We start from the raw sequence: 54,447 nt of genomic DNA, 5'->3' as shown, positions 1-54,447 counted from the left end.
TACCGCTCACGGTCCCACTCGACCTCGGTACGCTCCCCGGCCAGATCCACCACGTACAGCCGCACCTCCGCGTTCGGCGTCCCCGCCGCCGGGTACGGCACCACCTGCGGCTCCCGCTCCGGGTGCGCGGGATCGGCGATCCACCAGCGCCGTACGGACCGGTCATGGGCCCGCGCCACAAGCAGCCGGTCCGAGTCGGGCGACCACCAGAAGCCGCGCGAGCGGCCCATCTCCTCCGCCGCGACGAACTCCGCGAGCCCGTACGTGGTGTGCGCGTCCTCCGGCTCCGCGAGCGCCCGGTCGCCCTCCCCGTCCGCGCCCGTCACCCGCAGCGCGCCGCCCACCACATAGGCCACGTGGCGCCCGTCCGGCGACGGCCTGGGGTCGATCACGGGCCCTGGCGCCCGGAGTTCCCGCGCGGTCCCCGCCCGCAGCTCCGCCGCGAACAGCCGCCCCGAGAGTGCGAAAGCGGCCAACTCCACGGCCGCGTCCACCGCGTACGCCACGATCCCGCCCGAACCCTCACGGCTCCGCTCCCGGCGCGCCCGCTCCTCCGCCGACAACTCCTCGGCCGCGCCCGCGAGCAGGGCCTCCGGGTCCGCCGCGAGCCGCTCCCGCGGCTCGTCCGTCAGGTCGAGGACCCAGAGCGCGTGGGATCGGTCCGTCCCCGACGACGACCGTACGAACACCACGCGTTCACCGTCGGGGGAGACCGTGAACGTGCGCGGAACGCCCAGCGTGAAGCGCTGCGTCCGGGCGTACTGGCGGGGGAACGAGAGCGGATGCGACGGCAGTTGCGTGGAGGTCATGCGACCGAAACTAGCGCTGTGCGCCCCCTCTGTGCCTCCGTACACCATCAATGCGGTGCCACACATAGTTATGATCCGTAGCGCTAGGTGGGTAGGGGTCACCTGACATCTGGCACATGCTCGCCGACCTGACCGTCCGAATATCCGACCGATGAAGTGTGGAGGTGAACCGCCGTGGCACTCTCGATTTCGGCGGTGGTGCTGCTGGCGATCGTCGTCTTCCTGCTGATCCGGAAATCCGGGCTGAAGGCTGGACATGCGGCGGTCTGCGCGCTCCTGGGGTTCTACCTGGCGAGCTCGTCCATCGCCCCGTCCATCAGCACGCTCACCACGAACGTGGCGGGCATGATCGGCGGCCTCAAGTTCTGAGCCGCTTCTGAGCCTCGCGCTCGGGGGTGCCCGGCGGTCCCAGGCCCCGCCTCGTAGGGTGGGGCCATGACGGTTCTCCCAGCCCGTCGTCTGCTCCTGGTGCACGCGCACCCCGACGACGAGTCGATCAACAACGGCGCCACCATGGCCAGGTACGCGGCCGAGGGCGCCCAGGTCACGCTCGTGACCTGCACACTCGGCGAGGAGGGCGAGGTCATCCCGCCCGGGCTCGCCCATCTCGCGCCCGACCGGGAGGACCGGCTCGGGCCCTATCGCGTCGGCGAGCTCGCCGACGCGATGAAGGAGCTGGGCGTCACCGACCACCGCTTCCTCGGCGGCCCCGGCCGGTTCCGCGACTCCGGGATGATGGGCGTCGAGCAGAACCACCGCGCGAACGCCTTCTGGAACACGGACGTCGACACCGCCGCCGCGTATCTGGTCGAGATCGTCCGCGAGACCCGTCCGCAGGTCCTGGTCACCTACGACCCCGACGGCGGCTACGGCCACCCCGACCACATCCAGGCCCACCGCGTCGCCATGCGCGCCGCCGAGCTGGCCGAGGACCCCGCGTACCGCCCGGACCTGGGCCCGGCCCACACGATCGCGAAGATCTACTGGAACCGCGTCCCGCGCCCGCTGGCCGAGGCCGCCTTCGCCCGGCTGCGCGCCGAGGGCGCAGGCTTCCCCGGCGTCGCCGACATCGACGACGTGCCGGGAGTCGTCGACGAGGCTCTGATCAGCGCCGAGATCGAGGGCGAGGGTGCCGGTGAGCCGGTCTGGGCGGCCCGCAAGACCGCCGCGATGCGCGCCCACGCCACCCAAATCGCCGTCGAAGGCCCGTTCTTCGCGCTCTCGAACAATCTGGGGCAGCCCATCCTCACCACGGAGCACTACCAGTTGGTCAGGGGTACGCCGGGCGCGCCGGAGGGCGTGCGCGAGACCGACCTCTTCGCAGGCGTCGACACGGACTCCGAGCGGGACGGGGGCGCGTGAGCATGCGGATCGTCTGGTACGTCGTTCTGGTCGTCCTCGGCGCCCTCGTGGCCGTCGCGGGCTCCTTCGTCCAAAACGCCTGGTTCCCCGGCGGGTTGATCCTCGCCCTCCTCGCCACCACCGCCGTCTTCTACGGCGGGCTGCGGGCCACCGACACCCAGCTCGGCGTCGTGGCCCCCGGGGCGGGCTGGCTCGTCACCATCGTGCTGCTCAGCCTCGGACGCCCGGAAGGCGACGGGGTCTTCGGCGGCGGGGTCGCCGAAATGATCTTCCTGCTCGGCGGCATGGCGATCGCTGTGATCTGCGCCACGATGTCGCGGCTCGTCCGACCGGCCCCGTGAACAGCGTGACTTGAGCGAAGCTTCGGTGAAGGGGTGCCCGGACTTCGGCCGGATTGCCCCGACCTGGGTCCCCGGTCGTAGGGTGCCTGTCCGCCCCGCCCAGTATGGTGGTGCGCGCCGCCGAGCCGCCCGGGTACACGAGCACCAGCAAGAGAGCGGGCGGTGGAGCCAACCGGGAGATCCTGCTTTGAGTCGTGAAACTGGTCGAGACACCGATAGTTCGTCCTCCGGCGCCCAGGGGCGCGGTGGAGCCGCGTACCCGTCGGGTACACCGCCGTACGGATCCCGCCAGTATCCGTCGCTCCATCCCACGCAGGACGGACCCGACGAGACGGCCGGCGCCGCAGCCGCGCCGCCCGCTCCTCCGCAGCCGGAAGAGCCCAAGACCGAGACCACGCTGACGACGCGCATCCGGATCAACATTCCGGGTTCGCGGCCGATCCCGCCCGTGGTCGTCCGTAAGCCGGTCGGCGACAGCGGCTCGGACTCCGCGCCCGCCCCGGCCGCCGAAGCACCGGCCCCCGCGCCGGAGGCCCCTGCCGCCCCGGCGCCGGCTCCCGTGGAGCCGCCCAAGGCCGAGGACAAGCCGACCAGCGACTGGTTCGCCCCGCGCAAGTCGGCCGCCCCCGAGGCGCCTTCCGCCCCGGCCCCCTCGGCCCCGGCCGCTCCGGGCGCGAAGTCGGGCCTTGCGGGCCTGTCCCAGCCCTCCGCGCCCGGCTCCGGCCCCGGCGCGCCGCGTCCGGGCGCTTCCGGTCCGCGCCCCTCGGGCCCGGCCGGTGCGCCTCCCGCGGGCGTACGGCCCCCGGCCACGGGCGGTCCGACGCGCGGCGCCGGTTTCGCCGGTCCCGCGACGGGCGGCATCCCGAAGGTCGGCGGCGCGTCGATCTCGGCCACGCCCGCGTCCGGTACGCCGATGTTCCTCTCGACCCCGCCGCAGGACGAGGCCGCGTACGGCCCCGGCGGCGCCCCCTACGCGCAGGGCGGCCCGCAGGGCCCGGCCGGCCCGCAGGCCCCCACCGGCCCGACCACGGGCCCGGCGACGGGCAACACCACGCTCGGCACCGGCCCTATGGCCGGCGGCCCCATGGGCGGCGGACCTATGGGCAACGGCCCCATGGGTGGCGCGCCCATGTCCGGCCCCCCCGTCGCGGGCAACCCGCTGGCAGGCGTCGGCCCCATGGCCGGCAACCCGCTGGCGGTCGGTGACCCCTTCGGGGGAGCGCCGCGGATGTCCGACGACACGGCCGTCCTGACGCCCCAGAACGCCGGACCGGGGGCCCCCGGCCAGACGCAGCCGCCCGGCGGCTATGTCTCCGGGGACACGCTCAGCAGCGGCATCCCGGTCGTCCCCTCCGGCCCCGACCTGACGCCCCGCGCCCCGGAGCGCGGCTTCTCGACCCCCGAGTACGTCGGCGGCGCCCCGGCCGAGCCGCGCCCCGCGCCCTCGTCCCCGGCCCCCGCCGCCTCCCCGGCCCGCTCCTCCGCCCCGCCGAAGAAGGGCCGTTCCAAGCTGGTCCTCGTCGGCGTCGGCGTCTTCGGCCTGGCCGGTGTCGCCTACGGCGCCGGGCTGCTCCTCAACCACTCCGACGTCCCCAAGGGCACGACCGTCCTCGGTGTCGACATCGGCGGCGGTACGAAGGAGGAGGGGGTCAACAAGCTGGAGGCCGCCCTCGGCAAGCGGGCCCACGCCCCGCTCCAGCTCAGCGTCGGCGGCAAGACCGTCGCGCTCTCCCCGGACAAGGCCGGTCTCTCCCTGGACAGCCAGGAGACCGTCCGCGCGGCGGCGGGCAGCGACTACAACCCGGTCTCCGTGATCGGCTCCCTCTTCGGCGGCGAGCGCGTCGCCCAGCCGAAGCTCCCGGTCGACGAGGAGAAGCTGGCCGTCGCCCTGCGCGACGTGGCCGGCGTCTCCGGCTCGGCCGCCGAGGGGACGATCACGTTCGCCCCCAACAAGGTCACCGCCGTCGAGGGCAAGCCGGGCAAGGGCCTGGACGTCGCCCGTTCGATGCTCTTCGTCAAGGACGCGTTCCGCGCCCAGGTCGAGACGGGCAAGGCCAAGACCGTCGAGCTGCCGGTCGTCACCCGCCAGCCGTCGGTCACCAAGGCGGAGCTGGACCGGGCGATGAAGGAGTTCGCCGAGCCGGCGATGTCCGACTTCGTCCTGATCAAGGCGGGGGCGAAGGAGATCAAGTTCGGTCCCGGGCGCTCGCTCCCGCAGATCCTCTCCATGAAGGCCGTCGACGGCCGTCTGGTGGAGGTCTACGACAAGAAGGCGATCGACCGGCTCCTGGACGGTGTCTTCGACGGCATCATGATCACCAAGGGTGACGGCAAGAAGCACCAGGTCTCCGCCGACGACGTCGCGTTCGTCCTGCGCGACGCGCTGATGGGCAAGACGACGGCCGAGCGGACGAAGACGATCGACCTCAGCGGCCAGGGCTGAGCACCGCACCACAGCGCCCGTCCCACCGGTCCATGACCGGCGGGACGGGCGTTCTGCATGCTTCCCGATACGTCAGTCGCGCCGGTACTGCGCCGGCGAGTTCTTCGTCGCCGGGTCCTCGTACGAGCCCGCCTTCCCGCGGTCCACGTGGAAGGTGGTCAGCGTGGAGACGGGGGACTTCGCGTCGCGGCGGTCGTCGATGACCCGCATGTGGGCGCTGAAGCGCTCCGGGGTGACCTCGTAGACGTCGTAGCCGTAGCGGTTGCCCTCGAAGTACTTCAGGTGCGGGTTGCCCGCGCCCATGACCGGCCCGTTCGTGGCGTTCCAACTCGCCGAGTACGCGCCCGAGGTCACCGAGTGGGCCGTGAACTCCGTACCGATGACGGGCGACGAGACGTCGTCGTAGTCGGGCCGGATGTCGTCGACGAAAGCCGAGTGCCAGTCGCCGGTGATGACGACCAGGTCCTCCATGCCGGTGTTGTGCACATGGCCGAGGACCTCCTTGCGCTCGGTGCGGAAGCCGTCCCACTGGTCGGTGAACATGTACGAGCCGCCCGGCCGGCTCCGCAGCTGGCTGAGCATGATCGAGTTGGCCCAGACGTGCCAGGTGTCGGGAGCGCTGTCGATGTTCTTCTTCAGCCACCCCTTCTGCCCGGCGCCGAGGATGGTCCCGTCGGCGAGGTTCTGCGCGGAGCGGTACGAGCGCAGGTCGAGGACGGTCAGTTCGAGCAGGTTGCCCCAGCGGCGCACGCGGTGGATCTCGGGGTCCGGCAGCGCCGCGTGGGTCCCGGCGCCGCCGTCGCGGTGCGGCATGTTCTCGTACCAGGCCTGGTAGGCAGCCGCCCGGCGCTGCATGAACGGTGCGCCGCCGCCCGTACCGGAGTAGTCGTTGACGAGCTCGTGGTCGTCCCAGGTCAGGAACCACGGGTGGGCCGCGTGCGCCTCGCGCAGGGAGGCGTCGCCCTTGTAGAGCGCGTGCCGGCGGCGGTAGTCGGCGACCGTGAAGATCCCGGGGCCCTCGTGGTCGCGGACGTGGTCGGCGGGGACACCGCCGACCTGGCCGTGCTCGTAGATGTAGTCGCCGAGGTGGACGACGAAGTCGACCTTCTCGCGGGCGATGCCCCGGTGGGCCGCGTAGAAGCCGTCGTGGAACGCCTGGCAGTTGGCGGCGGCGAAGCGGACCGAGCGGACGTCGCCGACGGGCGCGGTCTTCGTACGGCCGATCCGGCTCCGCTTGCCGAGCGCCTTGAAGGCGTACCAGTAGTGGACGCCCGGACGGAGCCCGGAGACCGGTACGTGGACGCTGTGGCCGAGCGTCGCGGAGGCGGGCACGCAGCCGCGCGCGACTACGCGCCGCAGCTGGGGGTCGGCGGCGACGACCCACTCGACCTCGACGATCTCGCTCAGCTTCTGCTCGGCGGCCAGCGGCTCGGGGGCGAGCCGGGTCCACAGCACGACGCTGTGCGGCTGCGGGTCGCCCGAGGCGACGCCGAGCGTGAACGGCGCCGGGTCGTACTCGGCGCCGAGCGCCTCGGCGGCCTCCAGGGCCTGGGCGGGGGAGAGTCCGGCGGAGAGCGGCCAGGCGAGGTTCAGGGCCCCGGCGGCTCCGGCGGCCTTGAGCAGATCGCGGCGGTTGAGCCTGGTCACTTGCGTCCCCCCGTGGCGTGCAGCGTGAGCGATATGGCGTCGGCGTAACCGTCGTTGGACGTCCCGCCGCCGCTGCGGGTGAAGACGAGCAGCACGCGCGCGGTGCGCGCCGTGCGCGGCACGCGCGCGGTCGCGGTGCGCTCCAGGAGCGCGGTACGGGAGAGCCGCTCGCCGGCCGTCACGGGCCCGAGCACGGACAGGGCGACCGGAGTGCCCTGCGCGTTCCGGAACTCGACGGAGAGCCGCGCCCCGTCCTCCTGCGTCGCGTACCCGCCCAGCCACCCGGCGAGCGTGTAGCTCACCCGCCCGGCGTCGATGTGCCGCCACCCCGTGGCACCGTTCCGGGGCAGGGCGATGTCCTGGACGAGCGCGGTACGGGGGCTGTTGCCACCGGAGAAGAACCGCGTCCCCCGCTCGGCGGGACCGGGGTCGCCGGCCCCCGGGTAACCGTTCCCCAGGGTGTACGAGATGAGAGCGGGCGCCCCTTCGGGCACCACCCACCCGGTCACCTTGGTGACGGGATCCGCGGACCCGCCGGGGCCGCTCTCCGCGTCGCCGTTGACTACGAGATTCACTCGAGCCTCCTCGATCAAGCGCTGTTCGTTGTGCAAAGGGCGCGTGTATCGCAGCAGTCGGGAGTGAACTCTTGAAGGCCGATCGGGGAACGGCGACCGGGAGTTGTACAGACAACTCCCGAGTAGCGGGCTCTAGTCGGAGCTATCGGAGCTAGTCGGGGCGGACGGCCACCGCCACGGACGTCACGTACGGCTCGTCCAGCTCACCGGTGGGGAAGTGCCGGGCGAGGTGCTTCCGCTCCGCCGCGAGGAAAGCGGAGGCCTTGGGCTCACCGACCACGATGAAGGCCGAATGAGTGGCCAGCTTCGCGAGGTGGAAGTCGACGGAGACCCGGCGCGACCAGCGCAGCGTACGGGTCCTCCAGCGAAGCCCGGCCGGTGTCTCCACGTTGGAGATGTAGAAGCCGGGCCCCAGCCACTCCTCGATCCTGGCCGCCTGCTCCGCCACCCATGGCACGGACGGGTCCGGGTCGTTCCACCACAACGCGAGAGCGCCCCCGGGGCGCAACGCCCGCAGGGCGGACGGGACGGCCCGCTCGGGGTCGGTCCAGTGCCAGGACTGGGCGTACGAGACGAGGTCGACCGAGCCGTCGGCCAGCGGCAGCCGGTTGCCGTCCCCGCGCACGAGCGGGACCCCCGGCAGCTCGCGCCGGAACTGCGCCGCCATCCCGGCGCCCGGCTCCACGCCCACCACCCGGGCCCCGCGCTCACGCAGCTCCCGGGCGGCGATCCCGGTCCCGGTGCCCACATCGGCCACCCGGGCCCCGGCGAGCCGCTGCCCGCTGAACTCCTCCACGGTCTCGAAGACGGCCGCGGGGTACTGCGGCCGGTGCACGGCGTACGCGACTGCGGCCCGGTCGAAGGCCAGAGCCCGTTCGTGAGCGGGGATGTCGAACGTCATGCCCCGACTCTTCCGCAGGCCGCCACTCCGGAACAGGGCGCGTCCTCGGCCAAGATCGGACCGGCACTCACCACAGGTCCGAGGGATGCCCCCGGAGCGCGGCACGGACGAGGTCGGGTCCGACGGTGGTGGGCTGAGCAGACGCGGGGGAGGGCTGTCGGCAGCCCCCGCAGTGCTCCTCGTCGGCCAAGGGCCGGAACAGGTACGGCTGTACGTGGAGCCCGCTCTCGCACTCGCGGAGCCCGGCGACCCGGGGCGGCGCGGGCGGCGGCGGTACGGGTGGCACCTCCCGGAGGATGTACCGCAGCAGCCCACCGGGCCGGTGGATCGGACTGCCCCGGCCTGGCAGGCAGCGGGCGATGGAGTCCCGTACGGCCTCGGCCAGGTGCCCGGCCTCCAGCCAGCGGGCCGCGAGGCCCGCCAACTCGGGCAGCATGGCGCGCGGTACGCGCAGCCGGGGGTCGAGGGCGGGCAGCGAGTCGACGATCCGCCGAGCCTCGGGGACGGCGGGGTCCTCAGGGTCCTCGGGGACCCCGGGGACTTCAGGCGGCGGAGGGTTGGAGGTGTTCCCTACGGGTGTCAGATCTGGATGACGGCCGACGGCCCGACGGGTCGGCTCACCGGCGGCCGGACGGGTGTCCGTCGGTGGGGCCGGTGAGGTGTTGACCGGTGTGCCGGACCGCAGGGCGGCCGCCTCGCCGGGACTGAGCGGCACGTTGGAGACGAGCTGCCGGGTGGCCCACCGCCCGCCCGTGCCCTGCTCGCGCCACTCGTGGAGGTAGCCGGCGAGCTTCAACTGCCCCTTGGCGCGGTGGAAGCCGACCTTACGGATGCCCGCCCGTTCGGCGGTCTTCGAGAGCGGCTCGTTGACGCCGTCGGGAAGGGAGAGCTGCCAGCAGAGCAGCCGTACCGCATCGGAATTGAGCTCCGGATGGCGCAGGATCTCGTGGGAGATCTGACTGAAGCGACAAGACGGAGAGATAGCATGACGAAGCATTTCGGGTGCGCTCCTCGGCACTCGAAGTGAAGGCCCTCGGCGCTGGCTGCAACCAGCTCGGGGGCCGCTTTTGTGCTCACGGTACAGCAGGATGAGTGACCGTCTGGTCGCTTGCTGTGACGAAGCAGCGTGGGCAACGGCAGGGCGGGTAGCGCAGAATCGGTTCGACCGGTACTTCTCCCCGCCGGGGCGTGTAGGTCCTGACCTCGGACCAGGTCTGCCCACCGTCCCGCGAGACGCGCAGCCGCATCACCACTCGCCGCCGTACCGCTGCTGCTTGGCGCGCAGCCACGCCTGGATCTCCCGCGTCTCGCGGGGCGAGGCGGCACGGAGGTCGTCGGCGCGGATCGTGGCCACGAAGTGCACGAACCGCACACGCCGATGGACTCCGTCCACGCTGATGACCTTGCCCGGGCCGTACACGTCGGTTCCGGTGTGGGCGACGAAGGCGCCGGGACCGTGGGGGGTTTGCATTGCTCGCGAGCCCTTTCGCTCTGTGTGCTGTTCCGGTCACACAGTGGCGTGGATCACGTTACGCTCGACAGGGGTTTGCACGTGACAACGCGACCAGCACGTCGGGGGGTTGGCGATGGCGATCGAGGACAATCCGGAGACCCGTCGAAAATACGGTGAAGAGCTGAAACGCCGAAGGGAAGCGGCGAGCCTCACCCAGGAGCAGCTGAGCGAGGTCGCGATCATCTCGCGCACGCACCTGGCCCACATGGAGGCAGGCCGCCGCCGCCCGAACGCCGAGGACGCCCGCCGCCTGGACCGCGCGCTGAACCCGGGCGACGACTTCTTCGAACGCTTCCTGCCGGCGCTTGACGGCAAGAAGGTGGCGGAGCACTTCGCGGAGGCGCTGGAGTTCGAGGGCCAGGCGACGACGATCCGGGTCTTCGGACCGAAGATCGTGCCGGGCGTCCTGCAGACGCCCGCCTACGCCAGGGAGGTCCTGAACTCGGGCTCGTCACCGAAGAGCGACGAGGAACGTGACCGGCTTTTCGTCACACGGCTGGAGCGGGCCCGGATACTGGAGAACTTCGACTCGCCGGTGGTGTGGGTGATCCTGGACGAGGCCGTGTTGCGTCAGCACATCGGTGGTCCTGCGGTGATGTGCGAGCAGCTCCGGCACATCGTCGAGCTGGGTGAGAGCCGCCGAGTCCGGGTGCACGTACTGCCGTTCACGGTCGGCTACCACGCCTTGATGGAAGGCGTCGTCTCGCTCATGTGGTTCAAGGATCAGCCCCCGATCGCCTACGTCGAAGGGCTCAAGTCCGGTCGGGTTTGGGAGACTCCGTCCGTAGTACGGGAATGCCAGGTGGCCTACGATCAGGCCTTGGGCGACGCGCTGTCCCACCGCGAGTCGCTGGCTCTGATCAGGTCCGTCGCGGAGGAATACGAGCATGCAACACGCACTGACCAGCATCCCTGACGCGTCGGTCCTCCCCGCCTGGCGCAAGTCCTCCTACAGCGGTGGGAGCAGCGGCGAATGCCTGGAAGTCAGCGACGCGTGGCGCAAGTCTTCCTACAGCGGCGGCGAGAGCGGCGACTGCCTCGAAGTCAACGACGCCGCATGCCCCGCCCACGTCCCCGTCCGGGACAGTAAGAACCCCACCGGCCCCGCCCTCCTCTTCCCCGCCGCCGCCTGGTCGGCGTTCGTCGACGGGGTCAAGGGGGCACTGGGGCATCGCTGACACGGCCGGGTTCTGGGACCGGACGTGGGGTGGGGTGTCCCACGGCCGGTACCGGTATCGGTGTCAGAGGCCGCCGGTGTACAGGAGATTGTCCGGGGCCAGCTCGTTAGTGCCCAGGCCCTGGATGACGCCCTTCGTGGTGTTGTCATCGAGCCAGGCGACAAGGTCTTCCGGGGTGGCGGCGGGGGTCGTCTCCAGGTAGAGCGCGGCAACGCCGGCGGTGAAGGCGGCGGAGAACGCGCTGCTGGTCGCCGTGAGAGTGCCGCCGTTGAGCTTGGCGGTCACGATGTCCTTCCCGGGAGCGAAGAAGGTTAGGCATTCTCCGAGCTTGCTGACTTCGGACACGTCGTCGTTGCTGGCGCTGGCACCGACGACGACCACCCGTGCCGCGCTGGCCGGCGAGAAGTCGCAGGCGTCGGCGCTGCCAAGCGCTTTGTGCCCCGCGTCGACGACGGGCAGCAGCCCTGCGGCGCTGACCGCTTCTGCGGCGGCGTTCAGGGCGGCCGACTTCGGCGAGCTGATGGAGATGTCGACGACTGCCGGCTTGACGGCGTTCTTGGCGACCCAGTCGAGGCCGGCGATCACACCGGCGTCCGTCCCCACGTTGTCGCAGCCCGTGACCCTGACGCTGACGAGCTTGGCCTGAGTGGCCACACCGTAGTTCGCGCCGCCCACTGAAGCCGCGATCGCGGTACCGGTGCCCTGGCAGTCCTGGCCGTCGCCGCCGTCCTCCATCGCGTCGAAGCCGCGAACGGCCCGGCCGCCGAACTCACTGTGCGCGAAGTCGATGCCGGAGGAGACGATGTACACGCTGACACCCGTCCCGGTGTGGGTGGTGTTGAACTGACCGTCCAGCGGCAGCGCAGTCTGGTCGATCCGGTCCAGGCCCCAGGTCCCGGCAGCGGCCCGCCGGGCCGATCCACCCGCGGACGGCACTGCGGAGCGCGGTGCGCCGGCAGCCGCGTCCGTCTCCACCGCCTCCACCGCGGCCTGCGCGCGGACCCTGCGCAGCTGCTGCTCGTCGAGTCGGGCGGCGAAGCCGTTCAGAGCGGTGCGGTAGACGAACTGCGGGGTCACGCCCACGGTGCGAAGAACGGTGTCCGGGTCGGTGCCCTTCTTCACGGTCACGATGTAGCGGTCCGCCAGCGCGCCGGCGATGCGGTGCAGGGGCGCCTGGCCCACGGCGCCACGGACGGCGGCTGCCTCCAGCCCGGCCTGCGCCGAAGCGGTAGGCCCCAACACCAGGGGAACGAGTAGAAGGGCGGCGAGGGAAACGTAGCGTACGGGCAAGCGCATGCGGCACTCCGATCAGAGGCGGGGGAAGGGCCGCGCGGGGGACATGACAGCCCGGGAACCACGCGCCCACCAGCTACTTCGGACCCGACACGTCCAGCCTTGAGTAATCCCGGCCGGTTGACCTGGTCGGACTTCGGTTGCACCCACGGACGATGGTGGGCCACCGTCACCGCGCTCCCGACGATCATGGGCAGCCGCGGGCTGGCACCTGCGGTGGGGTGGGGTGGCGATGTGCGTTCGGCGCTGTCACCTTCGCCCAGTGGCGCGTGCAGACCGTCCTTCACCCAGCCCGTCCGCGCCAGTGCCGTCGACCCCACCGGCTCGGTCAACGCGTGGCGCGGAGGACGTCGACCATGCCCCGCTTCTCGTACAACAGCCCCACGTACGTGGTGGCCAGCAGGGGTGCGTAGCCGGGATCGGTGGCCTTGTCGGCCCCGGTCGCCCCGTCAAGGACGATCGGCGCGTTCGTACCGTCGTTGAAGGTCGCGTAGACCACCCCGTGGAACGCGGACTGCAGTTCCATCGGCCTTCGTGTCGAGTCGTCCGACGGCCCGCCCACGCGCCAGAGGCGCTTTCCGGCCCGGTCGTACGCGGAGATCTCCGCGCTCCTGCTCGTGTGGGCGGCGCAGAACGTTGTCTTGAGCTGGTCGTCCACACACTTCACGATCTGGTGCTCCGGCTCGCCGAAGCCCTCGTACTCCAAGTCCTTGCCGGTCGCGCTGTCGACCACCGCCCGGCCCTCCAGGGCCGCCCTCCAGGCCCGGCCCTCCGGGGCCGCCACCCAGACCCGGTCCGGCGCGAAGGCCTTGACCGTCCAGTCCTCGCCGACCTTCATCCCCCTCCAGAGGTCCCGCCCGGTCGCGCCGTCGACGGCTCCCAACGTGAGGGCATCGTCGGCTGCCCCGTGATGCCGGCCGTGGACACGCGCGCCCTGGACCAGCTGCGCCTTGAAGGAGTCCTTGCGCCAGGTCTCCTTGTGGGTGACGAGGTCGATCCCGTACGTCACGGGGTGCCGGTCCTTGCCGTGGGACACGACGACCGCCGTACGGCCGACGACCCCGGCGACGTAGGTGACCAGGTACAGGTTCGGGTCGTCGGCCTTGGGCAGGTCCCACTTCGTGCGCCACGCCTCCTGGCCGCTGTCGGCGTCCATCGCGACCACTTCGACGCCGATGCTCTTGGTGCTGAGACCGAATCCCTTCGTGCTGGTGGGGAAGGCGGCGACCGCGTACCGCTTGCCGTCGACCGTGCCGAGGCCGGGGGCGTGCGGGACCGTCTTGTAGGTGCCGTCGTATTCGGGCAGATGGGTCCAGGAGTGCCCCGCCCTGAGGGTTCCGATCTCCTTGTCGCCCGCGAGGTCCCAGGCGGCGAGCCTCCCGGGGGCGACGTAGTACGCCTTCAGCCCGTCGAGGGCGACGGTCTCCAGTCCGGGTGCGGCGAAGAGGCCGTGACGCTCGAACCGGGTGGGCGGGTCGTACGCGGTGAGCGAGCCGGGCGGGGCCCCGTCCGCAGTGGGAGTGGGGTGCGCGGACGGCTTGTCGCCACCGGCCCCGTCCCCGTCACCACCGCCGCCGCAGGCGGCGAGCAGGGCGAGCAGCACGGCGGCGCTGACGGCACGTAAGGACAAGGACAAGGACAAGGATGTGGTGTGGCGCATCGGACTCCCCCAACTCCGGCCCCAGTAGGTGTAACTGATGCTACTTCCGGGGTTCTACGCGACGCCTGGGCCGGGCTCCTCCAGGAAGCGCAGCAGCACGGCGGCCTCCGCGCGGAGACGCTCGGCGCGGTCGGCGTGGGCGGGGGCGGTCAGTTGGTCGGCGGCTTCCAGGCGCTCGGCGGCCTCGGCGCGGACCATCTCCGCCACGGTGCCCTCGCTCAGCTCCTGCCGTACCGCCTCCGTCGCCCCGGCACCGACCGGCGCGTTCTCCAGGGCCACGCCCTTGAGCGCGGCCTCGTCCAGGGGCACCGCCTCGGCGTTGTCCAGGGCGGAGAGGGTCGTGCGCAGGGCGCTCACCGCGGCCTTGTCGCGGGCGCGCATCGCGTCGGGCAGGGCTTGTTGCATACGGAGACGTAGAGACATGTCGCGACCCTATGGGGGCATCTCGGGCCCCACAACGCGATATGGGGCAGGCTGAGCTGGAACCGTCAGCTCACGCTCCGCTCCTGCGTCTCGATCAGCTCGTCCCAGTGGTCCCGCGTCCATTCGCAGGCCGCGTCCAGCGGGCCCAGCAGGCCGCGGCCCAGGGGAGTCAGGGCGTACTCGACGTGGCGCTGAGGGCCGCCCTCGTACTCCTCCCGTACGACGAAACCGTCCTGCTCCAGCCTGCGCAGCGACGCGGTCAGCGACTTGGCCGTGATGCCGCGCAGCGGGACCTTGAGCTCGGAGAACCGGCGCGGGCCCTCCTCCAGGCAACGCAGGATCAGCGTGGCCCACTTGTCGCCCACGCGGAACGGCACCAGCGGGGACGGGCAGACGGGGTCGAACATCTCGGGGTCCAGCGGGGTGCGCACGGCTGCCGGTGTGGTCGTCATGATCCACACCGTAGGGAGGTATCCGATCGGAAACCAGCCCTCCTCCTACGCTCCGGACCATGGAGACGAAGAACAGCGGCAAGCGCAGGATCATCGTGTTCGGGGCGAGCGGCCGGGTCGGCGCGGCGGCCGTGGCGGAGGCCCGGCTGAGGGGCCACGAGGTGACCGGGGCGGGGCGGGCCGACGGGGACGTCACGGACCCGGCGGTCGTGGCGCGGCTCGCGGACGGGCACGACGCGGCGATCGTCGCCGTGTACGACTCCGGTGCGCACCCCGGGGCGTTCTTCCCCGCCGTCGCCCGCGCCCTCGTGGAGGGGCTGTCGAAGGCCGGGGTGAAGCGGCTCGTGTCGGTCGGGCTCGCGTCCGTCCTGCCCACCGCGTCCGGGGAGTTGCTGATGGACACCCCCGGGTACCCGCAGGAGTGGCGGGAGTTCTACGTCGGCCACGGCGCCGGTACGGACGCCCTGCGGGCGGCATCTGAGCCCGAGGCGCTGGACTGGGTGGTGCTGAGCCCGGCGGGGGACTTCGACCGCGAGGGCGAGCCCACCGGCGGGTACGCGGTCGCCCCGGCGGCCGCCGACAGCCGGATCACCCCGGCTGACTTCGCGCGGGCGCTGCTGGACGAGACCGAGGAGCCGGCCCTCAGCCGGGTGCACGTGGGGGTGGCCTCCGCATGACGGAATCGAGCGCGGTGACCGAGTCGAGCGCAGTGACCGAGACGACCGAGACGACCCACGACAACCCCACCCCCTGGATCGCCGACCACATCCGCCGCTTCGAGGAGACCGGCGGCAACCCCCGCCCCGGCGTGAACGACCTCCTCCTCACCACCCGGGGCCGCAAGTCCGGCCTCCTGCGGCGCACGGCGCTCGCCTACGTCCGCGCCGAGAACGGGGCGTACGTCCTGACCGCCTCCAACGCCGGCTCGGACCGTCACCCCGCCTGGTACCTGAATCTGCTGGCCACCCCGGAGGTCACCCTCCAGGTCGGCACCGCCACCCTCGCCGCGACGGCCCGCCCGGCCACCGCCGCCGATGCGGCCCGGCTGTGGCCGGTGGTCGTGGCGGCGATGCCCTCCTACGCGGAGTACCGCACCCTCACGACCCGGGAGATCCCCCTGGTCCTGGTCACCCCTGCATGATCCACGTCTGCCACGGCGCCGTCACGGTCGCGGCGACACGGTGGGGTGAATGATCACCAACACCCTCGACGACCGCGAAGGGTGACTGCTTGAGTACGGCACGTAACCGACCGCTTGGCCGGTTTCTTGACCTTTCCGTATTTCCAGGAGGGCTACGTGTTCCACCTCAAGACGTCCTTCGCGCGCAGGGTCGCGCTGGGCGCGCTCGCCGCGCTGACACTCGCGGCCGCCGTGCCGGGGGGTGCGGCCGCGGCCGCACCGGAGCCGGTGGAGTGGGTCGCGCTCGGCGACTCGTACACGGCCGGCGTGTTCGTCGGCGAACCCCGCCCGGCGCTCGGCAGCGCCGACCGGGACGGCTGCGACCGCACGGCGGGCGCGTACCCGAACCTCGTCGAGCGCAGGCTCACGACCGAGCCGCCCGGGGGCCGGCTGGTGACGCTGACCGACTTCAGCTGCGGCGGCGCCACCATCGACGAGGTCGGCACGGCCCGGCAGGCGCCCATCAGCCCGGTGCAGCCCCCCGAAGGCGGCTGGCCCTCCGTGGCCGCGCAGATCGAGCGCGCCGGGCTGAGCGAGAGCACCGACGTGGTGACGATCGGCGTCGGCGGCAACAGCCTGCCCTTCGGCAAGATCCTCACGTCGTGCCTGCTCGCCGGCATCGGTCAGCCGGACGAGGCCACCCCCTGCCGAGACTCCTACGAGGCGGGCGGCCCGTTCCTCGACCCCGAGTCGATCTACGACAAGTACGACCGGGTCACCCGGGAGTACGCCGGCATGCTGCGCACCGTGCACGAGAAGGCACCCAACGCCAAGGTCATCACGGTCGGCTACCCCACGATCGTCCCGGAGGACCCGACCACCTGTGACCGCCAGGACACCACCGAGCTGGCGGCCGACGTCACGGGCATCGGCCGGATCTCGGCCACTCACGGGGACATCGGCTGGCTGGGCGAGGTGAACACCCACCTCAACGCGATCATCGAGGCCCTCACGGAGCTGAGCGGCGACACCTACGTCGACACCGCCAGGACCAGCGTCGGCCACGATGCCTGTCAGCCCCGGGCCACGAAGTGGGTGGAGGGCGTCTGCGGCGAGGCCGGCTCGTACTGGCCGGACGAAGTCGCCGTCGGCCCGCTCAATCTGACCTGCTCCGACGGCAACCGGGCCACGCTCGTCCACCCCAACGCCGCCGGCCACGCCAACACCGCCACCCTGGTCGAAGCCGCCGTCCGCGGGGCTCTGACCTGACCTGATCGCGCCGCCCCGCCGCCCCCTGCCCCCAGCGGGCCGGGAGTGGCGGGGCGGTGCCATGCCTAGGTCAGCGCCGCCTCGATCCGGGCGGCGAGGGTGAGGACCGCCTCCGCGCCGAGGGACCAGCCGCCGGTGGTCTGCCGGTGCAGCGTGCGGGCCAGGAGCAGCCCGCCCTCCGGCTGTGGCTCGACGGTCAGGAGCCGGTCCACGGTCCACTGGTGGTTGAAGTCCGGGCCCGCGACGGTGGTGGACACCTGGTCGGCCAGGGTGAGGAGTTCGGGGTCGGAGTTGAGCCGGCGTGCCGTCGCCGGGTCGCCTTCGAAGCCGGTCGGGTTGCCACGCCGGCGTTCGCCCAGGGCGACGGGGCCCGGGAGCGGGGTGGTGAGCGGCACCGCGTACTGGAGCAGGCCCAGGCCGAAGCTGCGCCGGATCGCCCGGCCGGTCAGGACGGAGGCGCGCAGCTCGAAGGGTCTGGGTGCCTGGGCGTCCACGTACACGAAGCAGTGGGTCAGGGCCGGCATCCCGCTGAACCGCTCACGGGGCGGCAGCAGGCTCCCGGCCGGGACGCCTTCGCTGTCGCCCGCGAGGACGTGGGTGGGCGGCGGGCCCGGGAGACCGAGTTCGGTGGTGAGGACGCGGGAGATGTCGGCGGACACGACGGCGGAGTCCCGGCTCCGGCCGGTCCAGGTGGCGATGGCCATGGCGAGTCTCTCCGTACTCAGACCGAGCCTGCGCGGCTGCGGAGTTCCTCCTGGCGGCGCAGTGCCGACTGCCGTTCGCCCTGGAACCGGCCGACGCGGGCCTGGGTGAGCGCGGTCCAGTGGTCGACGGCCTCGCCGGCGTGGAAGAGCGCGTCGGTGAGGCGGCCCTGGGCGGCCAGTTCGTCCCGCTCGCGGTCGGCCTCCTCGGCGTGCCGCAGCAGCGCCTGCGTGGGGTCCTCGGTCGAGGTCTGGTTCGCCTCGGCGCGGGCGACCTGCCGTCGTCGGCGCGCGACGCTCGCGTAGCCGACGAGGGCTACGAGGCCACCCGTGATGGCGCCGGAGACGAGCTTCATCATCAGATCATCATCCATGGCCGCAGTATGGATCGGCGGGGCCTGGTTTTGGAGATTGTTTCTAGAAAAAAGTTCGAGTTTTTCACGCCTGCCTATACTCCCACCATGGCAAAGCAGTCCCGTGGCGAGGCCACTGTCGAAAGACTCCTGGCCGCGGCACTGGAGGTGTTCGCCACGTCAGGGCAGGCCGGGTTCACCGTCAACGCGGTGACGCGGACGAGCGGGGTCAGCCTCGGCAGCCTGTACCACCACTTCGGCAGCTTCGACGGCCTGGCGGCGGCCCTCTACGGCTACTGCCTGCAGCAGACGTACACGGCGGCCCTCGGCGCCGTCGATCGCGCCAGGACCGCCCACACCGGCATCCGGGCCTTCGTGACGACGTACCTGCGCTTCATCCGGGAGAACCCGGCCGTGGCCCGCTACCTGCACGGCTCGGCGTACTCCAGCTACCTCGCCGTCGACGCCGACCGGGCCCGAGGCGTCGAACCGGACCACTTCCCCCGGCTCGCCGACCACCTGAAGCGCTGGGTCGACTCGGGCGAGATCGCCCCGCTGCCCGGCCCGCTCCTGGAGGTCCTGATCATCGGCCCGGTCGCGGTGGCCGCCCACCGCTGGCTCGCCACCCCGGAGGACATCGACCTCAACCAGGCGACCCGGGTCCTGTCGGACCGCATCTGGGCGTCCGTACGGGCCGACTAGGGCACGGACCGACTAGGGGGCTCTCGTCAGTTCAGCAGCGCCCGCGCCGCCTGGGCGCGGTTGCGGATCGAGGCCGCGGCGCTGGGTTCGACCGCGTCCACGACCGAGGCGTACGCCTCCATCTCCGCCGCCCCCGCCTGGAACTCGCCGCGCTGCACCAGCAGCTCCGCGTGCTCGTAGCGCAGCCGGGCCGGGTGGGAGGGGAGGAGCAGGGACAGTTCCACCGCCCACAGCGCCACGCTCGACCGCTCCGGGCGGGGCGCCGCCCAGGCGCGGATGTTGTTGAGGATGCGCAGGACGATGTCCAGCGAGTCCGCCGGGCGGAGCATCGAGGGTTCGAGGGGCTCGCCCGTCGCGCCCGCGACCAGCAACTCCGCGTCGACACCGGTCATCGGCCGGCCGCCCGCGAAGGGGTCCGCGAAGACCTGGGCCGCCGGGTCGCCGAAGCCGATCACGAAGTGGCCCGGCAGGCCGAGGCCGTACACCGGGGCGCCGGCGCGGCGCGCCACCTCCATCCAGACGACGGACAGCAGGATCGGCAGCCCGCGCCGGCGCCGCAGCACCTCGTGCAGCAGCGAGGACTCAAGACGCTGGTAGTCGGCCGGGACGCCCTGGAACTCGTACCGTCCGCCGAGCACTCGCTCCAGCGCGGCCACCCAGTCGGCGGGGTCGTGCATGCCGTACGGCAGCTCACCGGCCAGCCGGTCGAGCTCGATCTCCGCCGCGTCCAGGTCGGCCTCGCGCAGGCCGTCGTCCGCCACCGCCCCGATCAGCAGACAGAGCCGTGCGAGGTCCGGGCGCCGCGCACGGGCCTCCTCCGCGAACTCACGCCGCCAGTCGGTCACGCCGTTCACCTCGCTCATGCCGTCGTGCCTTCATGACCTCACGCCTCTGTGGGGCGGTAGTGGTGGTAGTGGTGATGGACCGCGAAGCCCATCCCCTCGTACAGCGCCCGGGCCCCGTCGTTCTCCTTCTCCACCTGGAGCCAGGCCGCCGACGCGCCCTCGTCGAGGGCCTGCCGGGCGAGCGCCGCCATCACGGCCGTGGCCAGGCCCTGACGCCGCTGCTCGGGGTCGACCTCCACCGCCATGAACCCGGCCCAGCGGCCGTCGACCACACACCGTCCGATCGCCGCCGGTATGTCTCCCGTGCCCGGTACGGACGCGAACCACACACTCGGGCCGCCGGCCAGGACGCTCAGCACATGGGGCCCGACCACACCGGACCGGTTGTAGCGGCGCAGCCACGCCTCGTCCACGCTCCGCGCGAGCCGGACCCGCGAGACGTCCGCGTCCAGGTCACCGACCGGGGCGAGGCCCCCGATCCGTACCTCCGCAGTGACCTCCGACCGCCAGCCGTGCCGCTCGAGATCGGCGCAGAGGAGTTCCTGCGTACCCTCGGCGCCCGTCGCCGTCTGGATGTACGGAGGGAGGTCCCGCTTCTCGTACCAGTCGCGCACGCGCGCGAGGGCGGCGTCCATCGGAAGGCCGGGGTCACCGAGCGGCAGCACCGAGTTCGCCCGCCGCGTGAAGCCGCCCGAGGCCCGCAGCGTCCACTCGCCGAGCGCCTCGCTCTCCACCGGCGGCCAGCCGCGCGCCATCGCCCGCGCCAGCTCCTCGAAGGAGGTGGCGGGACCGCGCCTGCGGGCGGGGGCGGAGGGGACGACCTTGCCCGCGACCAGGGCGGAATCCAGGATTCGGACGGCTTCACCGGTCTTGCGTGTGATCAAGACCACACCATGATCCCAGGATGTGAGAACTCCGACCGCGTCGGTGAATTTCCCCCCGGGGTCACCCGCCTCCGTCACGTACCGAACTGAGACACGTTTTCCCACGTCAGCGTGGGTAATACGCACCTCAAGGCGCCCTCCAGCGGTGAATTCCACAGGTTCTCCGCCCCTCCTGTTCGGATCGTCCCCAAGAACGGAGATACTAGGGGCGGGCATCGACGACGCCGCGCTCCCGCGCAGACCAGCCCTACCGAGGAGGAACGACAGCGTGACCTACGTCATCGCGCAGCCTTGTGTCGACGTCAAGGACAAGGCATGCATCGAGGAGTGCCCCGTCGACTGCATCTACGAGGGCTCCCGGTCCTTGTACATCCACCCGGACGAATGCGTCGACTGTGGTGCTTGTGAGCCGGTGTGCCCGGTCGAGGCCATCTTCTACGAGGACGACACCCCCGAGGAGTGGAAGGACTACTACAAGGCGAACGTCGAGTTCTTCGACGAGCTCGGTTCGCCCGGTGGTGCCTCCAAGCTCGGCCTGATCGAGCGCGACCACCCCTTCATCGCCGCCCTGCCGCCGCAGAACGGCTGATCGAACCGTCCTCGGTCCCGTACAGCCACGCCCGCCGGCGCGCTGTACGGGACCGACGCGTTTGACGACGCGATTTCCGTACGATTTCCGTACGTACGAGTACGAGGAAGTGAGCCAACTCGTGAGCGCAGTCCCGGGCGCCGTCTCTTCGCGCCTCCCCGCCTTCCCCTGGGACAAGCTGGAGCCGTACAAGAAGACGGCGGTCGCCCACCCGGACGGCATCGTGGACCTGTCCGTGGGCACCCCGGTCGACCCCGTCCCCGCGCTGATCCAGCGGGCCCTCGTGGCGGCGGCGGACTCGCCCGGCTATCCCACGGTGTGGGGCACCACCGAGCTGCGGGACGCGCTCACCGGCTGGTGCGAGCGGCGCCTCGGCGCGGTCGGGTTCACCCACCACAACGTGCTGCCGGTCGTCGGCTCCAAGGAGCTGGTCGCCTGGCTGCCGACGCAGCTCGGCCTCGGCGCGGGTGACCAGGTCGCGTACCCGCGCCTCGCCTACCCGACGTACGAGGTCGGCGCCCGGCTCTGCGGCGCGGAGCCCGTCGTCTACGACGACCCAACCACCGACCTGGACCCGGCGCGGATCAAGCTCCTGTGGCTCAACTCGCCCTCCAACCCCACCGGCAAGGTCCTCGGCAAGGACGAGCTGACCCGGATCGTGGCCTGGGCGCGCGAGCACGGCATCCTCGTCTTCGCCGACGAGTGCTACCTGGAGCTGGGCTGGGAGGCCGACCCGGTCTCGGTCCTGCACCCGGACGTCTGCGGCGGTACGTACGAGGGCATCGTCGCCGTCCACTCGCTCTCCAAGCGCTCGAACCTGGCGGGCTACCGCGCCGCGTTCATCGCGGGCGACGCGGCCGTCCTCGGCGAGCTGCTCCAGATCCGCAAGCACGGCGGCATGATGACGGCCGCGCCCGTGCAGGCGGCGACGGTCGCCGCGCTCGGCGACGACGCGCACGTCGCGGAGCAGCGCGAGCGGTACGCGGCGCGGCGCGCGGCGCTGCGGACGGCGCTCGAGGCGCACGGCTTCCGCATCGAGCACAGCGAGGCGAGCCTCTACCTGTGGGCGACCCGCGACGAGCCGTGCTGGGAGACGGTGGCGTACCTGGCCGACAAGGGCATCCTGGTCGCGCCCGGCGACTTCTACGGGACGGCGGGGGAGCGGTTCGTCCGGGTGGCCTTCACGGCGACAGACGAGCGGGTCGAGGCGGCGGTCAAGCGGCTGGCGTCCTGAGGCACGACGGGTCGAAGTACGACGTTCTGAAGCACGACGTCCTGAAGCACGACGGGAAGGGCCCGGGGAGCACAAGCTCCCCGGGCCCTTCCCGTACGTCTGGGGTTCAGCCGCCGATCGGCAGGCCGCCCAGGGAGGGGACGCCGCCGCCGAGGCCGCCGGCGGACGGGGCGGTCTCGCCGACGACCTGGCCCGCGTTGCCCGCGGTCTCGCCCGCGATCTGCTGCGCGGCCGGGGTGGCGGTCTTGGTGGCCGCGCCCACGGTATTGCCGGCGGCCGGGACGGCCTTGCCGACGGCCTTGCTGCCGGTCTCGCCGACGACACCGGTGGCGGTCTGCGAGGCACCGTCGAGCGTGCTGCCGGCCCCGGCGGCGTCGAGCGAGCTGATGCCGGAGAGGGCGCCCGTGGGGGCGATGTTGTGGTCCAGGGCGCTCGCGGAGCCGGCCGCACCGACCACGGGGGCTGCTCCGGCCGCGACGATGAGGGCGGCGCGGGCGATCCGACGGGTCAGGGGGAGGGACATGGTGCTCCTTCGACGGGAGAGGACGTTCTGACGCCGTGCTCAACCGAGGCGGGGGAGGGGGAGGTTGCGGCGTTCGAAGGTAAAGCCCGTGTGATGGATCGCATTATCGGGTGGGGAGGAAAGCGGACGAACGCCCAGAAGATCCAAGCCCTGCGGAACCGTCACTCCCCTTACGGGACAAGGGGTGTGATGCCTCGGGCGGCCGGGGCCCCAAGTGCGAGCGGCGAATACCTGATCGGGTGACACCCCGCACGCGTGCCCGACGGCGATGGGACCCGTTCTGGGCCGCCCGAGCCGCGCTGCGCCGCGCCGGCTTCGCGTGGGCTACGGCTCCAGGCGGATGCGGACCTCTTCCGCGGCCGTTCCGTCCGGGGTCCTCGACTTGGTCCACTTGCCCGAGGCGTCGCTCGCGCGCCAGACCATGCCGCCGTACGAGACCTCCGCGATCCGGAGGTCGTCCGCGCGGGCCACCGCCCAGTGGGCCAGCTCCCAGCCGCGCTGGGCGCCCGTGCCCGCGGTCGCGAGGACCGGGACGGAGAGCACGGCGGTGCCGGGCTTCGCGTCCGTGCCGCCTCCGCCGCCACCGGCGTTCCGGCCGGCGCCGCCCGCGCCCGTGCTGCCGGCCGCCGTCGTCTTCGGGGCGGCCTTCTTGCCGAAGGCGCGTACCAGTTCCGTCCGTACCTGCGCCGGATCGCCCGGCCGCCTGGCCTCCGGCGGGCTCGTCGTACAGGTCAGGGCGGCCGCCGAGCGGCCGGTCAGCGCGGCCGCGAGCAGCGCAGCGTCCGGCTCGTGCTTCGCGTACGCCTGCGGGAAACCGCTCTTCTGGACCTTCTGCGCCGCCACCGTCAGGGGCAGCCGCGAGTACCCCGGGACCTTCGCGAGCCCGTCGTAGAACTTCCCCGAGGAGTACACCGGGTCCATGATCTGGTCCGGCGTCCCCCAGCCCATCGACGGCCGCTGCTGGAACAGGCCGAGGGAGTCCCGGTCGCCGTGCTCGATGTTCCGCAGCGCGGACTCCTGGATGGCCGTCGCCAGGGCGATCGTGACCGCCCGCTCCGGCATCCGCCGCGTCGTGCCCACCGCCGAGATGGTCGCCGCGTTCGCCGCCTGGTCCGGAGTGAACTCGTATGTGTTCTCGCCACTGCCCACCGTGCACATGGGCGCACCCTTGGAGCCGGTCACATGGTGCGCGCCCACATAGCCGATCAGGCCGCACAGCACGACGAAGCCCGCCGTGTACCTGCCGAGACGGCCGGTGCGGGCGGGTCGGGCGGTGCGGGGTGTACGGCTGCGCTTGGACACGGAGCCCACCGTACTGGAGGCCGGGTTAGGGTCGGCACATGGCTGACAACGCTCCCCTCGACCTCACGCTGGACGGCCCCGCGCTCACCGCCGCGCTCGTCGACTTCCCCTCGGTCAGCGGAACCGAGAAGCCGCTCGCCGACGCGATCGAGCTGGCCCTGAGGACGCTCCCGCACCTCACCGTCGACCGCTTCGGCAACAACGTCGTCGCCCGCACGAACCTCGGGCACGAGCAGCGGGTGATCCTCGCCGGTCACATCGACACCGTGCCGATCGCCGACAACGTGCCCTCGCGGCTCGACGAGAACGGCATCCTGTGGGGCTGCGGCACCTCCGACATGAAGTCGGGCGTCGCCGTCCAGCTCAAGATCGCCGCCACCGTCCCCGCGCCCAACCGCGACCTCACCTTCGTCTTCTACGACCAGGAGGAGGTCGCCGCCCACCTCAACGGCCTGGGGAAGGTCGCCGAGGCCCACCCGGACTGGCTGGAGGGCGACTTCGCGGTCCTCCTCGAAGGCTCCAACGCCGAGGTCGAGGGCGGCTGCCAGGGCACCCTGCGCGTCCTCCTGCGCACGGAGGGCGAGCGCGCCCACTCCGCGCGCTCCTGGATGGGCTCCAACGCCATCCACACCGCGGCCCCGATCCTCGCCCGCCTCGCCGCCTACGAGCCGCGCAAGCCGGTCATCGACGGCCTGGAGTACCACGAGGGCCTCAACGCCGTACGGATCGAGGGCGGCGTCGCCAACAACGTCATCCCCGACGCCTGCACGGTCACCGTCAACTACCGCTACGCCCCCGACCTCACCCCCGCCGAGGCCGAGGCGCACGTGCGCGAGGTCTTCGCCGACTGCGGAGTCACCGAGTTCGTCGTCGACGACCACAGCGGAGGCGCCCTGCCCGGCCTCTCCCACCCGGCGGCCGAGGCGTTCATGAAGGCGGTCGGCGGCACGGCCCACCCCAAGTTCGGCTGGACCGACGTGGCCCGCTTCAGCGCCCTCGGCGTCCCCGCGGTCAACTACGGCCCCGGCGACCCGATCTACGCGCACAAGGTGGACGAGCACGTCGTGGTGGAACGGATCGTTCACTGCGAGGCACGGCTCCGCGACTGGCTCACTGCCTGACAGCCGTAATTCGGCTTTTTGCCACCTCTGTGGACCTACCCTGACCGAATCAGAAGATCAGTGGATCGGTGGAGGGAGCAGGCCATGGGAATCCCCGAGGGAGCGTCGAAGCCGGAGGAGCAGCGGCTGGGACCGGTGTTGAGGCGCCGGGACCAGGTCCAGCCGGGCACCACGGATCAGCGTCTGCTGGACACCGAGGGCGACTCGGAGTGGGTGCACACCGACCCGTGGCGGGTCATGCGCATCCAGTCCGAGTTCGTCGAGGGCTTCGGCGCCCTCGCCGAACTGCCGAGCGCGATCAGCGTCTTCGGCTCGGCCCGTACGAAGCCGGACTCGCCGGAGTACGAAGCGGGCGTGCGGCTCGGCCGCGCGCTGGTCGACGCCGGCTTCGCGGTCATCACGGGCGGCGGCCCGGGCGCCATGGAGGCGGCGAACAAGGGGGCGCGGGAGGCCAAGGGCATCTCGGTCGGCCTCGGCATCGAGCTCCCCTTCGAGCAGGGGCTCAACCCGCACGTCGACATCGGCGTGAACTTCCGCTACTTCTTCGTCCGCAAGACGATGTTCGTGAAGTACGCCCAGGGCTTCGTCGTCCTCCCTGGCGGCCTCGGCACCCTGGACGAGCTCTTCGAGGCGCTCACCCTGGTCCAGACCCGCAAGGTGACCAAGTTCCCGATCGTCCTCTTCGGTACGGAGTACTGGAAGGGCCTCGTCGACTGGCTCCGCGACTCGGTCGTCGCGGGCGGCAAGGCCTCGGAGCGGGACCTCCTCCTCTTCCACGTGACGGACGACGTGGACGAGGCGGTCGCCCTGGTGACGAAGGAGACGGGGAGGTAGCAACCTCCAGCCCCGCCGGCGCTTGAGGCGCGGTTCGGGAAGGGGCGGGGAAAGCACCCGCCCCTTCCTCGTTACGCCAGCCCGCGCCGCGCCACAGCGGGCTCACGATGCCCAGCGATCGTGGCCACCATGTCGAGAACCTGCCTGGTCTCCGCCACCTCATGCACCCGATACACCTGCGCCCCCAGCCACGCCGAAACCGCCGTCGTAGCCAACGTCCCCAACACCCGCTCCTTGACCGGCCGGTCCAGCGTCTCGCCCACGAAGTCCTTGTTGGACAGGGACACGAGCACGGGCCAGCCCGTCTCCGTCATCTCCCCGAGCCGCCGGGTCGCCTCCAGGCTGTGGCGGGTGTTCTTCCCGAAGTCGTGGCCCGGGTCGATCATGATCCCGTCGCGCCGCACGCCCAGCTCGACGGCCCGCTCGGCCAGGCCCACGGTGACCCGCAGGATGTCGGCCATGACGTCCTCGTACGCGATCCGGTGCGGCCGGGTCCTCGGCTCGGCGCCGCCCGCGTGGGTGCAGACGAGACCGGCGCCGTAGCGGGCGGCGACCTCGGCGAGCCGGGGGTCGACCCCGCCCCACGCGTCGTTGAGGACGTCCGCGCCGGCCTCGCAGACCGCCTCGCCGACGTCCGCGCGCCAGGTGTCGACGCTGATGACGACGTCCGGGTGCCGGCGCCGTACCTCCGCGACGAAACCGACCGTGCGGCGCGCCTCCTCCTCCGCCGTGACCTCCTCGCCGGGGCCCGCCTTGACCCCGCCGATGTCGATGATGGCGGCGCCCTCGGCGACCGCCTGCTCGACTCGGGCGAGCGCGGGCTCGTCGCGGAAGGTGGCGCCCTGGTCGTAGAAGGAATCCGGGGTCCGGTTCACGATCGCCATGATCACCGGCTCGTGCGGCCCGAATTCACGCCGTCCCAAGCGCAGCATCCCTTTTGTCCTCCCTCGCGTCCGTTCGCCTGCGACCCTAACTGTCAGTGGCGCATGGCACGATCGGCACGGGACGATTTCCACTCCGGGGAGAGGCGCGCTGGTGTTCTGGTTTTTGCTGATCGCGATGGTCGTGGTCGTCGCCGCTGTCACCCTCGCGGTGATCGGCGGGGGCGACAGCGAGGTGCTGCCCGAGGTGGCGCCCGAGCAGTTGGTGGACCCGCTGCCGCGGACCCGCCCGGTGGACCGCGAGGACATCGAGGCGCTCCGGCTGCCGGTGACGGCGCGGGGCTACCGCATGGCGGACGTGGACGACGTCCTCGGGCGCCTGGGAGCCGAGCTCGCGGAGAGGGACGCCCGGATCGCGGACCTGGAAGCGGCGCTCGCGGGCGGGCACGGGGGCCCGGGCCCGTCGTCCGGCCCGTCGCTCCGCAAGGACGAGGGGCCGCAGCGATGACCGGCGAGGCCGTCCCGGGTCCGGACGGGCGGCTGCGCTGCCCCTGGGGCCTGTCGACCGAGGACTACGTGGCGTACCACGACGAGGAGTGGGGCCGCCCGGTCCACGGGGACGACGCGCTGTTCGAGCGGCTCTGCCTGGAGGCCTTCCAGTCCGGCCTGTCGTGGATCACGATCCTGCGCCGCCGCGAGGGCTTCCGCCGGGCCTTCGCCGACTTCGAGATCGCCTCGGTCGCCCGCTTCGGCGAGAAGGACCGGGAGCGGCTCCTCGCGGACGAGGGCATCATCCGCAACCGCGCGAAGATCGACGCGACCATGGCCAACGCCAAGGTGCTCACGGACTGGGCCCCGGGCGAGTTGGACGCCCTGATCTGGTCCCACGCCCCGGACCCGAAGACCCGCCCGGCCCCCCTGACGACCGCCGAGGTCCCGGCCGTGACGGACGAGTCGACGGCCCTCTCCAAGGCCCTCAAGAAGCGCGGCCTCCGCTTCATCGGCCCGACGACCGCCTACGCCCTGATGCAGGCCTGCGGCCTGGTCGACGACCACCTCAAGGACTGCGTGGCCCGGGGCGCCCGCTAGGGACGCCCCGGACCGGCCGACGGTCAGAAGACTCTGCCGGCGGTCAGAAGACTCAGAAGACGCGGACGCCTTCCGCGGAGTCGTAGGAGGTCAGGTGCGTCGGGGCGCCGATGCTGCCCCGGCCGTTGCCTGCGTCGACGTACAGCTCGCGGAAGTTGATCGTCCGCATGATGTCGGACAGACCGTCCCCGGTCACGTCCCCGACGCTCATGACCTCCTCGGTGGAGGCCCAGGCGTACGGCAGCTTCGTACGGGCGCCGAAGGTGCCCTTCCCGTTGCCCGGGTAGAGCCACAGCGCGCGCGAGCCGTCACGGGCGACGAGGTCGGCCTTGCCGTCCCCGTTCATGTCGCCCGGGCCCACCAGCCGGTTCATGACGTTCCAGCCGGCCCCGACCTTCTTGCGGGCACCGAACCAGCCCTTGCCGTTGCCCGGGTACGTCCAGAGCACACCGGCCGTGTCCCGGGCGACCAGGTCGCGCCGACCGTCGCCGGTGATGTCGCCGACCGCGGCGATCTCCCGCATGGTGTTCCAGCCCGCGCCGATCTTGCCGCGGGCCTTGAACGCGCCCGCGCCGTTCCCGGGGTAGATCCAGAGCACGCCGGCCTTGTCGCGGGCGAAGAGGTCCTCGTTCCCGTCACCGTTGTAGTCGCCGTGCCGGACGAGCTGGGTCATCGTGTTCCAGCCGGCGCCGATCAGCCGCCCCTTCGGCATGCCGGTGCTGCCCTTGGGGACGTAGCCGGGCAGGAACCACAACCGGCCGTCCTCCGCGCGGTGGAGCAGGTCGGGGACCCAGTTGTTGTCCAGGTCGCCGAAGGCCGTCACGGGCGTGGGCTCCGGGCGGGCGCTGGGCGCCAGCCAGTCCATCCACCCGACGCCGTAGGAGAGCTCCCAGTCGGTCCTGGCCACCCGGATCGAGCTGATCGTGTTGTCGAAGGCTCCGCCGAACGAGCCGCCGCCGAAGCTGATCGCGCCGTTGTGCGGACTGATGTGCAGCGAGTCGTTGCCGGTGTAGTTCGGGCCCGTGTGGGCGCTCGCGTACAGCGAGGAGTTGTTGACCAGCGACGAGGTCTTGTCGTTCCAGGTGCCCAGGGTGGCCTGGCTGGACGAGATGATCTTCATCTCGCCCTTGAAGTCCGGGTACTGGAAGAGGCAGAGCTTGCCCGCAGGGCAGCGGGACGAGTCGGCCGAGGCGTTCGGCGCCGCGACGACGAGGGTGGCCAGCGAGGCCACGGTGGCCAGGGCCGCGACGAGGGCGCGCCGGGGCCGAGAGGTTCCGACCATGGATCGGACTCCCTTCGATGGAGGAGTGAGGGTCAGAAGACGAAGTGGGAGGAGCGGAGCTGGGCGTACGTCTTCGGGGCCGCGAGGCTGCCGTCCGCCTTGCTGGGGTAGACCCGGAGGAACATCGAGTTGTTCCGGTCCCAGGCGTCGGTGCCCGGGCCGTGCGCGACCAGATCGGGGCGGCCGTCGCCCGTGAGGTCGCCCAAGCCGGCGAGTTCGCGCACCCCGTTCCAGCCGCCGGTGCCGATGAGCTTGCGGGCGCCGAAGGCGCCACGGCCGTTGCCCGGGTAGAGCCAGAGCTTGCCGGCCGTGTCCCGGGCCACGAGGTCGGCTCGCCCGTCGGAGTTCATGTCACCGGCGCCGACGAGCTCGTTCATGACCTTCCAGCCGGCCCCGACCTTCTGCCGAGCGCCGAACCAGCCCTTGCCGTTGCCGGGGTACGTCCACAGGACACCGGCGGTGTCGGCCGCGAGCAGGTCGGCCTTGCCGTCCCCGGTCAGGTCGCCCGCGGCGGCGATGTCCGCCATGCTGTTCCAGCCCGCGCCGATCTTGAGGCGGGACTTGAACAGGCCCTTGCCGGTGCCCGGGTAGAACCACAGGACGCCGGCCGTGTCGCGCGCGAGGACGTCCTCGGTGCCGTCGCCGTTGTGGTCACCGTGCCGGGTCAGCTTGGTCATGGTGTTCCAGCCGCCGCCGATGCGCTGCGTGAGGCCCGTGCCCTCCCACGTGTGGGTGGTCCACAGAGCGCCGAGCGCGTCACGGGTGAGCAGGTCGCCGTAGCCGTCGTTGTTGACGTCGCCGAACGCGCCGAGCGCCGACGACGAGGTGGGCCGGAGCTTCGGAGGACCGTCGTTGTACCAGCCGGGGTGCCGGCTCTCCGACCCGCAGAAGTCGTCCGCCTCCGGCCCGACGTCGATCGAGCTGGCGGCGCGGTCGAGCTGGGGATACGCGCTCTCGTCGAAGGACTCCGACATGTAGAAGTGCACGGACCCTTCGGGGGCGAAACCGGCCTCCGGATAGAAGCAGACCGCGTCCGAGCTGTAGTTCACGAAGGAGCGGACGCGGTTGTCCCAGGCGCCGAGGGAGTACATCGGCTTGGTCACGACGAGCATGTCGCCCTGGTAGAGCGGCTTGCTGAAGACGCAGACCTTGCCGTTCGGACACCGCTCCCAGCCTTCGGCCGCCTGCGCCGGGACCGTGAGGGCCGTCGCCGACAGGCCGAGCGCCAGGGCAGCGGTGAGAGCGCCGCGAACGGATCGCGACGCGGTAAGAGGACGCACGGAACCCCCCAGGTGTGTGCGTGAAGAAGATGTGCAGCACTCGAGATGAACGAGTGGTGTGCGGATCATATAGACGCGCACACCGCTCGCTCGACCGGGTTCCCGTGGGGGCTCTGGTGGGGGTTCCGGCCGGAGCTTCCGATGGGGTTCCGGTGGGGGGTTCCGGTCAGGGTCAGCGGCCGACGTACTTCGGCTTCTCCTTCGCCAGGAAGGCCTGGACCGCGATCGTGTGGTCCTCCGAGGCGCCCGCCGCCGACTGGAGTTCGTCCTCCTTCTCCAGGGCCTCCGTGAGGGAGTGGTCCGCGCCGTACGCCAGGGACGCCTTCAGAGCCGCGTACGCCACCGTCGGGCCCTCGGCCAGGGTGCGGGCGAGCTTCAGGGCCTCCTCGGCGAGGTCGGCGGCCGGGACCAGCTTGTTCGCGATGCCCAGCTCGTACGCCTCCTGCGCGGTGATCGAGCGCGGGAAGAGCAGCAGGTCGGAGGCGCGGCTCGCGCCGATGAGGCGGGGGAGCGTCCAGGACATGCCGGAGTCGGCGGTGAGCGCCACGCCCGCGAAGGAGGTGTTGAAGGAGGCGGTATCGGCCACCACCCGGTAGTCCGCCGCGAGGGCGAAGCCGAAGCCGGCCCCGGCCGCGACACCGTTCACGCCCGCCACCACCGGCTTCTTCATGCCGGTCAGCGCCCTGACGATGGGGTTGTAGTGGTCCCTGACCGTGTTCATCGTCGCCTGCGAACCGGTCTCCTTGTCCTGGAGCAGCAGGCCCACGTGCTCCTTCAGGTCCTGGCCCACACAGAACGCCCGGTCGCCCGCCGCCGTCAGCAGGACCGCCCGTACGGCCGTGTCCGCGCCCGCCGCCTCGACGGCGTCCCGCAGGGCGAGTTTCGCCTCGACGTTCATCGCGTTCATGGCCTCGGGCCGGTTGAGCGTGATCGTGGCGAGTCCGTCGGTCACTTCGTACAGCACGGTGTCGGCCATCGCGGCTTCCCTTCGCGTCTTCGCGGTCCCTGACTGGCCCAGCATGGCGGAGATCACCCCCCTCGCACATGTGACCTGCGTCAAAGTCCTGCGGGGTGGTGGCGGGGCGACGGCGGCGAAGTATCGCAGGCCGATCGCCGAAATGGACGGTTTTGAGGAAGCGCGTTGCGCAAGCGATGCAGTCCGATGTTGGTCATCGGGTCCTCCGATGCGGGATAATGACCTGGAAGCAATGTGTTCGATGCCGGTGACGTGTGCTCCCGATCAGGGGCCGTCGGCTGACGAAGAGCTGGTTTCAGGAAGGGGAACGAGCATGGCGGCCATGAAGCCGCGGACGGGCGACGGCCCGCTCGAGGTGACCAAGGAGGGGCGGGGCATCGTCATGCGCGTTCCGCTCGAAGGCGGCGGTCGGCTTGTCGTCGAGCTGACGCCGGACGAGGCCGAAGCCCTCGGCGACGCCCTGAAGCAGGTAGTCGGCTGACGCGACAAGCCAGGATTGTCCGCCCCTGCCCCGGCACGGTACCCACCGCGCCGGGGCAGGGGTGTTTCCGGGGTCGGTACGGTGCTCACACGTACGGGGGTCCTGCGGGGGCGTCAGCTGTACGGACCGTACGGTCCTGAGGGGCGTACGTACGTTGTGAGGGGCGTCAGCCCCGGCGTACCGCGCACAGCAGGCCGTCGCCGACCGGCAGCAGTGAGGGCAGCAGCTCCTGGCTCTCCCGGACCGCCCGCAGCAGCTCCCGTATCCGCAGCACCTCGGGCGGCTGGGCCGCCGAGTCGACCGTACGGCCGTCCGCGAAGACGCCCTCGAAGCAGACCAGACCCCCCGGTCGCAGCAGGCGCAACGATTCAGCGAGATAGTCCAGGCACTCCAACCGGTCGCCGTCGCAGAACACGAGGTCGTATCCGCCGTCCGCGAGCCGGGGCAGGACGTCCAGGGCGCGGCCCGGGATGAACCGCGCCCGGTTCCCCGTGAAGCCCGCCGCCCGGAACGCCGTCTTGGCGAACTGCTGGCGCTCCGGCTCCGTGTCCACGGTCGTCAGGACCCCGTCCGGCCGCATCCCCTGCAGCAGATAGATCCCGGACACGCCCGTGCCCGTACCGATTTCGGCCACCGCTTTCGCGTCCGTCGACGCGGCCAGCAGACGCAGAGCGGCGCCGGTGCCCGGCGACACCGAGGGCAGCGCTGCCTCCCGGGCCCGGTCACGGGCCCAGCGCAGCGCTTCGTCCTCGGCGACAAAGGCGTCGGCGAACGCCCAGCTCGTCGGCCGGTTGGCGGTAATGGCCCTCTCCTGTCCCCGTAGTTGGCGCAACGGTGACTGTATCCGCTGGACCCGGGAACCCGCAGATGGGACCGCGCGTTCACAGGGGGAAGAACGCGCACGAGGGGCAGTCGGGAGAAGCGGATGACCCGGTCCCCAAATTCGCGTAAAGATTCTTATCCGGAGCTAACGGGCGAGGTGGCTATGGTAGGGGCTCCACTGGACACCACCAGAGCCGATAGGGGAGGTGCGGCTGCGCCTGTGGACCGGGGAGGAGTGCTTCGGCGTCTTCTCAGGTCGGCGGGTGAGCCGAAATCCGTGACAAACACCGCTGACCGAATCCACACCGCCGACTCCGCTCCCACCACCGCGACCTTCGCATCGGATGCGGAATCGCAGGCGTGGACTCCGCCCACCTGGGAGGAGATCGTCAGCACGCACAGTGGCCGGGTCTACCGCCTGGCCTACCGGCTGACCGGCAACCAGCACGACGCCGAGGACCTCACGCAGGAGGTCTTCGTCCGCGTCTTCCGCTCGCTGTCGACGTACACGCCGGGCACCTTCGAGGGCTGGCTGCACCGCATCACCACCAACCTCTTCCTCGACATGGTCCGCCGCAAGCAGCGGATCCGTTTCGACGCGCTCGGCGACGACGCGGCCGAGCGGCTGCCCAGCCGCGAGCCCTCCCCGCAGCAGGCGTTCAACGACACGCACTTCGACGCGGACGTGCAGCAGGCCCTGGACACCCTGGCGCCCGAGTTCCGGGCCGCGGTCGTCCTCTGTGACATCGAGGGACTGTCGTACGAGGAGATCGCCGCCACGCTCGGCGTCAAGCTCGGCACGGTCCGCAGCCGCATCCACCGCGGCCGTTCGCACCTGCGCAAGGCGCTCAAGCACCGTTCCCCCGAAGCCCGGGCGGAGCGCGCGCTTGCCACCGTCGGCTGGGAGGGCGGAACGGCGTGAGCATCAGTCCTGCCGGCCCGACCCCCGCGGAGCAGCACCTCGGGGACCGACTCGCCGCGCTGGTCGACGGGGAACTCGGCCACGACGCCCGCGAGCGGGTCCTCGCGCACCTCGCGACCTGTGCCAAATGCAAGGCGGAGGCCGACGCCCAGCGTCGGCTGAAGAGCGTCTTCGCGTCCACCGCGCCACCACCGCCCTCGGAAGGGCTCCTCGCACGCCTTCAGGGGTTGCCCGGGGGCCCTGGCGAACCGGGGGGTGACAACCGAAGAGGACCCTTCGACGAGCTCCTCACCCTCGGTGGTGGCGGCGGCGCCCTTGGTGGCGGCGGAGGCGGCGTCGGAGGAGGCCTCGGAGCAGTGAGGTCGGACGGCTTCGCGACGGCCGCCCCGGTCTCCCCGCACCACTCCGGTTTCCGTATCCACGCGGTCGGCGGCCGTCCCGAGAACGACCGCTCGTCCTGGCGGAGCCGACGCTTCGGCATCGCGGCCGCCAGCGCGGTCTCCTTCGCCGCGATCGCGCTCGGCGGCGCCCTGCCGCTGGAGGCGACGGTGAACGTCGGCGCGCGCGGCGAGGGCACGGGCACGAACGTGACCCCGCTCCGGTCCGCCGGCGCGGGCACCGGCACGGGCTCGGTCACCGGCACGGGCACCGGTTCCGGTACGGGCACGGCGGCGAGCGCGGGCGCGGCCTTCGGACGAGGCGGGCGCACGGAGGAGCGGACGTCCATCGGCTCCACGGCGAGCCCGATCGGCGTCGGCTCGACCACGGGCACGGTGGCCGCGGGACCCCTGGTCCCGGGCGAGCCGGCCCACGCCGTCTCCCTGCGGCTCCAGGGCACGTCGGCCCAGTCGGTCTTCGAGCTGTCCCCGTTCATACGCCCCACGGGCCCGGCCCTGCGCCTGGCGTTCACGAGCGGGTACAACCCGCTGAGCGCCCCGGCGGCCACCCCGTCCCCGAGCCTGCTCGCGGACGCCAACCCGACGACGACCCCGCTCACCGCCCACCGCTGAGCCGGGACCTGGTTGAATCCTCGGCACGGGCGCCCGCCGTGAGGCGGGCGCGGACAGGTCAGCTGTTGCGGGGAGAGCATGAACGACGGGAAGCCGACCGGCCAGAAGCCGAAGTGGTGGAGTCGGCCGACGAGTACGCCGCCGGCGGCCGAGATACCGGCGCCGCCGGCAGCGGAGGCGCCGGTCGCGGATGAGGGTGACTTCACCCTCGCCGCCCCCGCGACCCCGGACGCGCCACCCGCGCCGGTACCGCAGCAGGCGCCGGCGGAGGTTCCGGAGGACCAGGTGCTTTCGGAGCCGGAGCCGGAGCCACAGCCGCAGGCGCCGGTGCAGGCCCAACCGCTGCACGAGCCCGACGAGTACCGGACCCCGCCCTACGGGGAGCCCGGGCCCTGGGCGCCCGCGCCGCCCGTCCAGCGACCGGTGGCGACCCCGGCCCACGGCGTACCCGTACCGCAGCAGGCCGCCCCACCACAGTCCGTACCGCCGCAGGCGGCCCCACCACAGGCCGTGCCGCAGCAGACCGTGCCCGTCCCCGTCCCGCAGCCGGTCGTGCCGCAGCCCACGCCGTGGGTGCAGTACGACCCCTGGGGAGCGCCCGGTGCCCCCGGCGTGCCCGCCGTGCCGCTGAGCGTCGGGACGGAGCCGCTCGGCAGGCCCCGCCGCTCCCGCCGCGGGCTCGCGCTCGTCGGGGCGCTGATCTTCGCCCTGATCACCGGCGTCGTCGGCGGCGCCATCGGCGCGTATGTCGAGCGACACGGCGGCATCACCACCGTCGAGCTGCCCCAGGCGGACGTCGAGGGCGGCGACCGCGCCCCCGAGTCCGTCGCCGGGATCGCCGCCAGCGCCCTGCCGAGCGTGGTCACCCTGCACGTCAGCGGCGCAGGTTCCTCGGGCACCGGCACGGGCTTCGTCCTGGACACCCAGGGCCACATCCTGACCAACAACCACGTGGTCGACGCGGCCGCCTCCTCCGGCGAGATCAGCGTCACCTTCAGCAGCGGCGAGACCGCGAGCGCCAAGCTCGTCGGCAAGGACAGCGGCTACGACCTCGCCGTCGTCAAGGTCACCGGCGTCTCGGGCCTCAAGCCCCTCCCGCTCGGCAACTCGGACAACGTCCGCGTCGGCGACCCGGTCGTCGCCATCGGCGCCCCCTTCGACCTCCAGAACACGGTCACCTCCGGCATCATCAGCGCCAAGGAGCGTCCGATCACGGCCGGCGGCGAGAAGGGCGACGGCAGCGACGTCAGCTATGTCGACGCCCTCCAGACCGACGCCCCGATAAACCCCGGCAATTCGGGCGGCCCGCTGGTCGACTCCAAGGCCCGGGTCATCGGCATCAACAGCGCGATCCGCGCGGCCGGTGACGGTTCGAGCGGGGAGGGCGGCGGTCAGTCCGGCTCCATCGGCCTGGGTTTCGCCATCCCGATCAACCAGGGCAAGCGGGTCGCCGAGGAGCTGATCAACACCGGCAAGGCCACCCACCCCGTCATCGGTGTGAGCCTCGACATGCAGTACAACGGCGACGGCGCCCGGGTCGGCGACAAGGGCAAGGACGGCACCGCCTCGGTCACCGCGGACGGCCCGGCGGCCAAGGCCGGCATCCGGCCCGGTGACGTGATCACCAAGGTCGACGGCCAGCGCGTGCACAGCGGCGAGGAGTTGATCGTGAAGATTCGCGCCCACCGCCCCGGCGATCAGTTGGAGCTGACGCTCAAGCGCGGCGGCAAGGAACAGACCAAGACGTTGACGCTCGGTTCCTCGCAGGGCGACTGAGCGCCATGTGAGGGACACCGGAAGGTACCCGCCCGGCTGTTTCGGCGGGTACCGTGGACCGGGCCCCTGACCCGTGTAAGGAGCAGCCAAGGTGTTCAACGACATCGGCATACTCGAGCTCGTGACGCTCGTGGTCCTCGCCGTGCTCATCTTCGGCCCGGACAAGCTGCCGAAGGTCATCCAGGACGCCTCGCGTTTCATCCGAAAGATCCGCGAGTTCTCCGAGAGCGCCAAGCAGGACATCCGTACCGAGCTGGGTCCGGAGTTCAAGGACTTCGAGTTCGAGGACCTCAACCCCAAGACCTTCCTGCGCAAGCAGCTGGACGGGAACGAGGACCTCAAGGAGCTGAAGGAGCTGCGCAGCAGCTTCGACCTCAAGAAGGAGATGAACGAGGTCGCGGACGCGGTCAACGGCCGCGAGCCGGAGCCGGCCCCCGAGCCCGCCTCCGTCCCGGCCACGGTCAACGGCTCCCCGGACCTGCTGAAGAAGCAGGACAAGCCGGATGCCGGCGAGCGACCGCCGTACGACTCCGACGCGACCTGACGACACCTGGCCACACTGGGCCACCTGGGCTGACGCACCGTGGCGTCAGCCGGTGGCTATCCTCCATCTGTTGTCCGCCGCCGCGGACACGACGGATCTAGGAGGCGGCCGAGATGGAGACGACGAGTCGGGTGGAGGGAGTGCCCGCAGCCCGGCGCACGGCCGATGGCTATCTGCGCGCACCCTTCACCTGGTACGGACTTGACGACGCGTTCACCGGAGCGCGCTGGCTGATGCAGGTCGGCACGGCGGCCGACGGGACCGTGCAGCACGGATCGATGGGGCACGGGGACGAGCCGTCGATAAAGTCCGACGCGAGCGCGGTCGAGAAGGAGCGCTTCGCCGTCGTCGTGACGGTCGCGGCGACCCCGGAGCGCAGGTCGGGTGACGGTACGGGCGTCCTGGACGCCACCACGGTCTCCTCAGCGGCCTGGCTGGCCGGCTCCGGGCTCCTGGCGTACACCTGGCCCGCGCAGCTGGACCACGCGCTGCGGGACGACTGGCTGGACCAGCAGACGGAGACGGCGTTCGAGCTGGCGGACGACCTGACGGGCCCGGAGTGGTCGACGCTGTCGCTCCCCGTGGACGGGGTGCCGATGCCGTTCCACTACCGCGAGTCCGAGTTCGGCTGGGTACTGGCCGGGTCCGCGGGGGCGGTGCACATCGGGGCGTACGGCAGGGGCATGAGCGCGTACGGGCTGGGGTTCGCGGGGGTCCAGGACCTCGGGCTCTACGCCTGACGGCACGGCACGCAGAAGGGGCACCCCGCTCGGGGTGCCCCTTCGTCGTAGCCGTCTCAGAACTTGTTACGCGGCGTGATGCCCAGGCTCATGCCCGACAGGCCCCTCGATCGGCCGCCCAGCTTGGCGGCGATCGCGCGGAGGGCCGAGCCCGCCGGGGAGTCCGGGTCGGTGATGACGATCGGCTTGCCCTCGTCGCCGCCCTCGCGCAGGCGCACGTCGATCGGGATGGAGCCGAGGACCGGGACCGTCGCGCCCGTGGTCTTCGTCAGGCCCTCCGCGACCCGCTGGCCGCCGCCCGTGCCGAACACGTCGACCATCTCGTCGCAGTGCGGGCACGGCAGACCGGCCATGTTCTCGACGACGCCGACGATCTTCTGGTGCGTCTGGACGGCGATCGAGCCGGCCCGCTCGGCGACCTCGGCCGCCGCCTGCTGCGGGGTCGTGACGACGAGGATCTCGGCGTTCGGCACGAGCTGCGCCACCGAGATCGCGATGTCGCCCGTGCCCGGGGGCAGGTCGAGCAGGAGGACGTCCAGGTCGCCCCAGTACACGTCCGCGAGGAACTGCTGCAGCGCGCGGTGGAGCATCGGGCCGCGCCACACCACCGGGGCGTTGCCCGGGGTGAACATGCCGATGGAGATGACCTTCACGCCGTTCGCCGACGGCGGCATGATCATGTTCTCGACCTGGGTCGGACGGCCGTCCGCGCCCAGCATGCGGGGCACCGAGTGCCCGTAGATGTCGGCGTCGACGACACCGACCTTCAGGCCGTCGGCGGCCATCGCCGCCGCCAGGTTGACGGTCACGGAGGACTTGCCGACGCCACCCTTGCCGGAGGCGACCGCGTACACCCGGGTCAGCGAGCCGGGCTTGGCGAACGGGACCTCGCGCTCGGCCGTCGTGCCCCGCAGGGCCGAGGCCAGTTCCTTGCGCTGCTCGTCGCTCATCACGTCCAGCGTGACGTCGACGCCGGTGACGCCCTCCACCCCTGCCACCGCGTCGGTGACGCGCTGCGTGATCGTCTCGCGCATCGGGCAGCCGGAGACGGTGAGGTAGACCGTCACGGCCACCCTGCCGTCGGACCCGATCTCCACCGACTTCACCATGCCCAGCTCGGTGATCGGTTTGTTGATCTCGGGGTCGTTCACCGTCGCCAGTGCTTCACGCACCGCGTCTTCCGTAGCCATAAGGAGATGGTACGGCGCCGACCACTGGCACCGGAAAGACTTGTCAGCGGTCGGGTACGTCACGTCCGTGACCGCCACCCCTGGGGAATAGATCGCGGCGCTCGTCCATCTCCTTGATCAGGTCCTGGAGCTCCGAGCGGATCCAGTCGCGGGTGGCCACCTCGCCCAGGCCCATCCGAAGCGCCGCGATCTCCCGGGTCAGGTATTCGGTGTCGGCGATGGACCGCTCGTTCTGCTTGCGGTCCTGTTCGAGATTGACCCGGTCGCGGTCGTCCTGCCGGTTCTGCGCGAGGAGGATCAGCGGGGCCGCGTACGAGGCCTGGAGGGACAGCGCGAGCGTCAGGAAGATGAAGGGGTACTCGTCGAACTTCAGCGACGACGGCGCGAAGATGTTCCACAGCACCCAGATGATGATGGTGATCGTCATCCAGACGATGAACCGCCCGGTGCCCAGGAAGCGCGCGATCCGCTCCGAGAACCGGCCGAAGGCCTCCGGGTCGTACTCCGGCAGCAGCCTCGCCCGGCGCTCGCGCGGCAGGTCGAGCCGGATCCGGGTCATGGACCGCTCCCGCTCGCGATCCCGCTCCCGTTCGCGCTCCCTCTCGTGCTCCCGCTCCCGCGCGCGCTCAGGCGTCATGCGTCACCTCCTCCCCGTGGAACTCGGTCTCGCGCCAGTCGTCCGGCAGCAGATGGTCGAGTACGTCGTCCACGGTGACCGCGCCGAGCAGGGACCCGCTCTCGTCCACGACCGGCGCCGCGACCATGTTGTACGCGGCGAGATAGCTGGTGACCGCGGGCAGCGGGGTGTCCGGGGCGAGCGGCGGAAGGTCGCTGTCGGCCAGCGAACTGACCAGCGTGTACGGCGGATCCCGCAGCAGCCGCTGGAAGTGCACCGTGCCCAGGTACTTGCCCGTCGGCGTCTCGTCCGGCGGGCGGCACACGTACACCTGCGCGGCGAGCGCGGGGGAGAGGTCCTGCTGCCGTACGCGGGCCAGCGCGTCCGCGACCGTGGCGTCCGGCCGCAACACGATCGGCTCCGTCGTCATCAGACCGCCGGCGGTCCGCTCCTCGTACGCGAGCAGCCGGCGGACGTCGGCGGCGTCGTCGGGCCGCATCAGGGTGAGCAGCCGCTCCTTGTCCTCCTCCGGCAGCTCCGAGAGCAGGTCGGCCGCGTCGTCCGGGTCCATCGCCTCCAGGACGTCCGCGGCGCGCTCCTCCTTCAGCTTGCCGAGGATCTCGATCTGGTCGTCGTCCGGCAGCTCCTCCAGGACGTCGGCGAGCCGGTCGTCGTCGAGGGCGGCGGCGACCTCGGCGCGCCGCTTGGGGGAGAGGTGGTGCAGCACGTTGGCCAGGTCGGCGGGGCGCAGCCGCTCGAAGGTGGCGACCAGGCTCTCCGCTCCCTGGCCCTCCTCCTCCAGGGAGAATCCGGTGACGGCCGACCACTCGACGGTCAGCGTCTGGCCCTTGCGGCGCAGCGCCCCGGGCTTGCCGCGCCGGACGAAGACCCGGTCGATCTCCCACTCGCGGCGGGCGGGGAGCTGTGTGATCGCGATGTCGAGGACGGTGACCTCCTCGTCGGTCCCGACCAGCTGGACGCGGCGGTCGAGGAGTTCGCCGAGGACGAGCCGCTCGGTGGGGCGCGACTCGAAGCGCCGCATGTTGACCACGCCTGTCGTGATGACCTGGCCGGACTCGACGCCGGTGATCCGGGTCATCGGCACGAAGACCCGGCGGCGGCTGAGCACCTCCACGACCATGCCGAGCAGCCGGGGCGGGCGCCGGCCCACCCGCAGCATGGCGACGAGGTCGCTGACCCGTCCGACCTGGTCGCCGTTGGGGTCGAAGACGGGGACACCGGCGAGGTGCGAGACGAAGATCCGGGGGGCGCCTGCCACCATGCCACGCGCCTCCTCGGTGCCGCACGATTCGGGTCGATGCTGGTCAATGCTGAGGTATGCCGGATTCAGGCTAGCCCGTGCCCATCCGTGGCGCCCTGGCGAAAGCACCCGTACGGCTGCCTGCGGCGACGGCACCCGGCCCGGGTACGCTGCGTGCTGCCGTCCCCCCACCATCGACGCCACCATCGACGACGTCGACGACAGACGAGAGGCCGCGCCGGTGACCGCACTCCTCACTGCATCGCGCATCCGCAGGGTCGTCCTGCCGCTGGCGCTGTGCGCCGGTCTCGCGGCGGGACTCAGCGCCTGCGCGGACGACCCGGACGAGGGGACCAACGGGGTCGGGAAGCTGGCCCCGGACGCCATCGAGGAGAAGGCGCAGGAGGCGGCGGACAGCGCGAAGGCGGTCCGGCTCGCCGGGACGCTCGTCAGCAAGGGCGGCACGTTCAAGCTGAACATGCGGCTCAAGGACGACGGCGCGGCCGGCTCGGTCACGACGAAGAACAGCACCTTCGAGCTGCTGCGGATCGGTGACGCGCTCTACATGAAGGCCGACGCGGCGTTCTGGACGCACGGCGAGGGCGGCAGCCAGAGCTCCGCCGCGCCCTCCTCGGCTTCCGGCTCGTCCGGCTCGTCCGACTCCTCCGACGCCTCGGAGGCCGACAGCGAGGCCGCCGACAAGCTCGACGACAAGTACGTGAAGGTGCCGCAGGACGACCCCTCGTACAAGCAGCTGCGCGGCTTCACCGACATGGACCTGCTCCTGGACGGGCTCATCGGTCTGCACGGCGACGTCGTGAAGGGCGACCGGGACAAGATCGGCGGCATCCGCACGGTCAAGGTCAAGGGCGGCGAGGACGGCGAGGGCGGCACGCTGGACGTCGCCCTCGAAGGCACCCCGTTCCCGCTCCAGTTCGCGCGCGGCGGCGGGGCGGGCGTGGTCGTGCTCTCCGAGTGGGACAGGGACTTCTCGCTTGAGGCCCCGGAGCCGGGGGAGACGCTCGACTACGGCAAGCAGCTCCCGCGCACCTGACCTTCGCCGCGCCCGGTGGGCTACTTCGTGGCGCGGGTCAGCCCCTGTGCCCCCGCGCCCCGGGACATCACGGCCTCGGTGACGCGGGCGTCGACCGCCGGGTGGCGCGTGTCGCACGAGGCGCACACCACCCGGAACGGCGGGCCCATGTCGGAGTACTGCGTGAGGTACTCGGCCTTCGTCACCGTCCACCGCCCCGGGTGCTCCGCGGAGGGCCCGAAGGTGAAGCGCGGGATCGAGGACATGTTGCCGCGCGCCTTGTCGGCGGTGTAGAAGCTGGCGACCTGGTCGCCCATCCCGTAGACCACCCAGGTGCCGTTGATCTTCTCGTACGGCTGCGGCACGTGGTTGTGCGTCCCGAGGACGAGGTCGATGTCGGGCAGGCCGTCCGTGGTGGAGGCCGTCAGCGCCCGCGCGAGCTCCTGCTGCGCCTCGTCGGGGGCCTCCTGCCACTCGGTGCCCCAGTGGATGCTCAGGAGGACGACCTGGGCGCCCGCCCGGCGTGCTGCCCGCGCGTCGTCGACGATCCGCTGCCGGTCGGTCAGGTTGACCGCCCAGGGCTTGTCTTCGGGGAGCGGTATGCCGTTCGTCCCGTACGTGTACGAGAGCTGCGCCACCTTCGCTCCGCCGGCCGTGTACCAGGCGGGCGCCTTGGCCTCCTCGGCGTCGCGCGCCGAGCCGACGTGCTTCAGGCCGACCCGGTCGAGCCCGTCGAGGGTCCGCTCCAGGCCCTCGAAGCCGGCGTCGAGGGTGTGGTTCGAGGCGGTCGAGCAGCCTTCGTAACCGGTCTCCTTCAGGGCGTCCGCGAGCTGGTGGGGCGCCTTGAAGGTGGGGTAGCCGGTGTAGGGGCCGCCGGGCTGCCCGTAGGGGATCTCGTGGTGGCATATCGCGAGGTCGGCGCCGGAGACTATGGGCTCGACGCCCGCGAGTATCTTCCGGAAGTCGTGCCCGCCGCCCTCCGCGTCGGCGGCGGCCCGCTGGATGATCGAGGGGTACGGGATGATGTCGCCGGTCGCGACCAGGGTGAACGGGCGGGCGTCCTGACCGGGGGCGGGCTTCGCCGGCTTACCGGAGGCGTCGGGCGCGAGCGGGGCGACGGGCGCGGTGGGGGCACGGTCGCCGGTGTCGCGCGAGGAGCCCCGCGGGTCGTCGCCGCTCGCCGACCAGACGGTGGCCGCGCCGACGACGGCCAGGCAGACGGCCGCCGCGACGAAGGCGGCGGAATTCCATCGCCTGCGAGGTTCCTCGTGGTCGCTCGTCATGTGTTGCCCCGACTCCTGGAGTTCGCCGCTGCCACTGGAACAGATGCGGCTCTTCCCCGCCAGGTTCCACGAGGATCAGGGATCGCGCACGACGAGATCGCGCCGGGGTGGCGGTCCGCTCAGCGCTTGCGGCGCTTGAGCAGCAGGCGCGGGAGGGCCGCCGGGGCCGGGCGGCGGGTGATCGCGTCGGAGGCCTGCGGGGGAGCCGCGAGGGAGCCTGTGGGCAGGTCGGTCGTCGAGTCGAGCGGGGTCAGCCGGAGCACCCGGCACTCGCGCGCCCACCGGTCCGGCATGGCCTCGCCGTCCGTCGCGTTGAGGCGCTTGCCCTTCAGCTCGGCGACCGCCGCGTCCCACTCCTCCGTACCCGGAGCCAGCTCGGCGACCGCGGCCGTCCAGGCGACGATCCGGCCGCCCTTGTCCTTGCTGCGGACCGTGACCTCGGCCGTCGCGCCCGCGACGAGCCCCGGGAGGGGCTGTTCGCCCGGACCGCCGCCGACGACGTGCGCCGCGCCCTCGTGCCAGACGTGCCACAGTGCCCGCGCCGCCGGGGCGTCGCCCCGGACCCAGATGAGGCCGGACTTCTTCGTGGCCTCCTCGACGAGGGCGGGCCCGAGCAGCGTGTCTGTCATGCCCGCAGCCTATCGAGAGCCGGCCGCGCTTCCAGTGCCCCTGGTCCAGTGCCTCTAGAGCCAGCCGTTGCGCTTCAGGGTGCGGTGGATGGCGAAACAGATGACCGCGATGCCGCCGAGCACCATCGGGTAGCCGTACTGCCACCGCAGCTCGGGCATGTAGTCGAAGTTCATGCCGTACACACCGCAGACCGCCGTCGGGACGGCGATGATGGCCGCCCAGGACGTGATCTTGCGCATGTCCTCGTTCTGCGTGACCGTCGCCTGCGCCAGGTTGGCCTGGAGGATCGAGTTGAGCAGCTCGTCGAAGCCGACGACCTGCTCCTGCACGCGCGCGAGGTGATCGGCGACATCACGGAAGTACTTCTGGATGTCCGGGTCCACGAGCCGCATCGGGCGCTCGCTCAGCAGCTGCATGGGGCGGAGCAGCGGGCTGACCGCCCGCTTGAACTCCAGTACCTCGCGCTTGAGCTGGTAGATCCGCCCGGTGTCCGTGCCGCGCGTCGAGCCCTTCGCCGGCGGCGAGAAGACGTCGATCTCGATCTGGTCGATGTCCAGCTCGACGGCGTCGGCGACCGCGATGTAGCCGTCGACGACGTGATCCGCGATGGCGTGCAGGACGGCCGAGGGTCCCTTGCTCAGGAGCTCGGGCTCGCCCTGGAGGCGGTGGCGCAGGTTGCGCAGGGAGCCCTGCCCGCCGTGCCGGACGGTGATGACGAAGTCGGGGCCGGTGAAGCACATCACCTCGCCGGTCTCGACGACCTCGCTGGTCGCGGTGAGCTCGGCGTGCTCGACGTAGTGGATCGTCTTGAAGACGGTGAAGAGGCTGTCGTCGTACCGCTCCAGCTTCGGCCGCTGGTGGGCGTGGACGGCGTCCTCGACGGCGAGCGGGTGGAGCCCGAACTCGGCCGCGATACCGGCGAATTCGGCCTCGGTCGGCTCGTGCAGGCCGATCCAGACGAAGCCGCCGCTCTCCCGTACCTGGCGCATCGCGCCGCGCGACGTCAGGCACGCGCGGTCGTCCACGCGGCGGCCGTCCCGGTAGACGGCGCAGTCGACGACGGCGCTGGAGGCGGAGGGGTCACGGGTCGCGTCGTAGTTGGCGTACTGCGAGGCGCCGGCGACGGTGGGCTTGCGCAGGGAGGTGCGCAGCGAGGGACGGACCGCGGCACGCAGGTCACGGATCATCGACATTGGCATGCTCCTTCACGGAGAAGCCGTCGGCGGTGCGTGGCACAGCCCGGAATGAGGACGTGGAGCTACGTCGTCCACAAAGCGGGCGGCACCGCGGCGTCGCGGTGACGGCGTTCGCTACAGACAGGCAAAGGCGAAGTGCTCTTCCGTCGTGCGAGATGCCGGGTGAAGGCGGGCGGACCGGGTGCGGAAGGCCTCAGATCACCGGGAGAAACGCACCGGGCTCAGGTGCGGGGCGGAAGAGCGGTTGGTACTGCCCGATCGACTTCGATTCACAGCAGCCCCACCTCCTCCGGCCGGTCCCCCGTGGGGGATGACGAGTGGTCGGGAGTACCGACCACCGGCCAAGACTATCAGCCGACAGAGGGCCAATCCCTTTGCTTGCCCGTTTCATACGCGATCTATGCTCCCCGCATGGGAGAAGTTCTTGCTCTGGTCGAGGCCCGGTTGCGTACGGCGCTCGGTGAACCGGACGCGCGCGCCGCGGTGACGTTTCTCGGCACGGACCGGATCGAGGTGCTCCGCTTCCTCGACGGCGACATCGTCCGGTACGCGACCCTCGGCATGTCCGCGCACCCGATGACCGACCCGACCGCCGCGCTCGCCGACCCGGTGAAGGGACCGCGCGCGGAGCTGGTCCTCTCGGTACGGGCCGGGCTCGCCGACACCGACAAGGTGCTGCGCCCGCTGGCGGTCCTCGCCTCGACCCCGCAGGTCGAGGGCGTGGTCGTGGCCGCCGGCGCCTCGCTCGACGTCGGCGAACCCCTCTGGCCCGGGGCCCCGTTCAGCTCGGTGCTCGTCGCGGAGCCGGGCGGCCTGGTGGAGGACCTGGAGCTGGACGACCCGATGGAGGCGGTCCGCTTCCTGCCGCTGCTGCCGATGACGTCCAACGAGGCGGCCTGGAAGCGGGTCCACGGGGCGCAGGCACTGGAGGAGCGCTGGCTCGCCAACGGCACCGACCTGCGCGATCCGCTGCGCCGTTCGGTCACCCTGGATTGACGCCGCTCCGGCGTGTCGGGCCTCTGGTTGATCGTTGTACCTGCCACTCGGGGTGAACTGGTCGGTCCGGACGGGTGATCGTCCTTGACGCGGGCGCGGAGGGGTAGGACCGTTGGGCTCTATGAGGGGCGAACCCAGTTGCCCGAGGTGCGGTGGCCGGGTCCGGGCGCCCGGTCTTTTTGCCGACTCCTGGCAGTGTGCGGTGCATGGCACGGTGCACCCGCTGCAGCCCGTGATCCCGCCCAGTGTCGAGGCCCTCGGTGTCGTCGTGCACCGGGCCCAGGTGCCGGTCTGGATGCCGTGGCCCCTACCCGTCGGCTGGCTCTTCACCGGGGTCGCGTACGCCGGTGACGACCGCAGCGGCGGACGCGCCACCGCCGTCGCCTGCTCGGGACCGGGGCCGCTCGGCGGGATCGGCGAGCTGCTGCTGGTGGCCGAGGAGCTGGGCGTCGGCCTCGGCGCGCGGTACGCCGGGCTCGACGGCCCGGACCCCGGGACGGGCCTCTCCATCGACAAGCCCGCGCAGACCAAGGTCCTCGCCGCCGGACGCCCGACACCCATGTGGCACGTGAGCGGGACCCCGCAGGACCGGGCGGTCTTCGCGGGGGAGGCGCGCGGGCTCTGGCTGTGGGCGATCGTGTGGCCCGAGCAGTCGGGCCTGCTGATGTACGACGAACTGGTCCTGACCGACCTGCGCGACGCGGGCGCGGAGGTCGAACTCCTGCCGTGCGGGGCGCTCACGCCACGTCTGCTGACGTAGGGGGCGCGGTGCCGATGGCTCGGCCGATCGTGCGCCGAACCTGGGATATGGGGGTCATGGTGGCGTGACGGCTGGGGTATGCCGGGCATCTGGCGCCTGAAGCCTTTGTTGTACGGGGCGGGTCGGCCTTATTCGCCCGTTATGCTGGAGCGTCCCCTGTTCGCCCGCCCCGAGCCCTGGAGTACGACGTCGTGCGCATCGACCTGCACACCCACTCCACCGCTTCGGACGGTACGGACACCCCGGCCGAGCTGGTCCGCAACGCGGCCGCCGCCGGCCTGGACGTCGTCGCGCTCACGGACCACGACACCACGCGGGGCCACGCCGGCGCGATCGCCGCGCTGCCCGAGGGGCTGACCCTCGTGACCGGTGCCGAGCTGTCCTGCCGCCTCGACGGCGTCGGTCTGCACATGCTCGCGTACCTCTTCGACGCCGACGAGCCCGAGCTGTCCGCCGAGCGCGAGCTCGTCAGGGACGACCGGGTGCCGCGCGCGCGGGCGATGGTCGGCAAGCTCCAGGAGCTCGGTGTCCCGGTCACCTGGGACCAGGTCGCCCGGATCGCCGGGGACGGCTCGGTCGGCCGCCCGCACGTGGCGGAGGCGCTCGTCGAGCTCGGAGTCGTACCGGACGTGTCCGGCGCGTTCACGCCCGAGTGGCTTGCGGACGGCGGACGGGCGTACGTCGAGAAGCACGAGCTCGACCCGTTCGAGGCGATCCGGCTCGTCAAGGCGGCCGGCGGCGTCACGGTCTTCGCGCACCCGCTCGCGGTCAAGCGGGGCGAGGTCGTCCCGGAGCCCGCGATCGCGCGCCTCGCGGAGGCGGGCCTCGACGGCATCGAGGTCGACCACATGGACCACGACGAGCCGACGCGGGCGCGACTGCACGGGCTCGCGAAGGAACTCGGGCTGCTCGCCACGGGGTCCAGCGACTACCACGGCAGCCGCAAGACGTGCGTGCTCGGCGAGTACACGACCGACCCCGAGATCTACGGCGAGATCACGCGCCGCGCCACGGGCGCCTTCCCGGTCCCCGGCACGGGCGGACCGGCCTAGCCACGACCGTCCCCCACGGGGACGCGCCCGCACGGACCGTCGGTCCCCGCGGGGAATCACCCCGGAGCCCCTACGGGTCCCGGGCCTCCCACCTGTCACCCGCCATCGCGCTTTCGCCCGGCGGAGCCGTGGCGCGGGCGCATGCCCACCCACACCCTCGTACACCCCTGATCGCAAGGCACACCGTGTTCGACGTCGCCGTATTCGGCTCGCTGTTTCTGACCCTGTTCGTGATCATGGATCCCCCCGGGATCACCCCGATCTTCCTCGCCCTCACCTCCGGCCGGGCCGCCAAGGTGCAGCGGCGGATGGCCTGGCAGGCCGTCGCCGTCGCCTTCGGGGTCATCACCGTCTTCGGGATCCTGGGGCAGCAGATCCTCGCGTATCTGCACGTCTCCGTGCCCGCCCTGATGATCGCCGGCGGTCTGCTGCTCCTGCTCATCGCGCTCGACCTGCTCACCGGCAAGACCGACGAGCCCAAGCAGACCAAGGACGTCAACGTCGCCCTCGTGCCGCTCGGCATGCCGCTGCTGGCCGGGCCCGGTGCGATCGTCTCCGTCATCCTCGCCGTGCAGCACGCCGACGGCGCCGCCGCGCAGGTCTCCGTCTGGGCCGCGATCGTGGCCATGCACGTCGTGCTCTGGGTGACCATGCGCTATTCGCTGGTGATCATCCGCGTCATCAAGGACGGCGGTGTCGTGCTCGTGACCCGGCTCGCGGGCATGATGCTGTCGGCCATCGCCGTGCAGCAGATCATCAACGGCGTCACCCAGGTCGTCCAGGGGGCGTAGGTCCCCGCACAGCACTGCGCCCCCGTACGGATTCCGGTCGTCGGAGTCCATGCGGGGGCGCGGTGCGCTGGAGCGGGTGCCTCGTTACGAGGCCGTGCTGTCTGCCGGGCGGATCCAGATGCGCTGGCCGATCGAAGCGGCCTGCTGCACGATCCGGTTGACGGAGGCGGCGTCCACGACGGTCCGGTCGACGGGCGTGCCGTCGATGTCGTCGAGTCGCAGGATTTCGAAGCGCATGGGCTTCTCCCTTCGTCTGGAGTTGATCCTCCTGCTGGAGAACTGTGGTGCGGTGTTACGTAGGGTCCAACGAGATGCATCCTGCAAACATTCCCTACGCTAAGGAAATTTTTCGGATGGCTAACTACTAGGTGGGATGGTGGTGGCGCGAGCCGCGAGCCGGGCGGAGAATGAGGCCCGTATGAACGACGCAGAGAAACCCCTCACGCCGCCCCAGGACCCCTTCGCCGACCTGGGCGACCGCCTGGAGCGCACCAATGAGCTCCTCCGGCGGATGCTCGCCGAAGTGGCGAAGACCCCGTCGACCCATGCCATCTTCGTCGACGCGGGTTACGTCTATGCTGCGGCCGGGTTGCTGGTCGCGGGCACCGAGGACCGCCGCTCCTTCGACCTCGACGCCGAAGGGCTCATCGAGGCCTTCATCGACAAGGCCCGCACGATCTTCGCCGACAGCCGGCTGCTGCGCGTCTACTGGTACGACGGCGCGCGCCGCCGCATCCACACGCCCGAGCAGCAGTCCATCGCCGAACTCCCCGACGTCAAGGTCAGGCTCGGCAACCTCAACGCCAACAACCAGCAGAAGGGCGTCGACTCCCTCATCCGCTCCGACCTGGAGTCCCTCGCCCGGCACCGCGCCATCAGCGACGCCGCGCTCGTCGGCGGCGACGAGGACCTCGTGTCGGCCGTCGAGGCCGCCCAGGGCTACGGGGCGCGCGTCCACCTCTGGGGCATCGAGGCCGCCGACGGGCGCAACCAGGCCGAGCCGCTGCTCTGGGAGGTCGACAGCCGCCGCACCTTCGACCTCGACTTCTGGCGCCCCTACGTGACCCGACGGCCCGTCACGACGTACGAGAACGAGGGCGAGCCCCCGCCGTCGCGCGACGAGGTCCGCTTCGTCGGCGCGCAGATCGCCGCGATGTGGATCGCCGAACGCGGCAGCGACGCGCTGGCCGAGCTGATGCCCGGACACCCGTACCTGCCGGGACCTGTCGACCAGGACCTCCTCATCGACGCCGAGCGGCTCCTCAGCCGCTCCCTGCGCGGCCACGCGGCGCTGCGCAGGGCGCTCCGTGACGGGTTCTGGCAGCACCTCCAGGCGCAGTTCTAGACGCAGTTCCAGGCGCTACGGGCGGGGGCCCGGGCCGTCCCAGAACGCCGCGAGCCGGGCCGCCAGCTCCTCCGGGTGCGAGACGTTGGGGGAGTGGCCCGCGCCCGCGACCACCGTGTGGTGCGCGCCCGTACGGGCCGCGGCCTCGGCCAGGCCGTGCGTCGGCCACACCATCTCGTCCGCGCCGTACGCGATGTGCACCGGCATCGGCAGCGCGGCGAGCCGTGCCGTACCGTCCGGATCGCTCAGCAACAGCCGCCCGGCGCCCGCCAGTTGGGCGATCCGGGTACGCATCCAGCGGCGCCGCAGGAACCGTACGATCTCCGGCGGGTCCCCGGCACCCGGCTCCTCGCCCCGGCTGTCCAGCCAGCGCGTCGCCAGCCAGACCCGCTCCTTGGGCAGCAGCGCCAGCGCGCCCCGCAGGGCCAGGACCCTGACCCGCTGCGGGCGGGCGACCCGGCCGGGCCCCGAGGAGAGCAGGGTCAGCGAGCGGAAGGCGCCCGGCGCGAGCTCGGCGGCGGCGCGTGCCACCAGGCCGCCGAAGGAGTGGCCGAGCAGGTGCACCGGACCGTCGCCGAGCACGGCCGCCTGCGCCACCACGTCCAGGGCGAGCGCCCGGCGGCGGTAGGCGTGACGCCCGCGCGGCCCCGGGGTCTCGTGCTGGCCGCGCCCGTCGACGGCCAGGGCGCGGTAGCCGTGCTCCGCGAGCGGACCGAGCAGGGCGAGGAAGTCCTCCTTGCTGCCGGTGTAGCCGGGCAGCAGCAGCACCGTGCCGCGACGTTCGCCCACTGGCGCGGTGTCCAGGACGGCGAAGTCGCCGCGTGTGGTGCTCAGCCGGTAGGCACGGGTGCGCGGGGGCAGCGCCAGGGACCGGGGCTTGCTCATAGAGCGACTGTATCCGCTGTTCAGCGGCGGCCGGAGGCCGGACAGCACCGTGGCCCGGCCCCTGGGGAGGGGCCGGGCCACGGGGAAGGACGGACGGGCGCGTCAGCTCTCGGGCTGCGCGGCCGCGGCCTTCTTCGTCGTGCGGCGGCGCGGAGCCTTCGGGGCCTCCTCGACGGCGCCGACCTCGGCCTCCGCCGGAGCGGCGGCCGCCTTCTTCGTCGTACGGCGACGGGGCGCGGCCTTCGGCTCAGAGGCGTCCGGGGCCTCGGCGGCGACGGCCTTCTTCGTCGTCCGGCGGCGCGGAGCCTTCGGGGCCTCCTCGGCGACGGGCTCGACGACGATCGGCTCGACGGCCGGCGTCTCCACCGGCTCGGCGGCCACGGCCTTCTTGACCGTACGACGACGGGGAGCCTTCTTCGGCTCCTCGACGACCTCGACGACCTCGACGACCTCGGTGGCGGCCGGGGCCGCCTCGACGGTCTCGGTGGCCTCGGCGGCGACGGCCTTCTTGGTCGTACGGCGGCGGGGGGCCTTCTTCGGCTCCTCGACGACCGTCGCGGCGACCGGCGCGACCGGCTCCGCGACCGGGGTGACCGGCGCGGCGGCGAGCGCGGCGGCCGCGGTCTCCACGGTCTGGAAGCCCACGGTGTCGGCCGCGGGCACGATGCGCGCACGGCGGCGGCGCGGGGCCTTCGGCGCCTCGGGGGCGGCCTTCGGGGCCCGGTCCACCGGCTTGGCCTGCTTGACCACGGGCGCGGCGGCGACGGCGACCGGAGCGGCCTCCGCGACCGGGGCGGCGGCGGGGGCGAGGACGGACGTCTCGGCGACGCGCGCGACCGGGGCGTCGGACGCCCCGCCCGTGCGGGTACGGCGACGGCGGCGCGGGGTGCGCGGCTCCGCCGGCGCGTCCTCCGTCACCGCAGCGGCGACCGCTGCCGGCGCGGCGGCCACGGCCGTCTCGTCCGACCCGGAGCCACCGCGCGTACGGCGACGCTGGCGCGGGGTGCGCGTACGCTCCGGACGCTCCTCGACCGCCGGGGCGGCCGGCTTGCGGCCACGGCCACCACGGCCGCCGGGCTCGCCCAGGTCCTCGAGCTCCTCCGCGCCCAGACCGGCGCGGGTCCGCTCGGCGCGCGGCAGGACGCCCTTGGTGCCCGCCGGGATGTCCAGCTCCTCGTACAGGTGCGGGGAGCTGGAGTAGGTCTCGACCGGCTCGTGGAAGTCCAGGCCGAGCGCCTTGTTGATGAGCTGCCAGCGCGGGATGTCGTCCCAGTCGACCAGGGTGACGGCCGTGCCCTTGTTGCCCGCGCGGCCGGTGCGGCCCACGCGGTGGAGGAACGTCTTCTCGTCCTCGGGCGACTGGTAGTTGATGACGTGCGTGACGCCCTCGACGTCGATACCGCGCGCGGCGACGTCGGTGCAGACGAGCACGTCGACCTTGCCGTTGCGGAACGCGCGCAGAGCCTGCTCGCGGGCGCCCTGGCCCAGGTCGCCGTGGACCGCGCCGGACGCGAAGCCGCGCCGCTGCAGCTGCTCGGCGATGTCGGCCGCCGTGCGCTTCGTACGGCAGAAGATCATCGCGAGCCCGCGGCCGTTGGCCTGCAGGATGCGGGAGACCATCTCCGGCTTGTCCATCGAGTGCGCGCGGAAGACGTGCTGCTTGATGTTGGCGACGGTCACGCCCTCGCCGTCGGGCGAGGTGGCGCGGATGTGCGTCGGCTGCGACATGTAGCGGCGGGCGAGACCGATGACCGCGCCCGGCATGGTGGCCGAGAACAGCATGGTCTGACGCTTCGCCGGAAGCATGTTCATGATCTTCTCGACGTCGGGCAGGAAGCCCAGGTCGAGCATCTCGTCGGCCTCGTCGAGGACGAGGGCCTTGACGTGCGACAGGTCCAGCTTGCGCTGGCCGGCCAGGTCGAGCAGGCGGCCCGGGGTGCCGACGATGACGTCGACGCCCTTCTTGAGCGCCTCGACCTGGGGCTCGTACGCCCGGCCGCCGTAGATGGCGAGCACGCGGACGTTACGGACCTTGCCGGCGGTCAGCAGGTCGTTGGTGACCTGGGTGCACAGCTCGCGCGTGGGGACGACGACCAGGGCCTGCGGGGCGTCGGTCAGCTGCTCGGGCTTGGCCCGGCCCGCCTCGACGTCCGCGGGGACGGTGACGCGCTCCAGGAGCGGCAGACCGAAACCGAGGGTCTTGCCCGTGCCGGTCTTGGCCTGGCCGATGACGTCGGTGCCGGAAAGGGCGACCGGAAGGGTCATCTCCTGGATGGGAAAGGGGGAGACGATGCCGACGGCTTCAAGCGCCTCGGCCGTCTCGGGAAGGATTCCGAGGTCTCGGAAAGTCGTAGTCAGGGTGCTGCCTCTTCTGTGAGACGCGGCGTGAGGCGAACGCTGGGGGTCGTACCGTGCCGATTCGCTTCCGACCGGATCAAGGAAAGGATCACAGTCAGGTGGCGCGGGACCACTGCCGTCGCTCGAGCGTCGTGCCGCTTGAGGGACCCTCCCGCGGGTGCGCGGGGAGGGCTGTCGGGTCGGAGCCAGTCGGGCCACCGACCGGGCATCCTCATTCATGAGTCGGCCCACCGAGTACGTCCGAACGTGCGAAAACTTGTCCGCATACTCAGCAGGCGCTTTACCACTGTACCCCGGATTCGCGCATGTGTGTTGGGAGAATTGGTGATGAGGGCGCGGTCACAGCGACTGACCAGGGCCTTGAGCGCCCCGGGGAGCGGGCTATTGTGCGCTTCATGGAGACGCCTGACAACGCCACGCCCGCCGAAGAGCCCCTCACCGGGATCGCCGCCCAGGACTGGGCCACCGCTTCCGCCGAGCCGCAGTACCGCGCCGCGGTCGTCGATCTGCTCGGCGCGCTCGCCTACGGAGAGCTGGCGGCGTTCGAGCGGCTCGCCGAGGACGCCAAGCTGGCGCCGACCCTCGCGGACAAGGCGGAGCTGGCGAAGATGGCCTCCGCCGAGTTCCACCACTTCGAGCGGCTGCGGGACCGGCTCGCCGCCGTGGACGCGGAGCCGACCGCCGCGATGGAGCCCTTCGCCAAGGCGCTGGACGACTTCCACCGCCAGACCGCGCCGTCGGACTGGCTGGAGGGCCTGGTCAAGGCCTACGTCGGCGACTCGATCGCCAGCGACTTCTACCGGGAGGTCGCGGCCCGGCTCGACTCGGACACGCGCGCGCTCGTGCTGTCCGTCCTCGACGACACCGGTCACGGGAACTTCGCCGTGGAGAAGGTCCGCGCCGCGATCGATGCCGACCCGCGGGTCGGCGGCCGGCTCGCGCTGTGGGCGCGCCGCCTGATGGGCGAGGCGCTCTCGCAGGCCCAGCGGGTCGTGGCCGAGCGCGACGCCCTCTCCACGATGCTCGTCGGCGGGGTCGACACCATGGCCGCGGGCTTCGACCTGGCGGAGGTCGGCCGCATGTTCTCCCGCATCACCGAGGCCCACACGAAGCGCATGGCCGCGCTGGGCCTGGCGGCGTAACACTTACGGCGCGGGCGACCGCGTACGAAGGG

General features: G+C 71.9%; 59 protein-coding genes (1 of these 59 only partly in view). 29 read left to right on the top strand and 30 right to left on the bottom strand.

The window, feature by feature from the left end:
- Positions 1-809, bottom strand: partial view of a prolyl oligopeptidase family serine peptidase gene (locus tag ACFWRO_RS19915; protein WP_384511944.1) — the beginning only. It extends 1,339 nt beyond the left edge of the window; only the first 809 of its 2,148 coding nucleotides appear in the window; its start codon is at positions 807-809; its stop codon lies beyond the left edge, outside the window.
- Positions 810-983: 174 nt separating this feature from the next.
- On the opposite strand from ACFWRO_RS19915, the gene ACFWRO_RS19910 reads away from it, so the two are divergent.
- From ACFWRO_RS19910 to ACFWRO_RS19895, 4 genes are all read left to right on the top strand, one after another.
- Positions 984-1,178, top strand: coding sequence for a hypothetical protein (locus ACFWRO_RS19910; RefSeq protein ID WP_137993529.1), 195 nt, complete (start codon positions 984-986; stop codon positions 1,176-1,178).
- Between the two features lie 66 nt (positions 1,179-1,244).
- Positions 1,245-2,171, top strand: a complete 927-nt coding sequence (gene mshB, locus ACFWRO_RS19905; RefSeq protein WP_384511942.1) for an N-acetyl-1-D-myo-inositol-2-amino-2-deoxy-alpha-D-glucopyranoside deacetylase — start codon at positions 1,245-1,247, stop codon at positions 2,169-2,171.
- A gap of 2 nt (positions 2,172-2,173) precedes the next feature.
- Complete coding sequence (locus ACFWRO_RS19900; protein ID WP_384512075.1) at positions 2,174-2,512, top strand: DUF6113 family protein; 339 nt, start codon at positions 2,174-2,176, stop codon at positions 2,510-2,512.
- A gap of 913 nt (positions 2,513-3,425) precedes the next feature.
- Positions 3,426-4,955 carry a hypothetical protein gene (locus ACFWRO_RS19895; protein ID WP_384512073.1) on the top strand — a complete coding sequence of 510 codons (1,530 nt, stop codon included), beginning with the start codon at positions 3,426-3,428 and terminating at the stop codon, positions 4,953-4,955.
- A gap of 72 nt (positions 4,956-5,027) precedes the next feature.
- Here the strand turns inward: ACFWRO_RS19895 and ACFWRO_RS19890 are convergent, their stop codons facing one another.
- The 5 genes from ACFWRO_RS19890 to ACFWRO_RS19870 form a co-directional block, all read right to left on the bottom strand.
- A complete protein-coding gene (locus tag ACFWRO_RS19890) occupies positions 5,028-6,602 on the bottom strand; it encodes an alkaline phosphatase D family protein (protein WP_384511940.1) in 1,575 nt (524 codons plus the stop codon).
- Positions 6,599-7,177 carry a phosphoesterase gene (locus tag ACFWRO_RS19885; protein ID WP_384511938.1) on the bottom strand — a complete coding sequence of 193 codons (579 nt, stop codon included), beginning with the start codon at positions 7,175-7,177 and terminating at the stop codon, positions 6,599-6,601. Before ACFWRO_RS19885 ends, ACFWRO_RS19890 begins: the two co-directional genes overlap by 4 nt.
- A 151-nt stretch (positions 7,178-7,328) precedes the next feature.
- Positions 7,329-8,078, bottom strand: a complete 750-nt coding sequence (locus ACFWRO_RS19880; protein WP_384511936.1) for a class I SAM-dependent methyltransferase — start codon at positions 8,076-8,078, stop codon at positions 7,329-7,331.
- A 67-nt stretch (positions 8,079-8,145) separates the two neighbouring features.
- Entirely contained in the window at positions 8,146-9,075 is a 930-nt protein-coding gene (locus ACFWRO_RS19875; protein WP_384511934.1) for a hypothetical protein, read from the bottom strand.
- Positions 9,076-9,324: 249 nt separating this feature from the next.
- Entirely contained in the window at positions 9,325-9,549 is a 225-nt protein-coding gene (locus ACFWRO_RS19870; RefSeq protein WP_384511932.1) for a hypothetical protein, read from the bottom strand.
- Positions 9,550-9,664: 115 nt separating this feature from the next.
- Between ACFWRO_RS19870 and ACFWRO_RS19865 the strand changes: the two genes are divergently transcribed.
- Both ACFWRO_RS19865 and ACFWRO_RS19860 read left to right on the top strand, forming a co-directional pair.
- Positions 9,665-10,507: a Scr1 family TA system antitoxin-like transcriptional regulator gene (locus ACFWRO_RS19865; protein WP_384511930.1), complete on the top strand. Its 843-nt coding sequence runs from the start codon at positions 9,665-9,667 to the stop codon at positions 10,505-10,507.
- Complete coding sequence (locus ACFWRO_RS19860; protein WP_384511928.1) at positions 10,479-10,769, top strand: DUF397 domain-containing protein; 291 nt, start codon at positions 10,479-10,481, stop codon at positions 10,767-10,769. Before ACFWRO_RS19865 ends, ACFWRO_RS19860 begins: the two co-directional genes overlap by 29 nt.
- Before the next feature lie 63 nt (positions 10,770-10,832).
- Here ACFWRO_RS19860 and ACFWRO_RS19855 read toward each other — a convergent pair whose 3' ends face one another.
- The 4 genes from ACFWRO_RS19855 to ACFWRO_RS19840 all read right to left on the bottom strand — a co-directional run bounded on the left by ACFWRO_RS19855 (position 10,833) and on the right by ACFWRO_RS19840 (position 14,597).
- Entirely contained in the window at positions 10,833-12,065 is a 1,233-nt protein-coding gene (locus tag ACFWRO_RS19855) for a S8 family peptidase (RefSeq protein ID WP_384511926.1), read from the bottom strand.
- Positions 12,066-12,390: 325 nt separating this feature from the next.
- Positions 12,391-13,698 carry a PQQ-binding-like beta-propeller repeat protein gene (locus ACFWRO_RS19850; RefSeq protein ID WP_384511924.1) on the bottom strand — a complete coding sequence of 436 codons (1,308 nt, stop codon included), beginning with the start codon at positions 13,696-13,698 and terminating at the stop codon, positions 12,391-12,393.
- A 78-nt stretch (positions 13,699-13,776) separates the two neighbouring features.
- Positions 13,777-14,103 (bottom strand): hypothetical protein, encoded by a 327-nt coding sequence (locus ACFWRO_RS19845; RefSeq protein WP_384512071.1) that lies wholly within the window; start codon positions 14,101-14,103, stop codon positions 13,777-13,779.
- A 107-nt stretch (positions 14,104-14,210) separates the two neighbouring features.
- Entirely contained in the window at positions 14,211-14,597 is a 387-nt protein-coding gene (locus tag ACFWRO_RS19840; RefSeq protein ID WP_384511922.1) for a winged helix-turn-helix transcriptional regulator, read from the bottom strand.
- A gap of 59 nt (positions 14,598-14,656) precedes the next feature.
- Here ACFWRO_RS19840 and ACFWRO_RS19835 point away from each other — a divergent pair, with 59 nt between their 5' ends.
- From ACFWRO_RS19835 to ACFWRO_RS19825, 3 genes are all read left to right on the top strand, one after another.
- A complete protein-coding gene (locus ACFWRO_RS19835; protein WP_384511920.1) occupies positions 14,657-15,274 on the top strand; it encodes an NAD(P)-dependent oxidoreductase in 618 nt (205 codons plus the stop codon).
- Positions 15,271-15,738: a nitroreductase/quinone reductase family protein gene (locus tag ACFWRO_RS19830; protein WP_384511918.1), complete on the top strand. Its 468-nt coding sequence runs from the start codon at positions 15,271-15,273 to the stop codon at positions 15,736-15,738. The genes ACFWRO_RS19835 and ACFWRO_RS19830 overlap by 4 nt, the downstream gene beginning before the upstream one ends.
- A gap of 156 nt (positions 15,739-15,894) precedes the next feature.
- Positions 15,895-16,986: an SGNH/GDSL hydrolase family protein gene (locus tag ACFWRO_RS19825; protein WP_384511916.1), complete on the top strand. Its 1,092-nt coding sequence runs from the start codon at positions 15,895-15,897 to the stop codon at positions 16,984-16,986.
- 65 nt (positions 16,987-17,051) lie between these two features.
- Here the strand turns inward: ACFWRO_RS19825 and ACFWRO_RS19820 are convergent, their stop codons facing one another.
- A complete protein-coding gene (locus ACFWRO_RS19820) occupies positions 17,052-17,690 on the bottom strand; it encodes a hypothetical protein (protein WP_384511914.1) in 639 nt (212 codons plus the stop codon).
- 17 nt (positions 17,691-17,707) lie between these two features.
- A complete protein-coding gene (locus ACFWRO_RS19815; RefSeq protein ID WP_384511912.1) occupies positions 17,708-18,061 on the bottom strand; it encodes a hypothetical protein in 354 nt (117 codons plus the stop codon).
- Positions 18,062-18,148: 87 nt separating this feature from the next.
- Here ACFWRO_RS19815 and ACFWRO_RS19810 point away from each other — a divergent pair, with 87 nt between their 5' ends.
- On the top strand, positions 18,149-18,742 hold the full coding sequence (locus tag ACFWRO_RS19810; RefSeq protein ID WP_384511910.1) for a TetR/AcrR family transcriptional regulator: 594 nt from the start codon (positions 18,149-18,151) through the stop codon (positions 18,740-18,742).
- A 26-nt stretch (positions 18,743-18,768) separates the two neighbouring features.
- Here the strand turns inward: ACFWRO_RS19810 and ACFWRO_RS19805 are convergent, their stop codons facing one another.
- Entirely contained in the window at positions 18,769-19,605 is an 837-nt protein-coding gene (locus ACFWRO_RS19805) for a tetratricopeptide repeat protein (protein WP_384511908.1), read from the bottom strand.
- Between the two features lie 20 nt (positions 19,606-19,625).
- On the bottom strand, positions 19,626-20,627 hold the full coding sequence (locus ACFWRO_RS19800; protein ID WP_384511906.1) for a GNAT family N-acetyltransferase: 1,002 nt from the start codon (positions 20,625-20,627) through the stop codon (positions 19,626-19,628).
- Between the two features lie 112 nt (positions 20,628-20,739).
- Between ACFWRO_RS19800 and fdxA the strand changes: the two genes are divergently transcribed.
- Both fdxA and ACFWRO_RS19790 read left to right on the top strand, forming a co-directional pair.
- Positions 20,740-21,060, top strand: a complete 321-nt coding sequence (gene fdxA / locus ACFWRO_RS19795) for a ferredoxin (protein WP_003985062.1) — start codon at positions 20,740-20,742, stop codon at positions 21,058-21,060.
- Between the two features lie 121 nt (positions 21,061-21,181).
- Positions 21,182-22,294: a bifunctional succinyldiaminopimelate transaminase/glutamate-prephenate aminotransferase gene (locus tag ACFWRO_RS19790; RefSeq protein ID WP_384511904.1), complete on the top strand. Its 1,113-nt coding sequence runs from the start codon at positions 21,182-21,184 to the stop codon at positions 22,292-22,294.
- A 106-nt stretch (positions 22,295-22,400) separates the two neighbouring features.
- Here ACFWRO_RS19790 and ACFWRO_RS19785 read toward each other — a convergent pair whose 3' ends face one another.
- Positions 22,401-22,817 carry an ATP-binding protein gene (locus ACFWRO_RS19785; protein ID WP_384511902.1) on the bottom strand — a complete coding sequence of 139 codons (417 nt, stop codon included), beginning with the start codon at positions 22,815-22,817 and terminating at the stop codon, positions 22,401-22,403.
- 324 nt (positions 22,818-23,141) lie between these two features.
- Positions 23,142-24,128 (bottom strand): hypothetical protein, encoded by a 987-nt coding sequence (locus ACFWRO_RS19780; RefSeq protein WP_384511900.1) that lies wholly within the window; start codon positions 24,126-24,128, stop codon positions 23,142-23,144.
- Positions 24,129-24,157: 29 nt separating this feature from the next.
- On the opposite strand from ACFWRO_RS19780, the gene dapE reads away from it, so the two are divergent.
- Together dapE and ACFWRO_RS19770 are read left to right on the top strand one after the other, a co-directional pair.
- The gene (dapE, locus tag ACFWRO_RS19775) at positions 24,158-25,240 is read left to right on the top strand and encodes a succinyl-diaminopimelate desuccinylase (RefSeq protein WP_384511898.1); all 1,083 of its coding nucleotides are present in this window, start codon (positions 24,158-24,160) and stop codon (positions 25,238-25,240) included.
- Positions 25,241-25,324: 84 nt separating this feature from the next.
- Positions 25,325-26,074 carry a TIGR00730 family Rossman fold protein gene (locus tag ACFWRO_RS19770; protein ID WP_384511896.1) on the top strand — a complete coding sequence of 250 codons (750 nt, stop codon included), beginning with the start codon at positions 25,325-25,327 and terminating at the stop codon, positions 26,072-26,074.
- A 71-nt stretch (positions 26,075-26,145) separates the two neighbouring features.
- On the opposite strand, the gene folP is transcribed toward ACFWRO_RS19770, so the two are convergent.
- Positions 26,146-27,006 (bottom strand): dihydropteroate synthase, encoded by an 861-nt coding sequence (folP, locus tag ACFWRO_RS19765; protein WP_384511894.1) that lies wholly within the window; start codon positions 27,004-27,006, stop codon positions 26,146-26,148.
- 103 nt (positions 27,007-27,109) lie between these two features.
- Here folP and ACFWRO_RS19760 point away from each other — a divergent pair, with 103 nt between their 5' ends.
- Positions 27,110-27,463 (top strand): DivIVA domain-containing protein, encoded by a 354-nt coding sequence (locus tag ACFWRO_RS19760; protein ID WP_384511892.1) that lies wholly within the window; start codon positions 27,110-27,112, stop codon positions 27,461-27,463.
- A complete protein-coding gene (locus ACFWRO_RS19755) occupies positions 27,460-28,044 on the top strand; it encodes a DNA-3-methyladenine glycosylase I (protein WP_384511890.1) in 585 nt (194 codons plus the stop codon). The genes ACFWRO_RS19760 and ACFWRO_RS19755 overlap by 4 nt, the downstream gene beginning before the upstream one ends.
- Positions 28,045-28,096: 52 nt before the next feature.
- On the opposite strand, the gene ACFWRO_RS19750 is transcribed toward ACFWRO_RS19755, so the two are convergent.
- The 3 genes from ACFWRO_RS19750 to ACFWRO_RS19740 all read right to left on the bottom strand — a co-directional run bounded on the left by ACFWRO_RS19750 (position 28,097) and on the right by ACFWRO_RS19740 (position 31,582).
- Positions 28,097-29,326: an FG-GAP-like repeat-containing protein gene (locus tag ACFWRO_RS19750; RefSeq protein ID WP_384511888.1), complete on the bottom strand. Its 1,230-nt coding sequence runs from the start codon at positions 29,324-29,326 to the stop codon at positions 28,097-28,099.
- Between the two features lie 32 nt (positions 29,327-29,358).
- Complete coding sequence (locus ACFWRO_RS19745; RefSeq protein ID WP_384511886.1) at positions 29,359-30,606, bottom strand: FG-GAP-like repeat-containing protein; 1,248 nt, start codon at positions 30,604-30,606, stop codon at positions 29,359-29,361.
- 172 nt (positions 30,607-30,778) lie between these two features.
- Entirely contained in the window at positions 30,779-31,582 is an 804-nt protein-coding gene (locus tag ACFWRO_RS19740) for an enoyl-CoA hydratase/isomerase family protein (RefSeq protein ID WP_384511884.1), read from the bottom strand.
- A gap of 313 nt (positions 31,583-31,895) precedes the next feature.
- Here ACFWRO_RS19740 and ACFWRO_RS19735 point away from each other — a divergent pair, with 313 nt between their 5' ends.
- Positions 31,896-32,063: a DUF3117 domain-containing protein gene (locus ACFWRO_RS19735; RefSeq protein ID WP_006346801.1), complete on the top strand. Its 168-nt coding sequence runs from the start codon at positions 31,896-31,898 to the stop codon at positions 32,061-32,063.
- 166 nt (positions 32,064-32,229) lie between these two features.
- Here ACFWRO_RS19735 and ACFWRO_RS19730 read toward each other — a convergent pair whose 3' ends face one another.
- Positions 32,230-32,895: an O-methyltransferase gene (locus ACFWRO_RS19730; RefSeq protein ID WP_384511882.1), complete on the bottom strand. Its 666-nt coding sequence runs from the start codon at positions 32,893-32,895 to the stop codon at positions 32,230-32,232.
- 153 nt (positions 32,896-33,048) lie between these two features.
- Between ACFWRO_RS19730 and sigE the strand changes: the two genes are divergently transcribed.
- From sigE to ACFWRO_RS19705, 5 genes are all read left to right on the top strand, one after another.
- Positions 33,049-33,807, top strand: a complete 759-nt coding sequence (sigE, locus tag ACFWRO_RS19725) for an RNA polymerase sigma factor SigE (RefSeq protein ID WP_384511880.1) — start codon at positions 33,049-33,051, stop codon at positions 33,805-33,807.
- Positions 33,808-33,809: 2 nt separating this feature from the next.
- On the top strand, positions 33,810-34,817 hold the full coding sequence (locus ACFWRO_RS19720) for an anti-sigma factor family protein (RefSeq protein ID WP_384512069.1): 1,008 nt from the start codon (positions 33,810-33,812) through the stop codon (positions 34,815-34,817).
- 78 nt (positions 34,818-34,895) lie between these two features.
- Positions 34,896-36,593 carry a trypsin-like peptidase domain-containing protein gene (locus tag ACFWRO_RS19715; RefSeq protein ID WP_384511878.1) on the top strand — a complete coding sequence of 566 codons (1,698 nt, stop codon included), beginning with the start codon at positions 34,896-34,898 and terminating at the stop codon, positions 36,591-36,593.
- 91 nt (positions 36,594-36,684) lie between these two features.
- Entirely contained in the window at positions 36,685-37,137 is a 453-nt protein-coding gene (locus tag ACFWRO_RS19710; RefSeq protein ID WP_384511876.1) for a sec-independent translocase, read from the top strand.
- A 113-nt stretch (positions 37,138-37,250) separates the two neighbouring features.
- On the top strand, positions 37,251-37,877 hold the full coding sequence (locus ACFWRO_RS19705) for a hypothetical protein (protein WP_384511874.1): 627 nt from the start codon (positions 37,251-37,253) through the stop codon (positions 37,875-37,877).
- Positions 37,878-37,933: 56 nt separating this feature from the next.
- On the opposite strand, the gene ACFWRO_RS19700 is transcribed toward ACFWRO_RS19705, so the two are convergent.
- From ACFWRO_RS19700 to ACFWRO_RS19690, 3 genes are read right to left on the bottom strand one after another with little or no spacing between them, the layout of a single operon-like run.
- Complete coding sequence (locus ACFWRO_RS19700) at positions 37,934-39,067, bottom strand: Mrp/NBP35 family ATP-binding protein (RefSeq protein WP_384511872.1); 1,134 nt, start codon at positions 39,065-39,067, stop codon at positions 37,934-37,936.
- A gap of 43 nt (positions 39,068-39,110) precedes the next feature.
- The gene (locus tag ACFWRO_RS19695; protein ID WP_384511870.1) at positions 39,111-39,704 is read right to left on the bottom strand and encodes a DUF1003 domain-containing protein; all 594 of its coding nucleotides are present in this window, start codon (positions 39,702-39,704) and stop codon (positions 39,111-39,113) included.
- Complete coding sequence (locus ACFWRO_RS19690) at positions 39,694-40,965, bottom strand: magnesium transporter MgtE N-terminal domain-containing protein (protein ID WP_384511868.1); 1,272 nt, start codon at positions 40,963-40,965, stop codon at positions 39,694-39,696. Before ACFWRO_RS19690 ends, ACFWRO_RS19695 begins: the two co-directional genes overlap by 11 nt.
- A gap of 220 nt (positions 40,966-41,185) precedes the next feature.
- On the opposite strand from ACFWRO_RS19690, the gene ACFWRO_RS19685 reads away from it, so the two are divergent.
- Positions 41,186-41,998, top strand: coding sequence for a hypothetical protein (locus ACFWRO_RS19685; protein ID WP_384511866.1), 813 nt, complete (start codon positions 41,186-41,188; stop codon positions 41,996-41,998).
- A gap of 20 nt (positions 41,999-42,018) precedes the next feature.
- Here the strand turns inward: ACFWRO_RS19685 and ACFWRO_RS19680 are convergent, their stop codons facing one another.
- The 3 genes from ACFWRO_RS19680 to ACFWRO_RS19670 all read right to left on the bottom strand — a co-directional run bounded on the left by ACFWRO_RS19680 (position 42,019) and on the right by ACFWRO_RS19670 (position 45,083).
- A complete protein-coding gene (locus ACFWRO_RS19680; RefSeq protein ID WP_384511864.1) occupies positions 42,019-43,260 on the bottom strand; it encodes a CapA family protein in 1,242 nt (413 codons plus the stop codon).
- Positions 43,261-43,379: 119 nt separating this feature from the next.
- Complete coding sequence (locus tag ACFWRO_RS19675; protein ID WP_384511862.1) at positions 43,380-43,889, bottom strand: hypothetical protein; 510 nt, start codon at positions 43,887-43,889, stop codon at positions 43,380-43,382.
- Between the two features lie 54 nt (positions 43,890-43,943).
- Positions 43,944-45,083, bottom strand: a complete 1,140-nt coding sequence (locus ACFWRO_RS19670; protein WP_384511860.1) for a magnesium and cobalt transport protein CorA — start codon at positions 45,081-45,083, stop codon at positions 43,944-43,946.
- A gap of 414 nt (positions 45,084-45,497) precedes the next feature.
- Between ACFWRO_RS19670 and ACFWRO_RS19665 the strand changes: the two genes are divergently transcribed.
- From ACFWRO_RS19665 to ACFWRO_RS19650, 4 genes are all read left to right on the top strand, one after another.
- On the top strand, positions 45,498-46,082 hold the full coding sequence (locus ACFWRO_RS19665) for a suppressor of fused domain protein (RefSeq protein ID WP_384511858.1): 585 nt from the start codon (positions 45,498-45,500) through the stop codon (positions 46,080-46,082).
- Positions 46,083-46,203: 121 nt separating this feature from the next.
- The gene (locus ACFWRO_RS19660; protein WP_384511856.1) at positions 46,204-46,842 is read left to right on the top strand and encodes a DUF6758 family protein; all 639 of its coding nucleotides are present in this window, start codon (positions 46,204-46,206) and stop codon (positions 46,840-46,842) included.
- A gap of 191 nt (positions 46,843-47,033) precedes the next feature.
- Positions 47,034-47,894, top strand: a complete 861-nt coding sequence (locus ACFWRO_RS19655) for a PHP domain-containing protein (RefSeq protein WP_384511854.1) — start codon at positions 47,034-47,036, stop codon at positions 47,892-47,894.
- A gap of 185 nt (positions 47,895-48,079) precedes the next feature.
- A complete protein-coding gene (locus tag ACFWRO_RS19650; RefSeq protein WP_384511852.1) occupies positions 48,080-48,685 on the top strand; it encodes a MarC family protein in 606 nt (201 codons plus the stop codon).
- An 84-nt stretch (positions 48,686-48,769) separates the two neighbouring features.
- Here the strand turns inward: ACFWRO_RS19650 and ACFWRO_RS19645 are convergent, their stop codons facing one another.
- The gene (locus tag ACFWRO_RS19645) at positions 48,770-48,922 is read right to left on the bottom strand and encodes a hypothetical protein (protein WP_315891306.1); all 153 of its coding nucleotides are present in this window, start codon (positions 48,920-48,922) and stop codon (positions 48,770-48,772) included.
- A 181-nt stretch (positions 48,923-49,103) separates the two neighbouring features.
- Here ACFWRO_RS19645 and ACFWRO_RS19640 point away from each other — a divergent pair, with 181 nt between their 5' ends.
- Entirely contained in the window at positions 49,104-50,030 is a 927-nt protein-coding gene (locus ACFWRO_RS19640) for an NYN domain-containing protein (protein ID WP_384511850.1), read from the top strand.
- Between the two features lie 15 nt (positions 50,031-50,045).
- Here ACFWRO_RS19640 and ACFWRO_RS19635 read toward each other — a convergent pair whose 3' ends face one another.
- Complete coding sequence (locus tag ACFWRO_RS19635; RefSeq protein WP_384511848.1) at positions 50,046-50,915, bottom strand: alpha/beta fold hydrolase; 870 nt, start codon at positions 50,913-50,915, stop codon at positions 50,046-50,048.
- Positions 50,916-51,017: 102 nt separating this feature from the next.
- Complete coding sequence (locus ACFWRO_RS19630) at positions 51,018-53,180, bottom strand: DEAD/DEAH box helicase (protein ID WP_384511846.1); 2,163 nt, start codon at positions 53,178-53,180, stop codon at positions 51,018-51,020.
- Between the two features lie 488 nt (positions 53,181-53,668).
- Here ACFWRO_RS19630 and ACFWRO_RS19625 point away from each other — a divergent pair, with 488 nt between their 5' ends.
- Positions 53,669-54,415 carry a ferritin-like fold-containing protein gene (locus tag ACFWRO_RS19625; protein WP_362011224.1) on the top strand — a complete coding sequence of 249 codons (747 nt, stop codon included), beginning with the start codon at positions 53,669-53,671 and terminating at the stop codon, positions 54,413-54,415.
- Positions 54,416-54,447 lie beyond the last annotated feature (32 nt).

This window comes from Streptomyces sp. NPDC058579, from assembly GCF_042718575.1.
Classification (GTDB): domain Bacteria; phylum Actinomycetota; class Actinomycetes; order Streptomycetales; family Streptomycetaceae; genus Streptomyces.
Note: the sequence above shows the minus strand (reverse complement) of the source record. Positions and strands in the feature narration are given on the sequence as shown.

Bases quoted from the DNA above. Each gene is read 5' to 3' on its own strand.
- ACFWRO_RS19845 (WP_384512071.1), bottom strand. From the start codon at position 14,103: ATGCGCGCCCGCGACAAGGCCGCGGTGAGCGCCCTGCGCACGACCCTC.
- ACFWRO_RS19875 (WP_384511934.1), bottom strand. From the start codon at position 9,075: ATGCTTCGTCATGCTATCTCTCCGTCTTGTCGCTTCAGTCAGATCTCC.
- ACFWRO_RS19895 (WP_384512073.1), top strand. From the start codon at position 3,426: ATGTTCCTCTCGACCCCGCCGCAGGACGAGGCCGCGTACGGCCCCGGC.
- ACFWRO_RS19735 (WP_006346801.1), top strand. From the start codon at position 31,896: ATGGCGGCCATGAAGCCGCGGACGGGCGACGGCCCGCTCGAGGTGACC.
- ACFWRO_RS19625 (WP_362011224.1), top strand. From the start codon at position 53,669: ATGGAGACGCCTGACAACGCCACGCCCGCCGAAGAGCCCCTCACCGGG.
- ACFWRO_RS19865 (WP_384511930.1), top strand. From the start codon at position 9,665: ATGGCGATCGAGGACAATCCGGAGACCCGTCGAAAATACGGTGAAGAG.
- ACFWRO_RS19670 (WP_384511860.1), bottom strand. From the start codon at position 45,083: ATGTCGATGATCCGTGACCTGCGTGCCGCGGTCCGTCCCTCGCTGCGC.
- dapE (WP_384511898.1), top strand. From the start codon at position 24,158: ATGGCTGACAACGCTCCCCTCGACCTCACGCTGGACGGCCCCGCGCTC.
- ACFWRO_RS19770 (WP_384511896.1), top strand. From the start codon at position 25,325: ATGGGAATCCCCGAGGGAGCGTCGAAGCCGGAGGAGCAGCGGCTGGGA.
- ACFWRO_RS19675 (WP_384511862.1), bottom strand. From the start codon at position 43,889: ATGACAGACACGCTGCTCGGGCCCGCCCTCGTCGAGGAGGCCACGAAG.
- ACFWRO_RS19750 (WP_384511888.1), bottom strand. From the start codon at position 29,326: ATGGTCGGAACCTCTCGGCCCCGGCGCGCCCTCGTCGCGGCCCTGGCC.
- ACFWRO_RS19695 (WP_384511870.1), bottom strand. From the start codon at position 39,704: ATGACGCCTGAGCGCGCGCGGGAGCGGGAGCACGAGAGGGAGCGCGAA.
- ACFWRO_RS19740 (WP_384511884.1), bottom strand. From the start codon at position 31,582: ATGGCCGACACCGTGCTGTACGAAGTGACCGACGGACTCGCCACGATC.
- sigE (WP_384511880.1), top strand. From the start codon at position 33,049: ATGGTAGGGGCTCCACTGGACACCACCAGAGCCGATAGGGGAGGTGCG.
- ACFWRO_RS19635 (WP_384511848.1), bottom strand. From the start codon at position 50,915: ATGAGCAAGCCCCGGTCCCTGGCGCTGCCCCCGCGCACCCGTGCCTAC.
- ACFWRO_RS19755 (WP_384511890.1), top strand. From the start codon at position 27,460: ATGACCGGCGAGGCCGTCCCGGGTCCGGACGGGCGGCTGCGCTGCCCC.
- ACFWRO_RS19640 (WP_384511850.1), top strand. From the start codon at position 49,104: ATGAACGACGCAGAGAAACCCCTCACGCCGCCCCAGGACCCCTTCGCC.
- ACFWRO_RS19660 (WP_384511856.1), top strand. From the start codon at position 46,204: ATGAGGGGCGAACCCAGTTGCCCGAGGTGCGGTGGCCGGGTCCGGGCG.
- ACFWRO_RS19840 (WP_384511922.1), bottom strand. From the start codon at position 14,597: ATGACGACCACACCGGCAGCCGTGCGCACCCCGCTGGACCCCGAGATG.
- ACFWRO_RS19820 (WP_384511914.1), bottom strand. From the start codon at position 17,690: ATGGCCATCGCCACCTGGACCGGCCGGAGCCGGGACTCCGCCGTCGTG.
- ACFWRO_RS19700 (WP_384511872.1), bottom strand. From the start codon at position 39,067: ATGGCTACGGAAGACGCGGTGCGTGAAGCACTGGCGACGGTGAACGAC.
- ACFWRO_RS19785 (WP_384511902.1), bottom strand. From the start codon at position 22,817: ATGTCCCTCCCCCTGACCCGTCGGATCGCCCGCGCCGCCCTCATCGTC.
- ACFWRO_RS19705 (WP_384511874.1), top strand. From the start codon at position 37,251: ATGGAGACGACGAGTCGGGTGGAGGGAGTGCCCGCAGCCCGGCGCACG.
- ACFWRO_RS19680 (WP_384511864.1), bottom strand. From the start codon at position 43,260: ATGACGAGCGACCACGAGGAACCTCGCAGGCGATGGAATTCCGCCGCC.
- ACFWRO_RS19665 (WP_384511858.1), top strand. From the start codon at position 45,498: ATGGGAGAAGTTCTTGCTCTGGTCGAGGCCCGGTTGCGTACGGCGCTC.
- ACFWRO_RS19715 (WP_384511878.1), top strand. From the start codon at position 34,896: ATGAACGACGGGAAGCCGACCGGCCAGAAGCCGAAGTGGTGGAGTCGG.
- ACFWRO_RS19815 (WP_384511912.1), bottom strand. From the start codon at position 18,061: ATGGATGATGATCTGATGATGAAGCTCGTCTCCGGCGCCATCACGGGT.
- ACFWRO_RS19900 (WP_384512075.1), top strand. From the start codon at position 2,174: ATGCGGATCGTCTGGTACGTCGTTCTGGTCGTCCTCGGCGCCCTCGTG.
- folP (WP_384511894.1), bottom strand. From the start codon at position 27,006: ATGCTGCGCTTGGGACGGCGTGAATTCGGGCCGCACGAGCCGGTGATC.
- ACFWRO_RS19855 (WP_384511926.1), bottom strand. From the start codon at position 12,065: ATGCGCTTGCCCGTACGCTACGTTTCCCTCGCCGCCCTTCTACTCGTT.
- mshB (WP_384511942.1), top strand. From the start codon at position 1,245: ATGACGGTTCTCCCAGCCCGTCGTCTGCTCCTGGTGCACGCGCACCCC.
- ACFWRO_RS19860 (WP_384511928.1), top strand. From the start codon at position 10,479: ATGCAACACGCACTGACCAGCATCCCTGACGCGTCGGTCCTCCCCGCC.
- ACFWRO_RS19690 (WP_384511868.1), bottom strand. From the start codon at position 40,965: ATGGTGGCAGGCGCCCCCCGGATCTTCGTCTCGCACCTCGCCGGTGTC.
- ACFWRO_RS19835 (WP_384511920.1), top strand. From the start codon at position 14,657: ATGGAGACGAAGAACAGCGGCAAGCGCAGGATCATCGTGTTCGGGGCG.
- ACFWRO_RS19870 (WP_384511932.1), bottom strand. From the start codon at position 9,549: ATGCAAACCCCCCACGGTCCCGGCGCCTTCGTCGCCCACACCGGAACC.
- ACFWRO_RS19880 (WP_384511936.1), bottom strand. From the start codon at position 8,078: ATGACGTTCGACATCCCCGCTCACGAACGGGCTCTGGCCTTCGACCGG.
- ACFWRO_RS19805 (WP_384511908.1), bottom strand. From the start codon at position 19,605: ATGAGCGAGGTGAACGGCGTGACCGACTGGCGGCGTGAGTTCGCGGAG.
- ACFWRO_RS19810 (WP_384511910.1), top strand. From the start codon at position 18,149: ATGGCAAAGCAGTCCCGTGGCGAGGCCACTGTCGAAAGACTCCTGGCC.
- ACFWRO_RS19630 (WP_384511846.1), bottom strand. From the start codon at position 53,180: ATGACCCTTCCGGTCGCCCTTTCCGGCACCGACGTCATCGGCCAGGCC.
- ACFWRO_RS19645 (WP_315891306.1), bottom strand. From the start codon at position 48,922: ATGCGCTTCGAAATCCTGCGACTCGACGACATCGACGGCACGCCCGTC.
- ACFWRO_RS19830 (WP_384511918.1), top strand. From the start codon at position 15,271: ATGACGGAATCGAGCGCGGTGACCGAGTCGAGCGCAGTGACCGAGACG.